The organism is Psychromonas marina (assembly GCF_030161115.1).
Lineage (GTDB): Bacteria > Pseudomonadota > Gammaproteobacteria > Enterobacterales > Psychromonadaceae > Psychromonas > Psychromonas marina.
In genome coordinates this window covers 329,332-387,002 of the sequence record NZ_BSPQ01000002.1, presented here as the reverse complement: position 1 = coordinate 387,002, position 57,671 = coordinate 329,332, and the positions used below count along the sequence as shown (strand labels likewise).

The 57,671-nt window shown below is 40.0% G+C and carries 49 protein-coding genes and 1 other annotated feature (2 of these 50 only partly in view); of the genes, 18 read left to right on the top strand and 31 right to left on the bottom strand.

Translation table 11 applies throughout. The features are described 5' to 3' along the window. Positions 1–35: the 3' end of a methyltransferase gene (locus tag QQK09_RS05875; RefSeq protein ID WP_284203181.1), read on the top strand. 1,114 nt of this gene lie to the left of the window's left edge; only the last 35 of its 1,149 coding nucleotides appear in the window; the start codon falls outside the window, past its left edge; its stop codon occupies positions 33–35. Between the two features lie 553 nt (positions 36–588). Here QQK09_RS05875 and QQK09_RS05870 read toward each other — a convergent pair. The 9 genes from QQK09_RS05870 to QQK09_RS05830 form a co-directional block, all read right to left on the bottom strand. Beyond that, positions 589–1,974 carry a sodium-dependent transporter gene (locus QQK09_RS05870; protein ID WP_284203180.1) on the bottom strand — a complete coding sequence of 462 codons (1,386 nt, stop codon included), beginning with the start codon at positions 1,972–1,974 and terminating at the stop codon, positions 589–591. Between the two features lie 225 nt (positions 1,975–2,199). Further along, on the bottom strand, positions 2,200–2,754 hold the full coding sequence (locus QQK09_RS05865; RefSeq protein WP_284203179.1) for a cell division protein ZapC domain-containing protein: 555 nt from the start codon (positions 2,752–2,754) through the stop codon (positions 2,200–2,202). A 57-nt stretch (positions 2,755–2,811) separates the two neighbouring features. Continuing rightward, a complete protein-coding gene (gene pyrD / locus QQK09_RS05860; protein WP_284203178.1) occupies positions 2,812–3,822 on the bottom strand; it encodes a quinone-dependent dihydroorotate dehydrogenase in 1,011 nt (336 codons plus the stop codon). 227 nt (positions 3,823–4,049) lie between these two features. After that, on the bottom strand, positions 4,050–4,838 hold the full coding sequence (locus QQK09_RS05855) for a hypothetical protein (protein WP_284203177.1): 789 nt from the start codon (positions 4,836–4,838) through the stop codon (positions 4,050–4,052). Positions 4,839–4,908: 70 nt separating this feature from the next. Then, on the bottom strand, positions 4,909–5,451 hold the full coding sequence (locus QQK09_RS05850; RefSeq protein ID WP_284203176.1) for a GNAT family N-acetyltransferase: 543 nt from the start codon (positions 5,449–5,451) through the stop codon (positions 4,909–4,911). Between the two features lie 77 nt (positions 5,452–5,528). Continuing rightward, a complete protein-coding gene (locus QQK09_RS05845) occupies positions 5,529–5,837 on the bottom strand; it encodes a hypothetical protein (protein ID WP_284203175.1) in 309 nt (102 codons plus the stop codon). Between the two features lie 63 nt (positions 5,838–5,900). Beyond that, positions 5,901–6,614, bottom strand: coding sequence for a tRNA (adenosine(37)-N6)-threonylcarbamoyltransferase complex dimerization subunit type 1 TsaB (gene tsaB / locus QQK09_RS05840; RefSeq protein WP_284203174.1), 714 nt, complete (start codon positions 6,612–6,614; stop codon positions 5,901–5,903). 48 nt (positions 6,615–6,662) lie between these two features. Continuing rightward, positions 6,663–8,585, bottom strand: a complete 1,923-nt coding sequence (yoaA, locus tag QQK09_RS05835) for a DNA repair helicase YoaA (RefSeq protein WP_284203173.1) — start codon at positions 8,583–8,585, stop codon at positions 6,663–6,665. Positions 8,586–8,746: 161 nt separating this feature from the next. Then, the gene (locus QQK09_RS05830; RefSeq protein WP_284203172.1) at positions 8,747–10,144 is read right to left on the bottom strand and encodes an MATE family efflux transporter; all 1,398 of its coding nucleotides are present in this window, start codon (positions 10,142–10,144) and stop codon (positions 8,747–8,749) included. Positions 10,145–10,395: 251 nt separating this feature from the next. On the opposite strand from QQK09_RS05830, the gene QQK09_RS05825 reads away from it, so the two are divergent. Continuing rightward, entirely contained in the window at positions 10,396–10,794 is a 399-nt protein-coding gene (locus QQK09_RS05825; protein WP_284203171.1) for a nitrous oxide-stimulated promoter family protein, read from the top strand. A 75-nt stretch (positions 10,795–10,869) separates the two neighbouring features. Here QQK09_RS05825 and add read toward each other — a convergent pair whose 3' ends face one another. Next, positions 10,870–11,871 carry an adenosine deaminase gene (add, locus tag QQK09_RS05820; protein WP_284203170.1) on the bottom strand — a complete coding sequence of 334 codons (1,002 nt, stop codon included), beginning with the start codon at positions 11,869–11,871 and terminating at the stop codon, positions 10,870–10,872. A gap of 205 nt (positions 11,872–12,076) precedes the next feature. On the opposite strand from add, the gene QQK09_RS05815 reads away from it, so the two are divergent. From QQK09_RS05815 to QQK09_RS05755, 13 genes are all read left to right on the top strand, one after another. Next, the gene (locus tag QQK09_RS05815; RefSeq protein WP_284203169.1) at positions 12,077–12,235 is read left to right on the top strand and encodes a DUF2986 domain-containing protein; all 159 of its coding nucleotides are present in this window, start codon (positions 12,077–12,079) and stop codon (positions 12,233–12,235) included. 269 nt (positions 12,236–12,504) lie between these two features. Continuing rightward, positions 12,505–13,296, top strand: a complete 792-nt coding sequence (locus QQK09_RS05810; RefSeq protein ID WP_284203168.1) for a flagellar basal body L-ring protein FlgH — start codon at positions 12,505–12,507, stop codon at positions 13,294–13,296. Between the two features lie 7 nt (positions 13,297–13,303). Then, a complete protein-coding gene (locus tag QQK09_RS05805) occupies positions 13,304–14,521 on the top strand; it encodes a flagellar assembly protein T N-terminal domain-containing protein (RefSeq protein WP_284203167.1) in 1,218 nt (405 codons plus the stop codon). Positions 14,522–14,544: 23 nt separating this feature from the next. Then, positions 14,545–15,090, top strand: coding sequence for a hypothetical protein (locus tag QQK09_RS05800; protein ID WP_284203166.1), 546 nt, complete (start codon positions 14,545–14,547; stop codon positions 15,088–15,090). A gap of 161 nt (positions 15,091–15,251) precedes the next feature. After that, positions 15,252–15,371: a sequence feature (His leader region), on the top strand. A 21-nt stretch (positions 15,372–15,392) separates the two neighbouring features. Beyond that, the gene (hisG, locus tag QQK09_RS05795) at positions 15,393–16,289 is read left to right on the top strand and encodes an ATP phosphoribosyltransferase (protein WP_284203165.1); all 897 of its coding nucleotides are present in this window, start codon (positions 15,393–15,395) and stop codon (positions 16,287–16,289) included. 44 nt (positions 16,290–16,333) lie between these two features. Further along, complete coding sequence (gene hisD, locus QQK09_RS05790; protein ID WP_284203483.1) at positions 16,334–17,626, top strand: histidinol dehydrogenase; 1,293 nt, start codon at positions 16,334–16,336, stop codon at positions 17,624–17,626. A 134-nt stretch (positions 17,627–17,760) separates the two neighbouring features. After that, complete coding sequence (hisC, locus tag QQK09_RS05785; RefSeq protein WP_284203164.1) at positions 17,761–18,861, top strand: histidinol-phosphate transaminase; 1,101 nt, start codon at positions 17,761–17,763, stop codon at positions 18,859–18,861. Between the two features lie 9 nt (positions 18,862–18,870). Beyond that, positions 18,871–19,944, top strand: a complete 1,074-nt coding sequence (hisB, locus tag QQK09_RS05780) for a bifunctional histidinol-phosphatase/imidazoleglycerol-phosphate dehydratase HisB (protein WP_284203163.1) — start codon at positions 18,871–18,873, stop codon at positions 19,942–19,944. After that, positions 19,941–20,540: an imidazole glycerol phosphate synthase subunit HisH gene (gene hisH / locus QQK09_RS05775; protein WP_284203162.1), complete on the top strand. Its 600-nt coding sequence runs from the start codon at positions 19,941–19,943 to the stop codon at positions 20,538–20,540. Before hisB ends, hisH begins: the two co-directional genes overlap by 4 nt. 3 nt (positions 20,541–20,543) lie before the next feature. Next, positions 20,544–21,281: a 1-(5-phosphoribosyl)-5-[(5-phosphoribosylamino)methylideneamino]imidazole-4-carboxamide isomerase gene (gene hisA / locus QQK09_RS05770; RefSeq protein WP_284203161.1), complete on the top strand. Its 738-nt coding sequence runs from the start codon at positions 20,544–20,546 to the stop codon at positions 21,279–21,281. Beyond that, positions 21,263–22,036, top strand: a complete 774-nt coding sequence (gene hisF / locus QQK09_RS05765) for an imidazole glycerol phosphate synthase subunit HisF (protein WP_284203160.1) — start codon at positions 21,263–21,265, stop codon at positions 22,034–22,036. Before hisA ends, hisF begins: the two co-directional genes overlap by 19 nt. After that, positions 22,033–22,671 (top strand): bifunctional phosphoribosyl-AMP cyclohydrolase/phosphoribosyl-ATP diphosphatase HisIE, encoded by a 639-nt coding sequence (gene hisIE, locus QQK09_RS05760; protein ID WP_284203159.1) that lies wholly within the window; start codon positions 22,033–22,035, stop codon positions 22,669–22,671. The genes hisF and hisIE overlap by 4 nt, the downstream gene beginning before the upstream one ends. A gap of 257 nt (positions 22,672–22,928) precedes the next feature. Next, positions 22,929–24,128, top strand: coding sequence for a conjugal transfer protein TraF (locus QQK09_RS05755; RefSeq protein WP_284203158.1), 1,200 nt, complete (start codon positions 22,929–22,931; stop codon positions 24,126–24,128). A gap of 70 nt (positions 24,129–24,198) precedes the next feature. Here the strand turns inward: QQK09_RS05755 and QQK09_RS05750 are convergent, their stop codons facing one another. After that, a complete protein-coding gene (locus QQK09_RS05750) occupies positions 24,199–24,726 on the bottom strand; it encodes a prepilin-type N-terminal cleavage/methylation domain-containing protein (protein ID WP_284203157.1) in 528 nt (175 codons plus the stop codon). A 524-nt stretch (positions 24,727–25,250) separates the two neighbouring features. On the opposite strand from QQK09_RS05750, the gene QQK09_RS05745 reads away from it, so the two are divergent. Together QQK09_RS05745 and QQK09_RS05740 are read left to right on the top strand one after the other, a co-directional pair. Further along, positions 25,251–26,366 (top strand): phosphoserine transaminase, encoded by a 1,116-nt coding sequence (locus QQK09_RS05745; protein ID WP_284203156.1) that lies wholly within the window; start codon positions 25,251–25,253, stop codon positions 26,364–26,366. A gap of 95 nt (positions 26,367–26,461) precedes the next feature. Beyond that, positions 26,462–27,631, top strand: coding sequence for a 3-phosphoglycerate dehydrogenase family protein (locus tag QQK09_RS05740; protein ID WP_284203155.1), 1,170 nt, complete (start codon positions 26,462–26,464; stop codon positions 27,629–27,631). Positions 27,632–27,677: 46 nt separating this feature from the next. On the opposite strand, the gene QQK09_RS05735 is transcribed toward QQK09_RS05740, so the two are convergent. The 12 genes from QQK09_RS05735 to tig all read right to left on the bottom strand — a co-directional run bounded on the left by QQK09_RS05735 (position 27,678) and on the right by tig (position 42,378). After that, positions 27,678–28,097 (bottom strand): methyltransferase family protein, encoded by a 420-nt coding sequence (locus QQK09_RS05735; protein WP_284203154.1) that lies wholly within the window; start codon positions 28,095–28,097, stop codon positions 27,678–27,680. Positions 28,098–28,121: 24 nt separating this feature from the next. Next, positions 28,122–28,802, bottom strand: a complete 681-nt coding sequence (gene sfsA, locus QQK09_RS05730) for a DNA/RNA nuclease SfsA (RefSeq protein WP_284203153.1) — start codon at positions 28,800–28,802, stop codon at positions 28,122–28,124. Positions 28,803–28,834: 32 nt separating this feature from the next. After that, on the bottom strand, positions 28,835–29,188 hold the full coding sequence (locus QQK09_RS05725; RefSeq protein ID WP_284203152.1) for a hypothetical protein: 354 nt from the start codon (positions 29,186–29,188) through the stop codon (positions 28,835–28,837). A 45-nt stretch (positions 29,189–29,233) separates the two neighbouring features. Then, a complete protein-coding gene (locus QQK09_RS05720; RefSeq protein WP_284203150.1) occupies positions 29,234–29,512 on the bottom strand; it encodes a peptidylprolyl isomerase in 279 nt (92 codons plus the stop codon). Positions 29,513–29,760: 248 nt separating this feature from the next. Further along, positions 29,761–31,107: a metal-dependent hydrolase family protein gene (locus QQK09_RS05715; protein ID WP_284203149.1), complete on the bottom strand. Its 1,347-nt coding sequence runs from the start codon at positions 31,105–31,107 to the stop codon at positions 29,761–29,763. Between the two features lie 213 nt (positions 31,108–31,320). Next, the gene (locus QQK09_RS05710) at positions 31,321–33,201 is read right to left on the bottom strand and encodes a methyl-accepting chemotaxis protein (protein ID WP_284203148.1); all 1,881 of its coding nucleotides are present in this window, start codon (positions 33,199–33,201) and stop codon (positions 31,321–31,323) included. 821 nt (positions 33,202–34,022) lie between these two features. Next, positions 34,023–35,915: a SurA N-terminal domain-containing protein gene (locus tag QQK09_RS05705; RefSeq protein ID WP_284203147.1), complete on the bottom strand. Its 1,893-nt coding sequence runs from the start codon at positions 35,913–35,915 to the stop codon at positions 34,023–34,025. Between the two features lie 146 nt (positions 35,916–36,061). Further along, positions 36,062–36,337: an HU family DNA-binding protein gene (locus tag QQK09_RS05700; protein WP_101081394.1), complete on the bottom strand. Its 276-nt coding sequence runs from the start codon at positions 36,335–36,337 to the stop codon at positions 36,062–36,064. Positions 36,338–36,503: 166 nt separating this feature from the next. Beyond that, positions 36,504–38,867, bottom strand: a complete 2,364-nt coding sequence (lon, locus tag QQK09_RS05695) for an endopeptidase La (protein ID WP_284203146.1) — start codon at positions 38,865–38,867, stop codon at positions 36,504–36,506. Between the two features lie 151 nt (positions 38,868–39,018). Next, complete coding sequence (gene clpX, locus QQK09_RS05690; RefSeq protein ID WP_284203145.1) at positions 39,019–40,305, bottom strand: ATP-dependent protease ATP-binding subunit ClpX; 1,287 nt, start codon at positions 40,303–40,305, stop codon at positions 39,019–39,021. Positions 40,306–40,330: 25 nt separating this feature from the next. Beyond that, positions 40,331–40,951 (bottom strand): ATP-dependent Clp endopeptidase proteolytic subunit ClpP, encoded by a 621-nt coding sequence (gene clpP / locus QQK09_RS05685; RefSeq protein WP_284203144.1) that lies wholly within the window; start codon positions 40,949–40,951, stop codon positions 40,331–40,333. 116 nt (positions 40,952–41,067) lie between these two features. Then, on the bottom strand, positions 41,068–42,378 hold the full coding sequence (gene tig / locus QQK09_RS05680; protein ID WP_284203143.1) for a trigger factor: 1,311 nt from the start codon (positions 42,376–42,378) through the stop codon (positions 41,068–41,070). Between the two features lie 484 nt (positions 42,379–42,862). On the opposite strand from tig, the gene QQK09_RS05675 reads away from it, so the two are divergent. After that, complete coding sequence (locus QQK09_RS05675) at positions 42,863–43,228, top strand: VOC family protein (protein WP_284203142.1); 366 nt, start codon at positions 42,863–42,865, stop codon at positions 43,226–43,228. Between the two features lie 1,131 nt (positions 43,229–44,359). Here QQK09_RS05675 and QQK09_RS05670 read toward each other — a convergent pair. The 8 genes from QQK09_RS05670 to QQK09_RS05635 form a co-directional block, all read right to left on the bottom strand. Continuing rightward, the gene (locus tag QQK09_RS05670; protein WP_284203141.1) at positions 44,360–44,977 is read right to left on the bottom strand and encodes a MarC family protein; all 618 of its coding nucleotides are present in this window, start codon (positions 44,975–44,977) and stop codon (positions 44,360–44,362) included. Positions 44,978–45,129: 152 nt separating this feature from the next. Continuing rightward, positions 45,130–45,597 (bottom strand): Cys-tRNA(Pro) deacylase, encoded by a 468-nt coding sequence (ybaK, locus tag QQK09_RS05665; protein ID WP_284203140.1) that lies wholly within the window; start codon positions 45,595–45,597, stop codon positions 45,130–45,132. Between the two features lie 50 nt (positions 45,598–45,647). Continuing rightward, complete coding sequence (locus tag QQK09_RS05660) at positions 45,648–46,259, bottom strand: MSMEG_1061 family FMN-dependent PPOX-type flavoprotein (protein ID WP_284203139.1); 612 nt, start codon at positions 46,257–46,259, stop codon at positions 45,648–45,650. A 1-nt stretch (position 46,260) separates the two neighbouring features. Then, positions 46,261–48,354 (bottom strand): exodeoxyribonuclease V subunit alpha, encoded by a 2,094-nt coding sequence (gene recD, locus QQK09_RS05655; RefSeq protein ID WP_284203138.1) that lies wholly within the window; start codon positions 48,352–48,354, stop codon positions 46,261–46,263. Further along, entirely contained in the window at positions 48,354–51,989 is a 3,636-nt protein-coding gene (gene recB, locus QQK09_RS05650) for an exodeoxyribonuclease V subunit beta (protein WP_284203137.1), read from the bottom strand. The genes recD and recB overlap by 1 nt, the downstream gene beginning before the upstream one ends. Then, positions 51,989–55,468: an exodeoxyribonuclease V subunit gamma gene (gene recC / locus QQK09_RS05645; RefSeq protein ID WP_284203136.1), complete on the bottom strand. Its 3,480-nt coding sequence runs from the start codon at positions 55,466–55,468 to the stop codon at positions 51,989–51,991. Before recC ends, recB begins: the two co-directional genes overlap by 1 nt. 163 nt (positions 55,469–55,631) lie before the next feature. Then, on the bottom strand, positions 55,632–56,594 hold the full coding sequence (locus QQK09_RS05640) for a PstS family phosphate ABC transporter substrate-binding protein (protein ID WP_284203134.1): 963 nt from the start codon (positions 56,592–56,594) through the stop codon (positions 55,632–55,634). Positions 56,595–56,797: 203 nt separating this feature from the next. Next, a protein-coding gene (locus tag QQK09_RS05635; protein ID WP_284203132.1) for a DUF3466 family protein crosses the window boundary here: on the bottom strand, positions 56,798–57,671 show its 3' end. Its footprint extends 947 nt past the window's final position; 874 of the gene's 1,821 nt are visible here — the last part of the coding sequence; its start codon lies beyond the right edge, outside the window — the gene reads right to left on this strand; it ends in the stop codon at positions 56,798–56,800.

The window sequence follows — 57,671 nt, the reverse complement described above, 5'->3', positions numbered from 1 at the left end:
AATTCGTTATTCTACGCGCAGTGAAAATGGATTAATCTAATACTTCACGTATTACCCCCTATCAAGCAACTCATGGAGTTGCTTTTTTTATGCCTGCTCTTTATTGCAAAACACCTTTGAAGACCAAATTCGCCACAAAGCATTCAGCTCCATCTGTAGGTCGGTATTTATGCCGACAATCAATCTCGTAACCCGAAGCTTGAAACACGTCGGGCTACAGCTGCGACCTACAAAGCATTTAGTTCCACCTGTAGGTCGGTATTTATGCAGACAAGCAATCTCGTCACCCGAAGCTTGAAACAAGTCGGGCTAAAGCCGCGCCCTACAAAGCATTCACCTCCAACTGTAGGTCGGTATTTATGCCGACAAGCAATCTCGTAGCCCGAAGCTTGAAAACCGTCGGGCTAAAGCCGCGACCTGCAAAGCATTCACCTCCACCTGTAGATACTATGTTTAAGCGCAAGCTATTTTATGCCGACACGGCTTCGCCGTTATTTTTTGGTTTTCACTATTGCAGCGAATTGTAGACATAAAAAAACCGCTAAGCTTGCACTTAACGGCTTTTGAAAACGAATATCTGTTGGCTAATTAAAATAGGCCAATTGCATTAATAAATACGAAGATAATCGCGATCGGTGCAACAAAACGTAATAACACCATCACTAATTTGTGTTGACCATCTGAAAGGTTAAATTCAGCTTTAACAAGTTCATCTTTCATAAACCAACCTACAAAGACAGAGATTAATAATCCACCTAATGGTAATAAAATATTCGCTGTTAAGTAATCTAAGCCATCAAAAATCGTTTTACCTTCACCCATAAATGGTAATAACGTCCACGACTCACCAGATAGAGAGAAGATAGTAAGTAGGCTTAATAACCAGATACCAACACCCGCTACAATTGATGCCTTAGCACGGCTCATCCCTTGACGCTCTACTAGGTAAGCAGCTGCAGACTCAAGCAATGCAATCGCAGAAGTAAAGGCAGCAAATACCACCATCACGAAGAATAATGTACCTACAACATCACCCATCGGCATTGAACCAAAGGCAATTGGTAACGCTTGGAATAATAAGCCAGGACCCGCACTTGGCTCTAAACCATGCGCAAATACGATTGGGTAGATAGCTAGACCAGCAATCAATGCAACCACAGTATCAGCAATCGCAATCATGATAGACGTTTTAGCGATTGAAACACCTTTTGGTAAGTAAGCGCCATATACCATCATGATGCCTGACGCCAAGCTTAGTGTGAAAAAGGCATGGCCCAATGCAACTAATACGCCTTCAATGGTCAACTTTGAAAAATCAATGTTAAACATAAAACCAAAGGCTGCTGCAAAATCACCTACAATTGCAGAGTAGATCATAATTGCAACAAGCAGTACAAACATCGCAGGCATTAAATAAGTAACGGCTGTTTCAAGGCCATCTTTTACACCTTTCGACAATACATAAACCACAGCAACAACAATTAATGTGGTGTATATAAGCAAATTAGGCACACTACTCACTAAATTACCAAACAGACTTCCGATGGTATCGGCATGCGTTTCTGCATCAGCCGCAGCTGCGCTAAACTCGCCGGTCGCACCATATAATACATATGCAACAGCCCAGCCCGCGATAACGACATAGAAACTTAAAATTAAGTAACCGGCTAATACACCCATCGAGCCAATAATTGACCAATGAGAAGAGTGTCCCGATTCTTTTGACACCATAGCAGCAGCATTTGCTGGTGTTGAACGCCCGCGTTTACCGATAGCAACTTCTGCCATCATCACTGGAATACCAATGAAGAGGATACAAAGCAGGTAAACTAAAACAAAAGCACCACCGCCATTCTCGCCCATGATATATGGGAACTTCCATAGATTACCAAGACCAACAGCTGCTCCCGTTGCAGCTAAAATATAAGCGTATTTGTTGGACCATCGGTTGGAAACATGTGTTTCAGTGTTCATTTAAAACCTTTATGTTAAGAAAATGTTTCTCTTTATAGACATTTTAAGAATTTAATTCAACAGATTGTAAATACAATGTTTACCAAGGAAAAATATTAAAAATATCAGTAAGTGACTAAAGACACAACAAAAAAGAATAAAAACTCACACTCACAGAAAACAGTGAATGTTTATTCACAAATGCGTGAGTTCACATTATTTGTACTCTCTAGATAAAATAAGAAATTAAGCAATTTGAAATGAATTCCAGTTTTTTTCTGTGTCTGCTGTAATGACTCTCAGCTTATCTAAGGTAACTTTAATGATATGGAATTGTGGCAGTGATTTACGCGGGGATAATTGATGAATTTGATCTATTAACATACACAGAGCAAACTCTTTTTCGTCTTCTAATAGCAGATAATGTGCAGACTCATAGTCGCCCTTAGCGGTTAGCGTCACATGGGTCATATTATCAATGACACCAACATTTTGAGTATCGGCGGAAGTAAACAGCCAGCTTTTAGGCATGATAGGTTTATGGAAAAGATCAATGACGAGGATGTGGAGAATAATTTTGCAAGCAAACTCAGCATCATAATCTTTTAAAGCATTGCTCTCAAATAACTGTGTATAGCGAGCAACATCCTCTACGGTAAAAGGGATCGGCTGATCATCGGGTAAAACAAGCATATTAACTTTATAGGCGATATCGATAATATAATCGCCCATCTGTAATGTTAATAACGTTCTTTGTTTATCAAAAACCCATTGCCAATTGGACTTCGGTATAAAATCCATGCTTCACCCAATACGATTAAAAAGACTCTTAAATACTAAACCCTGGTTAGACTTTAATCAAATATTGTTCACAATCTGTTTGACTAATGGTGGACCTTGATAGATGAAGCCACTATATATCTGTACTAAACTTGCACCTGCATCAATCTTTTCTTTAGCGGCAATCACACTATCGATACCGCCCACACCAATAATAGGCACTTCACCTTTAAGGTGTGAAGCAAACTTTTTGATCACTAAGGTACTTTTACTCTGCAGTGGTCGTCCACTTAAGCCACCTGCTTCCGAAGCATGTGACATGCCTTTTATCATACTGCGATCAAGCGTCGTATTAGTGGCAATCAAACCATCGAACTTATATTTAAGCACTGACTGTGCGATCGACTCGATCTCTTCATCAGTTAGGTCAGGGGCTACTTTCAGTGCAATAGGAACATACTTATCGTGTTTTTTATGTAGTTCTGCTTGGCGCGTTTTTAATGTAGAAAGCAGATCATCTAGTGCTTCACCATATTGTAAAGAACGAAGCCCTGGCGTGTTTGGCGAAGAGATATTAACAGCGATATAACCGGCATGTGCATACACTTTATCCATGCACAGTAGGTAATCATTTTTACCCTCTTCTACTGGTGTAGAGAAGTTTTTACCAATATTAATACCGATAACACCTTTAAAATTACTTTGCTTAACGTTATCAATAAGGTTATCAACACCATGGTTATTAAAGCCCATACGGTTAATAATGCCCTCTGATTCTAAGACACGAAACAGGCGCGGTGACTCATTACCCGGTTGAGCAACGGGCGTGATTGTACCGACCTCGATGTGGCCAAATCCCATTGCACCAAATGCATCAATACATTCACCGTCTTTATCGAGACCTGCTGCTAACCCTAACGAGTTAGGAAAAGTGAGTCCCATTACTTGCACTGGGCGTTGTTGTACTTTTTGGCGATAAAAAAGATCCAAGATAGTGCCATGAGTCATTTTTAATTGCTTAATTGAAACATCGTGTGCTTTTTCAGGATTTAATAGGAATAAAAAACTGCGCATAATGCGGTACAACATAATAATGGCCTTTAAAATAAGAGAGTTAAATGTACGCGCTATTGTACCGATAAATTATTAAAATGGATCAGTTATTTTAAATATCACACCGATATAACCATTGGCAATCATTAACGTTAGAAGAAAAAATAACACTGCCACGCGCTGCATAACAACGAATTATAGATACAGATTTTGATTTTAACTGATAGCTGACGACTAAAAACTGACAGCTATGTTTATTCATTTCAATCTATTATTTTTAGGTCTTGATAAGCATGTACTCGCACTCGCCAACCTTTCAGCCAACGTTGTTCATCACGTGGTGCATTTTTAACTCTTCTTGTCAGTACTTCATCGGCAGCAAAACCAAAACTTCGTAGTGGATTATCATAATGAATTGGCATGGTTAACAGCACCTGTTTTAAGCCCCAGCCATCACCTTGGTAGCGCTCTTTAGGGTTGACGCCTTCACCTTTAAAATTAACATAATCAAGTAACGTAAATACGCCTTCAGGCGTAGCTAACTGTTTCAGTTGTTGTTCAATTACTTGCTGCTCTAAGGCAGTACTACTTTCGAGGATTAATGGAATAGCTCGCTCTAAACGTAAAATAATAAAACGTGTTTGTAGTTGTAATTGTTGACTTAATAACAGACGTAATTCAGTTAATTGCGGACCTTCAAATGCCGCATAAAATTGCTCACGAGACTGCCAAGGAGCCACTTTAGCCTCAGTTAACCAAGTGGGTAATACAGCACCATTTTCTGACATAAAGTCTACTAATGCCGGGAACTGCTCTTTAAAGGGCCCTTTTTCGCTAGTGGGGTACCAAATAAAGTGCCCAAGACCTAATGAGGGAAAGTCTTCCTGTTGATTCCAAGTCGTCAGATGTTCTACTTTATTTTGCCCCTCGTTTTTCCAAATGAGTTGGCCCAATTGCTGAGTTTGATCTGCACTAAGATTAATAGGATAAACGTTAGCAAACAGAGAAGAACTAAACAGAGTAATAAATATGAAGGAGATAATACGAGACATTTTTGAGCCTATAAAATTAATAAGAATAGCATTGTGTTAATTAAATGCGCAGGGTTTACATTTTTAGCCGTTAATCGGCAATTTTAGACATTAAGATATGATCTTCCCATTGACCAGCAATGCGCAAGTACCCTTTAGCAAAACCCTCTTTTTCAAAACCTAATTTAACCAACAGATTCTCTGATCGACTATTATCAGGCATATAACTCGCCTTAATTTCCTGTAAATGATACTGCTCAAATAGATAATCGATAGTGCATTGCAGCATTTCAAACATTAACCCTTTGCCTTGTGCTCGAGCACTGAGAGAATAACCGAGATGACAAGTAGGAGAACGACTGTAAGTAATATCTGAAAAAGTACACAGGCCAATAATCTCTGTTTTAGTTTTATTTAAACTAACAAAGGAAAGCTCCTTACCAGATTTAAAGTTTTGCACGCTTTTATCAATCTGTTTTTTAGTCTCTTGGCGCGAAAAGTAATCCTCTGTTCTGACGGGTTCCCACTTTGCTAAATGCTCTCTGTTTACATTCTGGTAATCTATCAGCAGGGGTAAATGTTCAGGTTTTAATAGGGTAATAAATAAGTTAGATGTTATTAATTCAGGGGTCATATTCAGTGTTTATTCTTTAGGTAAGCAGATTTGATGAGAAAAGCATTCGTGAGTGTGTTTAACAGCAGTAAGAAGTATCAAACTACGAAATGAAAACTCATCGACTCTATTATCGAATCTCGTTTTTCCTGTGCTGCAACTTGCAGATACGCATTAACCGCGCCACGTTGCTTTGGATTAGGTTGATCATAACCGAGACTTTCATGCAGACTGTCTTTCTGTTTTTCCGAAAGTACCATTGAAAATTGTTCAGACTTTGCTTTTTTTACAACGGGTGCCACTTCACTAACATTAGCAGAGGCAACATGTTTGATGTTGTCACTCTTATTAATATTAGTGGTATTAAGCGGTTTTGTTACCAACCCGGTATTATTTACAATGGCCATCTACTTTCCAGATAGTGTTTCGTTTTAATTAAGTAGCCTGCATGGGCAGATTCTAATATTACTTTATTCGCGTCCTGGCAGTTTTTTCCAAGTCACTTTGTCACGCAAATAAACTGGCGTTGCAAGCTCTGGCTGTACTGCGAGGCCAGCTTGTACATCACTAACAACTTGTTCAAGCATATAACGTGATGAAGGAAACTCGATATCTAATAGTATCGCGCTATTAAAATACGCCAACAGTTCAGGATATGCTTGCCACCCTGTTCCTACCAACACTGAATTTTCAATGACAACAACGTCATGTGCCAAAAGATCAGCAGGTTTGATCACCACTTCTTCACCTTGAAGTGTCATTAATTGGTCAACTAATTGGTAATGAGCATAATATACTTCACCCATGCGTGCATCAATCGCCGCATAAACATTTGACACACCTTTAGTTTTATAGGCTTGCTGCGCCATCGCTTGCAGTGTCGAGACACCCACCATGGTTTTTTCAATACCAAAGGCTAAACCCTGTGCAATACTGATGCCAATTCTAACGCCCGTAAAACTACCCGGGCCTCGACCGTAAGCAACAACATCAATATCAGCAATCGCTAACTCAGCTTCTGCTAATACGGCTTCAACTGTCGGCAAAATTTTAGTGGTGTGTTCACGCGGAGCAAACATAAAGCTATCTTTAATAACAGCTTCAATATCATTCTGCTTTAACACCGCGACTGAGCAAGCTTCCGTTGACGTATCAACACATAATATATTTAACTTTGTAGACATAATTACCCTATATAACTGTTATTTATCATCCATATTCAATGGCTAATATTAATCAATATTTTTTAAAAATGAGATCGCATTATCTAATGATCGTGTGCGTGGCATGCACGGTAGACTATTCAGGAAAAGATTACCATATTTACGTGTCACTAAGCGATTGTCACAAACAATCAGCACCCCTTTATCCTCTTCCGCGCGAATCAAACGACCAATCCCTTGTTTAAAGGTGATCACCGCTTGTGGTAGCTGTACATCAAAAAACGGATCTTTGCCCTTTAGTTGCGCATCTTCAATACGCGCCTTTAACAGTGGCTCTTCAGGTGAACTGAAGGGAATTTTATCGATGATAACGCAAGATAAAGCCTGCCCACGTACATCAACCCCTTCCCAGAAACTGCCAGTGGCAACCAGCAAAGCATTACCATGATCAACAAACTCATCAAGTAATGCCTGTTTACTCTTTTCACCCTGTAATAGCACCGGCATGGTAAGGGTTTGACGAAACCCTGTTGCCAGTTGATTCATCATCGAATGGCTGGTACATAAAAAGAAGCAACGCCCTTTACTGGCACGAATCACTGGTGCGAGTTGCTCTACCAGTTTAGTGGCGAGACCTGGAGTACCCGGTTCAGGCAACAGCCTTGGCACTACAAATAAGGTTTGCGTCGCATAATCAAAGGGACTATTTAATTGTAAGCATTGGCTATCTTGCAGACCTAGCAGTTCAGTAAAATGGCTAAACTTGCCTTTCACTGATAACGTAGCCGAGGTAAATACCCAACTCGCCTGTTTTTTCTGACATTCTAATTGAAAGCGATCCGCTACACTGAGTGGTGTGATGTTAAGAGAGAAATGCTGACGTGTACAATCGAACCAATAACTAAAACCACTCTCATTGACATCGTTTAATTTTTTAAACAATAAAGTAAACTGGTTTAAGCGTTCAAAGCAGTGATCTAATACTTCACTTTTGCCCAATCGTTCAACCATCACTTCATTAAGAAAGTGCATCACTTGCACCAAACGTTGCGCGTGTAATTGCATCACCCGTTCACGTGACTTTTCTCGCCAACTGCCTGTGCCTTTATCAATGGCAAAAGCAAGACGAAAATCTAAGGTTGCAACACGTAATTGCTCGGCGGCTTTAGATAACTGTTTTGCTTCTCTTAATTCGGTGCGATAAACAAAGTCTATCTCTTTAGCCAGTTCCAGCAGTTGTCGGCTTGAAAGGGATTCACCAAAATAAGTACTAGCAATATCAGGAAGTTGATGTGCTTCATCAAAAATGTAAGTGCTTGCTTCTGGAATAAGTTCACCAAATCCTGTCTCTTTAACCGCTAAATCCGCAAAAAACAGATGATGGTTAATCACCACCAGATCGGCCTCCATCGCTTTTTTTCGCGCTTTAACAATAAAACAATCTTCAAAGCTTGGGCAGTCACGCCCTAAACAATTGTCATTATTACTAGTGATAGCCGGAATAATAACCGCATCTTCAGGCAGATCATCAATCTCAGCAATATCACCGGTTTTAGTAGACAGTGACCAGTTTTTAATTTTTACCAGTTCAGTCTGTAATGACCTGTCTTTATGCTTGCTCTCTAACATGAAACGATTTAATCGTTCATTGCATAGGTAATTACTGCGCCCTTTTAATAGCGTTACCGCACCACTAAAGTTGGTCGCTTTAACCAATAATGGTAAATCTTTAATATAAAGCTGCTCTTGCAATGCTTTACTACCCGTTGAGATAATAATTTTCGAGGCATTCGCTTTATCGAATGAGAGCAATGCAGGTGCTAAGTACGCAAAGGTTTTTCCGGTACCCGTTTCTGCTTCAACTACTAAAGGCTGTTTGTTTTTAATTACAGAGGCAACCGCTTCCGCCATTTCTACCTGTGCTTCACGGGCAATAAAATGCGGTAATATTTGACTTAATGCACCCGATGGGGAAAAAAAAGATGAGATCAAAATAGCGGCTCTTGCTGATTGAATAAGGGGGGGTATTCTACGTCATCCCCATTACCAAGCAAAATGCTTTATTTTGTTTACTGTGATTGTTTTTATTAGATCAAAGAAATCAGTGACACATTAATGTGTCACTGATTGAAAGAGGAAGTAAATATGTACTCTTACGCTAGCGCAAGGTTAGCATCAATTGTTATGGGTTTATTACGTTGCTTAACCACATAAATTAAGCGTAAAAACATAAATAGTGCACTTAGTGTCAGGCCGGTAATAATCGCAATCCAAAAACCACTTTCACCACGTGCCGGTGCAATTATATCGGTCATGCTTAAAATAATACCTAAAGGCAAAGCGACTCCCCAATAAGCGGTACATGCAAGTATCATCGGTATTTTGGTATCTTTATAACCACGTAATGCACCACTAATTGAGGTTTGTAATGCATCACTCACTTGATAAATCGCCGTATACATAAGCAAGGTTGTCGCCGTTGCAGCAATCACCGGATCATTGGTATAAATACTGGTGATAAATTCTGGGAACAAGATAAATGCACTAGCAGCAAATAAAGAGATTAAAACCGCATTGATAACCCCTACCTTGGTTTTTAATATAGCCGCAGCTTCGTCACCACGACCGAGCGCATAACCAACACGAATAGTGATACCGAATGAGATGCTCATCGGAATCATATAGGTCATGCTAGAAATATTTAACGCAATTTGAGCAGCAGCGATGTTAGCGGCCCCTAATCGGCCAATTAAGAGTGCGATAACCGCAAAAATACTGCCACAAACCGCGATATTAACGCCAATCGGCACACCCAGTTTTAACATAGCCCAAATACGATCTAATTGAGGACGTAAATCAGCAACTTGTAGAAGGTGTTTGTATTTTTGGTGCTGTTTGATATACAGAAATAACATCAATGACATTAGCCAAAACACAATACTGGTTGCAAAACCACTGCCGACAGCCCCCAAAGCAGGCATGCCTAATTTTCCGTAAATAAGGATGTAATTGATCGGCAAATTAATTAATAAACCGATAATCGAAATTACCATCGGTGCTTTAGTATTATTCATGCCTTCACAAAAAGCATTAAGCGTATAAAAAAGCGCAATGCCAGGCACACCATAGGTGAGTGCCATTGCATAATCGCTCGCAACCGGTATCACTTCAGGTACGACATTGATGGCGGTTAATATCGTTTCACCAAAATTAAGGTAGATAATAAGGATAATGCTGCTGGCGAGCACGATCCATAACATTTGTACTAATTCGACGCCTATTTGATCATGATTTTTTGCACCATGATGAAATGCAGTGACGGGGGTAAGCGCCATGATCAAACCACGTAATAGAAGTAATACGGGTAACCATAAGCTAGTACCAAGGGCGATAGCGGCTAAATCAATAGGGCTAACTCGTCCCGCCATCGCGGTATCGGCAAAGCCCATCGCTTGTGTGGCAAGCTGTGTGATCATGATTGGTATAGATAGTTTTAAAAGGATGCGAGACTCATGAGAGAAACGCGATACTACAGAGGTATTATTTGACATTTTTTTATAGATAACACAAAGACAAATACTAGAGTGGATGCAGGATAGCGAGGTTAATATTTGCTGGTGTAACACTTGGGGCGATTATAATTAGCTTTGATTACAGCAGCAATGATTTTTAGGTTAAATCACACTGTTTTCGCATTAAGTTCATAGGTAATACCACCTCACTAATCAAACAGTCATAAAGTATGGTAAATTATCAATATTTAGCTATAAATTTAGCCTTTATTTTAACCTTGAGAGAATGAATGTTTCCGCTACCAGATTTGCTTGGCCTTGAATTTAAAACCATTCAAGCGATGGTAAAAATTTATTGCAAAGCGTTTCATAACACAGATAACGTGATAGGAAAGGAATGCACAGAGTGCCGTGATTTTCTTATTTATGCTAATGAAAAACTCGATCGTTGCCCCTATGGTCAAGCAAAGCCAACCTGTAATAACTGCCCTATTCATTGCTATAAACCGCAACAGCGAGAACAAGCAAGAAGAATTATGCGCTATGCAGGGCCGCGCATGCTGCTGAAGCACCCCATTCTGGCGATCAGACATTTACGCGCAGAGAAAAGAGCCGTGCCAAGTAACATCCCCGAGCATGCGAGTAATCGCCATAAAAGAAAACATCGCATCGATATAAAACAGCAATAACGATTCAATGTGTTTTGAAGAATCTTTATCCCCTTTACCGGCGATCGAGTAAAGGGGGAATAACGAGGCTAAAGCTTATCGAAGCAACGCCATTTCACGCAGTGCTTGTTTCTCTTGCGGGGAAAGAAAGGCAACTTCCAAGCCATTAATCTGTGCTTGACGTATTTGCCCTTGTGTCAAGCCAACGTTTGGCGCAGCGACTTCATATTCAAAAGGTAACTCAATCCCTTCAACCGCAGGATCATCGGTATTAATCGTCGCCAAAATACCATGCTCTAAAAAGGCCTTGATCGGATGAGCTTTAATATCTGCAACCGTACTGGTTTGCATATTAGAAGTAATACAAGATTCGATACCTATTTTATTGTGTGCAAGATAATCCATCAGTTTCGGATCTTCAATTGCTTTTACACCATGACCTATACGCACAGCGCCTAACTCATTAATTGCTTGCCACATGCTCGGCGCCCCCGCCGCTTCACCGGCATGGATTGTCACCTGTAACCCTGCATCACGCACCTGTTTAAAGTGATCAACAAATAACTCACCCGGTTTGCCTAATTCATCACCCGCTAAATCGACTGCAACCAAGCTCTCTTTTTGCGAAAGTAATCCTGCTAGTTCTTGGGCACACGCTTCTTGCCCAAAGGTACGACTCAAAATGCCAATCATATTGGCTTTAATATTAAAATCACGACAGCCGGCTTGCACACCATCAACAACAGCTTCAACGACACCAGCAATCGGTAGGTTGTGTTTCATCGCCATATAATAAGGAGAAAAGCGTAGTTCTGCATAATCGATTTGTGCATTTTTAGCATCTTCAACATTTTCATAAGCAACACGACGACAAGCATCAAGATCACCAAGTACATTAACCCCCCAATCTAATTTAGATAGAAAAGCGACTAAGTTAGGCTCGGTTTCAACGACCTGAACAAAAGGACGTAATGCCTCAATACTGGTAGCAGGAAGGTCTAAATTAAACTTCTGTCCCAACGCTAAAATGGTCTCAATACGGATATTGCCATCAAGATGACGGTGAATATCGGTAACGGGCAAGTTTTTAGTGATCATTATTTATTCCTTTATAGTCATGTTTATCGACATAGTATAATTCAGCGTCACGTTAATATTCAGCACTTAAGCGATCTATTTACGTTAATATTTAACGATTAAACATATAGGTTACAAAATGTGTGGTTTAACTAGCTTGTAATCTAGCTTGTAATTAAGCGTTAGATCTTTACAATGCCCTTTTTAAAAAATCGAGGAGATATCCATGAATCGTAAAAAGAAGTTAAACAAGATACTAAAAGCACGCATCAAAAAAATGAATGCTAAAAAAGCACCAAACAATAAAGAAGTTTATATCAGTAAAGCAGAGCGTGAGAAAATGGCTGCAACTGAAGAAAACGAAACTGCAGAAGTGACAAGCTAATCTAATTTAAGCTTAACTTTCTAAGCAGCCATTACTGATACCGTTAAAACACCTCATATATTCCTAAATAGTCCCGCTATTTTGGATAGAGGTTGTTGATGGTAAACCACAACAGATGATTTTTAGCTATTCTACCACTCTCTCTCGTTAACTAATTTAATACTGTTATTCGCAACAAGTTCACCCTTTGTTCACCTTGCTTTATTTATCATAGAGTTAAATGATTAATTTCATGGAAAAATGCCCGAAAACAATATGGACTGTTACTAATGGACAAAAGCTCAATAATTCAATGTCGAACGTTTTGCAGCAAAGCACTCGTCATTCTTCTTCTCTCTTTGACTTACGGCTGCTCAAGCGTTCTTGATACAGTTGAAACTGGCGCTAAGAAAGTGCAAGAAAAGCAAGATAATTCACAACGTCAAATCACCGGCAGCACTAACAATGCATCGCCATTACCCGGTGACCCTTACTACGCCCCCATTGAACCACGCAAGACACCGGTACAATTAGAGGTAACAGGCTCTCTCTTTAACTCACATATTTCCACTGATCTATATAGCTATGCACCAAAATTTGCACTCGGTGATACGATCAATGTGTTATTAGAAGAGGAAACCGTCGCAAGTAAATCTGCAAAATCTAACCTTTCTAATGACAATAACTTTACCCTTGATCCAATCACCGTGCCAGGCGGCAACATGACGGTTAATGGTAAAGTCGTGGAACTAGGTGTAAACCAAGAACAAGCTTTCGATGGACAATCGGGTAGCAGTCAGCGCCATAACTTAATGGGTCGTATTACGGTCTCTGTTGTTGATGTCCTGAATAACGGTAATTTAGTCGTTCGTGGTGAAAAATGGTTAGTGATCAATAACGGTAAAGAATATATTCGCCTGACGGGTATCATCAGACCATTAGATATTTCAGAGGACAACTCTGTTAGATCTTTCCAAGTAGCTGATAGTCGTATTGAATTTAGTGGGACAGGTGATCATGCAGATATCCAAACACGAGGTTGGTTATCTTCATTGTTTAGCGGTAGTTTGTGGCCAATTTAAGGATAAAATGGTGAAAGGTATATGTAAAAGCGCGTTACTAATTAGCGCTTTATTCTCGCTCTCATTTAATGGGCAAGCAGCTTGGTATACAGGCGAAGGTAGCGCTAAAATCACTTCAAGAGATATTAGTACCTCTCGAGATCAAGCGATATCTAATGCATTGTTATCCGTCACTCATCAGGCGGGCACCAGCATTGAAAGCATTCAAGTAGTAGAATCCGGTGTATTAAAAGCGGAAGAGTTAACCATCAAAACCAATGGAGAGGTGCATGATATGCGCCTTATCAGTGAAAAAATATCCAATGGTATGATACATGTTTCCATCGAAGCCGATCTATACCCCTTCTCAGTATGCCCACGAGAAAAATACGCAAAAACACTTTTTGTAGGTCCCTTTCAATTACAGACAAGAAAACAGGCGCAGTTAGGTGGCATTTACCATAGTGATGAGGCCGTTGCGCAACGCTTATTTTATAAGTTAAAAAAACACCCTAAAAAAATAGATCCTCGTTTCGTTTTGACACCTCAAATCGCATTTACCAATGACAACATGCATAATGTTGAGCTACAAATTCTCGACGTTGCACGACAAATTGCAAGTAAATATGATGTCCAGTACCTGCTCTTTGGTACGATTGAAGATATGTCTGATTATTATGAAACCACTAAACGTCTGCTCGTTGACCGCACCGAACATAGACGTAACTTTGAGATGGACATTTACCTTGTTGACGCCATTAACAAAATAACTATTTTCCAGAAAAATTATGCCTCTAGCAGCGAATGGCCCTTTGAAATGACGCATCGATTTGATGTAAATAGTGAAGTATTTTGGCAAACTGATTATGGACAAATTATGACCCAAAGTATTGAACAGGCGGTCAAAGACGTTCAACAAGCGCTATATTGTGAACCTACGATGGCCACTATCATTGCCAAGTATAGTAATAAAGTCGTTATGAATATCGGACATCGAAATGGGGTAAAAAAAGGCGACCAGTTTCAATTGATTCGAAGTCAACATGTCACACACCAAGCGAGTTCGCTGCAAGGACCTATTTTTATCCCCGATGATGTACTGTTAACGGTCACCTCATTACAATCGGATCGTGCCATCTTAGAAACAACAGACCCAATGAATATGAACAACATTCAAATCAGAGATATGTTAACGCCTGCTAGTGGAAACATATTAAAACGATTAACAACAGATAATACATTTTAATTCAATGGATGAAGGAACTAGTAATGTCAACATTAAGCTCGATAAATGCCATTCAGCAAAAAATTACAGATTTAGCAGCAACCAATAACAATGATAAATCCCCTACCGGCGAGAGCTTTGGAAAAGTATTAGATTTAGCGATGAGCGCAAAAAGCAATACTTCATCAAATACTGAAAATTCAGATACCGATCTGGGTGCACTCGGTGCCTTGTCAGCAATATCAGGCAACACTTCCATTGAGGCAGGTTTTGAAGGCCTATTTAATGAGTTGAGTGTTGGTATTGCAGGTTCATTTGCAGCGGCGTTAGCAGGAGAGGACAGTGCAACTGAAGTCGCGCCTACCGCAGAAGAAAAAGCAGCAGCGGCTGCTGCACTTGCAGATGAAACGACTGAGGATACTGCAACTCTCGCAGCAAAAGACAATATAGCGTCAAAAGAAGTCACTGATGAAGCTGTATCACCTTTTTCCGGTAATAAAGCGGTCCAAATGGCGAGTTCTGCATTATCTGCTTTAGAAGACAGCCTTTTTAATAAAGATGAAGATGAAGAAGAACAACAGAAAAGTTAACGATATAAAGGAGTAAGCTCGGTCGGTGGATTCCCCTGCTTGTTAATTATATGTGACTTATTTTGAAAAAACAGTTCACTTTTAAGGCCGACATTGATACTCTTAAAACACTTAAATAAAAAGATTATATACACCATGAAGAAGTTAATTCTGAAAGCACTACATCATCATATTACCTAATCTTTCAGGATTTTTTATTCTTGGAAGAGGTTTTATGTGCTTCCAGTGGTTAACAAATAATATAAACCCTCGGAAGTTCAATCTTCCGAGGGTTTTTTAGTTTTTACAGCAAGGAAATGACAATGTCAGAGCAACGTTTAAGAATCGCAATACAAAAGAAAGGCCGTTTAAGTGACTCTACGGTTAAACTACTTAAAGCATGTGGTATCAAAGTTAATTTAAATACCCAACGCTTAATTGCCCACAGTGAAAATATGCCTATTGATATTTTACGTGTGCGCGATGACGATATCCCAGGCCTAATTATGGACGGCGTAGTTGACCTTGGTTTTATCGGTCAAAACGTATTAGAAGAAGAGAGCATGATGCGCGGCGTTGCTGGTGAAGCAACTGCACATAAAGTAGTTAAAGAACTAAACTTTGGCGGCTGTCGTTTCTCATTAGCAGTAGACAATGACTTTGATTACCAAGGCGTACAATCACTTTCAGGCCTTCGTATTGCAACGACTTATATCCATATTCTTAAACGCTTTATGGAAGAAGCAAACGTCCCTTATACATCTTGTATGCTAACAGGCTCAGTTGAAGTAGCACCACGTGCAGGCTTAGCTGATGCAATTTGTGACCTTGTTTCTACTGGCGCAACACTTGAAGCAAATGGCCTAAAAGAAGTAGAAGTTATCTACCGCTCTACAGCTGTGTTAATGCAACGTGAAAAAGCATTATCAAACGAAAAGCAGTGTTTAGTTGATAAGCTACTGACGCGTATCGATGGTGTACAAACGGCGAAAGAGTCTAAATACATCATGCTTAACGCACCAAAAGCGAACCTACAAGCAATCAGCGATCTACTACCAGGTTCAGACTTACCAACAGTAATGGAATTAGCGGGTAGTGACGATCATGTTGCATTACATGTAGTAAGTAAAGAAAACCTTTTCTGGGAAACAATGGAACAGCTAAAAGTATTAGGCGCAAGCTCAATCTTAGTATTGCCAATTGAAAAGATGATGGAGTAAAAACCATGTCTGGAATGAAACCAAGCGAAATTAAAACAAGTGGAATGAAAACGGTTAATTGGGCTGCTTTATCCGCTGACGAACAAACACAAATGCTGTCTCGTCCTGCAATGTCTGACTCAGCAGCACTCGGCAATACCGTTGCTGATATTATCAAAGCGATTCGCACTAAGGGTGATACTGCCCTAATTGATTACACTAAGCGTTTTGACAAGCTTGAAGGCGATAATTTCACCAAAAACGCAGATGATATAGCACAAGCAACTGCACGTTTAGGTGATGATATTAAAGCGGCAATTAAAGTTGCTTATGAGCAGGTCGTCAAGTTTCATAAAGCACAAATTCAAGATGTGATTCGTGTTGAAACAATGCCTGGTGTTGTGTGTGAAATGCACACACAAGCAATTGAATCTGTTGGTTTATACATTCCAGGAGGCAGTGCCCCACTACCTTCAACGGTTATCATGACGGGTGCCCCAGCACAAATAGCAGGATGTACTCGTTTAGTTTTATGTACCCCTCCGCCGATTGCTGATGAAATTTTATACGCAGCATCGCTTTGTGGCGTAAACGAAATTTATACCGTCGGTGGTGCACAAGCGGTTGCAGCATTGGCTTACGGTACTGAAACCATTGCTGCAGTAGACAAGATATTTGGCCCAGGTAACTCTTTTGTGACCGAAGCAAAACGTCAAGTAAGTAATGATTTTGCAGGCGCGGCAATAGATATGCCAGCCGGCCCTTCTGAAGTATTAGTGATTGCCGATAAAGAGGCAGATCCTGCCTTTATTGCAGCAGATCTTTTATCACAAGCTGAACATGGTCATGATTCACAATCTATTTTAGTGACCCCCTGTGCAAAAATTGCTGAACTTACAGCCATCGAACTTGATAAACAGCTTGCTGTTTTAGAGCGCAAAGAGATTGCTGAAAAAGCGATTGCACATAGTGTTAGCTTTGTTTGTGCTGATATTGATGAAGCGGTTGAAATATCAAACCGTTATGCGCCAGAGCATTTGATCGTGCAAACTGAAAACCCGCGTGGTTTACAGCCAAAACTTAAAAATGCAGGCTCTATCTTTTTAGGTGCTTGGACACCAGAGTCAGTAGGTGATTACGCAAGTGGAACTAATCATGTATTACCCACTTACGGTTATACGCGTACCTACTCAAGCTTAGGGTTAGCTGATTTTGTTAAACGTTATACCGTACAAGAGCTCACTGCGGATGGACTACGCAGCCTAGCACCGACGGTAACGTGTTTAGCAGATGCTGAAGGGTTAACCGCACATAAACGTGCTGTAACCATTCGAATGGAAAAGCTAAACGCAGAATAAAAGTGATGAGCTAGAAGCTGCTAGTAATGAGCTACGAGTCGTGAGCTCGAAAGCTGATAGCTGATAGCTGATAGCTGATACTGGGGCAGGTTTGCCCCTTTAAGTAAAATAGTCAATTAGGGAAGATTAAGTCGATGAGTGATATAAAACACCTCGCCCGCGAAACGGTGCAAGCATTAACCCCTTACCTTTCTGCACGCCGTATTGGTGGCAACGGGGATGTTTGGTTAAACGCAAATGAAGCACCTGATTGCAGCGAATACCAATTAGATTGTAGTAATTTAAATCGTTACCCAGAATTTCAACCACCAGCCTTAATCGCAGCTTATGCTAATTACGCATCTATCAATGGTGCTGTTTTTACCCCAGAGCAACTACTGACAACACGTGGCGCTGATGAAAGCATTGAAGTATTAATACGCACATTTTGTGAGCCCGCTTCTGCAACAACCGCAGGCGATAGCATTTTAATCTGTCCTCCGACTTACGGCATGTATGCAATTAGCGCAGAAACCTGTGGCGTACAAGTTGATAAAGTAGAATTAGACGCACAGTTTAATGTTGATTATTCAGCAGTAGAGCAAGCAGTTAACGCCGCAGATAGCCAAGTTAAAATCGTCTTTTTATGCGCGCCTAATAACCCAACGGGTAATATGCTTGATAAAAGCAAGCTGGTTAAACTACTACAAGCAACTAAAGGCAAAGCATTAATCGTTGCCGATGAAGCTTACATTGAATTCTGCCCACAATTAAGCCAAGCAGATCTTATCAACGCCCATGAAAACCTAGTAATCACCCGTACCTTATCTAAAGCATTTGCTTTAGCCTCAATTCGATGCGGCTTTACCGTTGCACAAGCTAGTGTAATTGAGATGATGAGTAAAGTGATTGCACCGTATCCGGTACCTGATCCGGTAGCACAAATTGCAACGCAAGCGCTATCAGAGCAAGGCTTAGAAATAATGCGTGAACGTGTCGCTATTTTAAATAATAACCGCATGGTCTTAGCGAACGCACTGCAACAATTAGACTGTGTCGAAGAGATATTCCCAGCAACGGGTAACTTCGTATTAGCACGTTTTAAAGATTCAAAAATTGTATGGCAAGCATTTAGCGAAAACGGCATTATTATGCGAGATTTTGCTAGCAAGGAACGTCTAGAAAATTGTATCCGCATCACTGTCGGCAATGTCGAAGAGATGCAGAGAACACTTAAAATATTAAACTCACTGTAGGAAGCAAAAATGAGTCAACAAAAATTTCTTTTCATTGATCGTGACGGTACATTAATTGATGAGCCAATCAGCGACAAGCAAGTCGATAGCTTAGAAAAACTGGTTTTTGAACCTTATGTGATCCCAAGCCTATTAGCATTACAAGATGCAGGTTACATTCTAGTGATTGTTTCTAATCAAGATGGATTAGGCACTGATAGCTACCCACAAAGTGATTTTGATATTCCACAGAACAAGATGATGGAAATCTTCGCTTCTCAAGGTGTTAACTTTGAAGCAACGCTACTTTGTCAACATTTCCCTGAAGACAACTGTAGCTGTCGTAAACCACACTTAGGGATGGTGAAAGAGTATTTACAATCGGGTCGTATTGACCATGCTAACTCTTACGTGATCGGCGATCGCCATACTGATATTGGTTTGGCAGATAACATGGCAATTACGGGTATTCTTTATAATAAAGAAACACTTGGCTGGAAGCAGATTGTTAAACAATTAACAGCTAAAAAAGGCCGTACTGCCGCAGTAACACGTACCACCAAAGAAACTGACATTAACGTATTTGTTGACTTAGATACAACCGGCGAAAACAACATTGATACAGGTATGGGTTTCTTTGACCATATGCTTGATCAAATCGCAACACACGGCGGCTTCCAAATGAACGTTAATGTGAAAGGTGACTTACACATTGATGATCACCACAGCGTTGAAGATACCGCACTGGCATTAGGTGAAGCATTAAACATCGCACTAGGTGACAAACGTGGTATTGGCCGTTTCGGTTTCGTATTACCGATGGATGAAACAAAAGCCAGCTGTACGCTGGATCTATCTGGCCGCCCTTTCCTTAAATTTAAAGCGAACTTCCCGCGTGAATTAGTCGGCACGATGTCTACCGAGATGGTTGAGCATTTCTTCTACTCATTAGCACAAGCGATGCGTGCAACACTGCATTTAGAAGTAGAAAATGGTAACGCGCACCACATGGTTGAAGGTTTGTTCAAAACATTCGGTCGTACACTGCGTCAAAGCGTGACTATCATCGGTACTGATCTGCCATCAAGCAAAGGTGTTTTATGATAGTTATTATTGATACTGGCTGCGCTAACCTGTCATCGGTGCGCTTTGCCATTGAACGTTTAGGTTATGAAGTAGTGGTCAGTAAAGAGCCTGAAATTTTACAACAAGCAGATAAACTATTTTTACCCGGTGTTGGCACGGCCAAAGAAGCGATGGCGAATCTGATTGAACGCGACCTAGTCAACCAAGTTTCTAAACTCACACAACCTGTTTTAGGTATCTGCTTAGGTATGCAAATGCTAGCAGAAGGCTCAGAAGAGGCGTTTAACGGTGAGCAAATTATCAAAACATTAAGCCTTGTTGATGGCCATGTTGAAAAAATGGACGTTGCACCACTGCGTTTACCGCATATGGGCTGGAATCAAGTCACACCGCAATTAGATAACCCGTTATTTAAAGATATTCCAGCGGGCAGTTATTTCTATTTCGTGCACAGCTATGCCCTACCGGTGAACGACAATACCATTGCAAGTTGTGAATACGGTGCACCATTTACAGCGGCAGTGAACAAAGACAATTTTTACGGGGTGCAATTTCACCCAGAGCGTTCAGGGAAAGCAGGCGCTCAGTTAATCAAAAACTTTTTGGAGCTTTAGAATATGATTATCCCAGCATTAGATTTAATCGACGGTAAAGTGGTTCGTTTGTACCAAGGCGATTACGCACAAAAAACCGTCTACAGCGATGATCCACAAAGCTTATACACTATCTACAATGAGCAAGGCGCTGATTGGTTACACCTTGTGGATTTAGATGGTGCGAAAGATATTACTAAGCGCCAATTAAGCGTGATTGAAAGCTTGATTAAAAACACCCCAGCAAAAGTACAAATCGGTGGAGGTGTTCGCACCGAAGAAGATGTTAAAGGTCTTTTAGATGCAGGCGCACACCGCGTTGTTATCGGTTCAACGGCTGTTAAAGAGCCAGAAATGGTTGCAGGTTGGATGGAGAAATACGGTCCTGAGCATATCGTTTTAGCCCTTGATATCAATATCGATGAACAAGGTAATAAAATCGTTGCTGTTTCAGGATGGCAAGAAGACAGTGGTCAAACTATTGAATCGCTGCTTGAAATCTACATGAAAGTGGGTTTAAAACACGTACTTTGTACTGATATTTCAAAAGATGGGACATTAACGGGTTCTAATGTTGACCTTTACAAAGAGATGGTTGTTGCCTTTCCGAGTGTTTCTTGGCAAGCATCGGGTGGCATTGGTTCTTTAGACGATATCGCAGATGTAGCACGCTCAGGTGCACAGGGAATGATCGTAGGTCGCGCACTACTTGAAGGTAAATTCAATGTGAAGGAGGCGATTCAATGCTGGCAAAACGCATAATTCCTTGCCTTGACGTTAAAGACGGTCAGGTTGTAAAAGGTGTTCAATTTAGAAACCACGAAATTGTTGGTGATATTGTTCCGCTAGCAAAGCGCTACGCAGAAGAAGGCGCAGATGAACTGGTTTTTTATGATATTACCGCTAGCTCTGACGCACGTGTTGTTGATAAAAGCTGGGTAAGCCGCGTTGCTGAAGTGATTGATATCCCTTTCTGCGTTGCAGGTGGCATCAAGACAGAAGAAGACGCAAGACGTATTCTTGAATTTGGCGCCGATAAAGTATCGATCAATAGCCCTGCCCTTGCAGATCCAAGCTTGATAAACCGTTTAGCTGAAAAATTTGGTACACAATGTATCGTGATCGGCATCGATTCATATTTTGATGAAGCAACAGGTCAACACCAAGTAAAGCAGTTTACCGGTAATGAACACGCAACGGTGACCACTAAATGGAACACCTTTGATTGGATCAAAGAGGTGCAATCACGTGGTGCGGGTGAAATTGTATTAAACGTAATGAATCAAGATGGCGTGCGTTGTGGTTATGATATCGACCAACTAAGCCAAGCACGTGCTATTTGTAATGTACCATTAATCGCTTCTGGCGGTGCGGGCGAGATGGTGCATTTTGCTGACGTATTTAATACTGCAGACGTTGATGGCGCATTAGCTGCTAGCGTATTCCACAAACAAATCATTAATATTGGTGAGTTAAAATCTTACCTTAAAACACAACAGGTAGAGATTAGATTATGAGTTTAACAACAAAGAGCTTAATGAACGAACAACAATTAGCATCATTAGACTGGGCAAAAGTAGATAACTTAATGCCAGTTATCGTGCAAAACCGCACATCAGGTAAAGTATTAATGCTCGGTTACGTTAACCAAGAATCATTAGCTGCAACACTTGAGTCAGGTAAAATGACCTTCTTTAGCCGCACTAAACAGCGTTTATGGTGTAAAGGTGAAGAGTCAGGTAACTTTTTAAAGGTACTTGAAATCAGCACAGATTGCGATAACGACACACTACTTGCGATTGTTGAACCAGTAGGTCCAACTTGCCACTTAGGTACAGAAAGCTGCTTTAAAGGTGAATTACAACCCGCACTCACTTTCATTGCTGATTTAGAGCAAGTGATTGCGGGCCGTAAGGGCGCTGATCCACAAAGCAGTTACACTGCTTCTCTATATGCACGTGGTACAAAACGTATCTCACAAAAAGTAGGTGAAGAAGGCGTAGAAGTAGCACTAGCTGCAATGGCAAAAGATATGGATGAACTGACTTGTGAAAGTGCAGATCTGCTTTACCACCTAACGGTATTACTGCAAAATGAAGGTTTACAGCTGTCTGATATCGCTGCAAAACTTCAAGAACGCCATAGTAAATAAACTAATATCAACATCCAATAGGAGAGTAAAACCTCTCCTATTTTTTGTCACCAATATCAGCATAAAGCTCTGATTAAAAAAACATCAGGCAGAGCTTCTTCAAGATCAATAATACCTCCATCCATCACATACCCAATGACGTGATCTGTGCCACACTTACTCAGAAAAAATATTATGTAAGCCATTCACACAATAATAACATGGTAATATCATTTTTTAATAAATAACATTTAATAACAATATGTTGAAGGATTAACATGAACAAAAAAACAACAGCGACACTGCGTCTACTGCCTCTCTGTATCGCGTCAATATTAGCAACACAAGCCAACGCAAGTAACCATAGCTACGATGCTCGCTCACAAGCAATGGGAGGAGTAGGTGCAAGTACATCACACTACCTAACAGCATCTTTTCATAATCCCGCATTAGCTGCTCGCTATGATGAAAGCGATGATGTCGCACTGCTTATCCCTTCTATTGGTATCAATGCGAGCGATCCAACAGATACAATTGAAAATATAGAAGATTTCTCAGATATTTATGATAATTTTCTAGATGCTCAAACTATCGATAATGCACAGGGTGTTGTAGATCAACTAGAAGTAATACAGGGTAATTACGCACAAGTGCAAGTTGGGACTCAACTCGCCATTGCAATACCTAACAAAATTGTTTCTGTTAATCTATTTTTTCAAGCCTATGCAGATTTGTTAGTCTTTGCAGATATTGCAAGCGCAGATCTCGATCCTAATAATATCCTTAACCAAGCTTTAAGCTCGCAAGCTTTAACGATGGGCGTTATTGTCTCAGAATTCGGTATCAATTTAGCCAAATCTTATAAACTTGCTTCCTCAGAAATCTATTACGGTATTTCACCTAAATACCAGACAGTCAATACAATCAATTATGTCAGCAGCATTGATAACTTTGAGTTTGATGATTGGGATGATGATCGTTATCAAAATGAACAAGGGAATATGAATGTTGACCTAGGTTTAGCCTATCAACATGATGCGGGTTATGGTTTTGGCTTAGTGGGTAAAAACCTAATCAAAAGTACCTATGACACAGAAATGATTAGTGGCATTCAAGGTCAATATGAGATCAGCCCAACCTATACCGTGAGTGCAAATTATCAGAATGGTTACATCGTTGCAGCCGTTGACCTGCAATTAAATGAGTCACAAGGTTACAGTAAGCTAAACGGTACCGACAATGCATTTGACACTGAAGCGGATAACCGTCAACCCGTCGCAATTGGTGTTGAATTTTTGCCTTTCAACTGGATTAAAGTTCGTGCCGGATACCAAACTGATTTATCTAATAACAGCGATGATAGTATCTCGGCAGGTTTAGGTTTCTCTGCGGTAGATGTATTCAACATTGACATATCTGCTCGCTATACCGATAACAACAGCATGGGTGCCGCTATTCAAACTAGCTTTACCTTCTAAATATTACAGCAGCAGAAATTAAAAAGGCTATCTAAATAGATAGCCTAATCGTTTAATTCTTTTTACCCAGCTAACACCCCTCGTCAACAGTACCTATGATTGGTTTTTCTGAACCAGAGTTAAAGTAATAGACATAACATAAATCGCTTAAACGATAACCCTCTGCCCAAATTAATACTAATCCTCTCACATTACCAGGGTTTAGATCAGTAGGGACACCATCCACTGTTCGCTGATTACCTACACCACAATAATCATTTTTGATACAAGTTGAATTAACGCTAGTAAAAGCAATTTCTTTGCCTAAATCTAATGCGTAACGCCATGCTTTATTCCAATGCCCAGAAATATAACCATTTGTGACAGCAACATCATCACTATTTAATTTAATGGTACCGTCCTCCACGGACTCTATTTTAGCTTTAATTTCCACTAGCAAAGAGGTCGACATGACGGCTGCTTCAACGCCTTCTAACGCTGCAATACGTGCATCACGAGATAAGCTGACAAATTTAGGCACCGCAATAGCAGCAAGAATAGCGACAATAACAATAACAATGACTAGCTCAATTAAAGTAAAGCCGTTCCTTTTAAGCATCTCTCCCTCCTCTTACCCTATAAAAAATAAACATAACCAAATAAACAGAAACTTCAAAAAATAATAACTTAAAATAGTCATAATAACAGAAGGATAGTTAAATACAGTGTAGTAAAAAACAAAGATATAGGTTAAAAATAACGATAACGTTTTTTACTCACTTACGTTAATAACCAGGCATCAACACTAGCGAGTATAAACGACACCAAATTCCCTGTTATGTTGATAGCATAAGACAAATTCACTAAAAAAATTCATTCATTTATCACGCCTTCTTTTTGTAATCTTAAGTTTTACTCTCAATAGTAACCATATTTAAGTACTTGTTTTTATGTTTAATATATAAACAGTTCAATATTGATAATTAGCGCAGTTTTTCACTATTGCTGAAGATAAACATTTAAGGCAGTATCAAATAACGACCAATTAACGATTAAAATTTAACCTACTTTATATTGACATTTCCGCCACTTAGCTAATTTTAAAAGAAAATAAGAGTAATATTACAAAATCAAGGAACATTAATGAAACCAAGTGTCAAACCAGTTAACCCTAATTTTTCTTCAGGTCCTTGCACAAAGCGACCCGGCTATCATATTTCAGCGCTTAATCTAGATTCATTAGGCCGTTCACACCGCAGTGCGTTAGGTAAAGCACGCTTACAAAAAGCGATTGATGAAACCACACGTCTACTCAATTTACCTGAAGGTTATAAAGTTGGCATTGTCCCCGGCTCTGATACCGGTGCGATGGAGATGGCGATGTGGTCACTGCTAGGTCAGCGACCTGTGGATATATTCTCTTGGGAATCTTTTGGCTCAGGGTGGGTAACGGATATTACCAAGCAACTAAAACTTGAGAATACACGCTCCTTTGTCGCTGATTACGGCGATATTCCAGACTTTACTCAAGCAAATCCTGATCACGACATTATTTTCACTTGGAATGGCACAACCTCTGGGGTCAAAGTTCAAGATGCAGATTGGATCAGCGAACAACGCACCGGTTTAACCATTTGTGATGCCACCAGTGCAGTGTTTGCAATGGATATTGAATGGTCAAAGATCGATGTAGCCACCTTTAGTTGGCAAAAAGTATTGGGGGGTGAAGGTGCCCATGGCATGTTGATTTTAAGCCCACGTGCTGTTGAACGTTTACAGTCATATACGCCAGGCTGGCCGTTACCCAAAATTTTTCGATTAACGAGCAAGGGTAAGCTGATTGATGGCATATTCAAAGGTGCAACGATTAACACCCCTTCCATGTTATGTGTAGAGGACTATTTAGACGCGCTCAGTTGGATTGAAAACATTGGTGGACTAGCTGCTGCAATCTCTAAAAGCGAAGAAAATTTAGCGGTATTGGCACAATACGTCAGTGACAATGAGTGGATCGACTTCTTGGCAAGTAATGCTCAGATTCGCTCAAACACCAGTGTTTGTCTACAGCTAAAGGCGACAGATGAGCAGATCAAAACCATGATCAAATTGCTTGCCGATGAACGCGTTGCTTTTGATATAGGTGCCTATAAAGATGCACCATCAGGTCTACGAATTTGGTGTGGTGCAACGGTTGAACAAGCAGATCTTATCGCATTATTGCCATGGTTAAGCTGGGCTTATAAGCAAGCAACACAATAAATTAACAATATAAATGATCAAGTTAAATTACTTTCTGAACCGCCAAGTAACCCGGTTCCCTATTTTGCAATAGCATGGATGAAATAGAGCATAATATGAAAAAAATTAGAACTTACAATAACATCGCCGAAAAAGGCTTAAGCATTTTTGCAACCGACAACTATCAAGTCTCATCAAGCACTGAAGCACCTGATGCTATTTTATTACGCAGTCATAAGTTGCATGATGAACCTCTACCTGAATCCGTATTAGCGGTGGCACGTGCAGGAGCTGGTGTGAACAACATTCCTGTTAAACAATATACACCGCAAGGAATCGTGGTTTTTAATACACCAGGTGCCAATGCAAATGCGGTAAAAGAGCTTGTCATTGCGAGCTTATTATTAGGTTCCCGCGGTATTACGCAAAGTATGAGTTACGTTAACGGATTAGTGAATGAAACCGATAAAGCTGAGCTGCATAAAAAAGTAGAATTAGGTAAAAAACAATATGGAGGTTCTGAACTTAGCGGTAAAACCTTAGGCGTAGTCGGTTTAGGTGCTATCGGCGCCAAGATTGCTAATCTCGCTTTAGACTTAGGCATGAATGTAATTGGTTATGATCCTAAATTAAGTGTTGAAGCAGCATGGCAATTATCATCAAGAGTAAGCCGCGCGGAGAATTTAAACTCATTATTAGCGCGCTCTGATTACATCACACTGCATGTCCCTGCGATTCCTGCAACAACGGGTTTTATTAATGAAGAAGCGTTATCAGCAACCAAAGATGGCGCGAAAATTATTAACTTAGCGCGTGGTGAATTAGTCAACGAAAGCGATATTATTGCCGCCTTAGACACAGGAAAAATAAGTGCTTACATTGCTGACTTCCCAAGTGAAGCATTAATAAAGCACGACAAAGTCATTTTATTTCCACACTTAGGTGCAAGCACGGTTGAAGCAGAAGAGAATTGTTCGGTGATGGGAGCAAAACAGCTGGTTGATTTCCTTGAGAACGGCAACATCGTTAACTCGGTTAACTTTCCAACTATCTCAATGGAGCGTACCTCAGGGTATCGACTAACCTTTGCGAATGACAACGTACCTAAGGTATTAGGCACCGTATTAACCCTCTTGGCTGAATTGAACATTAACGTATTAGATATGGTCAATAAAAGCCGAGATGACATTGCTTACACAATTGTCGATGTTGAACAGCAACCAACACTCGACTTAGTTGAGCAACTATCTGCCGTTGAACATGTTTTTCATGTACGTAGCGTGTAACGAGAACTTCCCTCTTGCTAACAGGCGTGTGAGTAAGAGGTCGATATTACCAAAGCAAAGGAATAAAAGCCTTGGTGGTTTTCTGATAGGTTTTATAATCACTATAGATAAGCACTAATGCTCTCTCCTCAAATCGAGCTTTTAGTGCAAGCGTAACTACCAATAAAATCCAAGCTACGAGTTTCCACAGACTAAACTGACAAAACACCACACCTAAACCAATAAAAAATAGAGAGCAATACATCGGGTGGCGGACATAGTAATAGATGCCCGTTGTGATTAACTCGCCATTGGTTTTAGGTATTGGGCGTACGTTAAAATTACCCGGTCGATTGGCGAGTAACGCCAGCATCGCAACCAACGTACCGCTAACAATAAGTACAATACCTAAAATAGAAAAATGCAGTGTTGCGATGGGCCATGCTAAGCACGCTAATAATAAAAACTGAGCAATAACATAAACCATAATTAATGACCTTATTAAAAAATGCTACGTTTCTGGAGTATTAAGAGGTGCGTGATAGCAGATAACTTCAACACCCGCCTGTTTCGCCTGTTCAAATAATGACGCATACTTTTTATCGATATGGGCAGCAGCTTTCACGCTGCGAATACCCGAATGTAATACAGCAAAAACCAATACAGCCCGAAAGCCAAGCGCTTTCATCTCCATCAACTCTCGCAGATGCTTTTGCCCACGTACTGAAGTTGTATCAGGGAAAAAGCCTTGCCCCGCTGCAAAAGATTCATCCAATAGGGTACAACTTTTTACCTCAACATAACAATCTGGTTGATCCACAGCTGTTAATAAAAAATCGATACGGCTATTTTCACTGCCATACTTCACTTCCGCTTTAACTGTTTCGTAACCTAATAATGCCGGTATCTGTTGCGCTTCAAGTGCCTCTGCAACCATCTTATTAGCGAGTTGAGAATGGATACAGATCCAATGTCCTGTTTTAGTATGAGTTAACTCCCAAGTAAACTGATACTTACGCTTAAGGTTATCGGATTTACTAAAATAGACCTCATCTCCCGGTTCAGCACAGCCAGTCATCGCGCCCGTATTAGGACAATAGATGGTTAGTGTTTCACCATTATCTAAACGTACGTCCGCTAAAAATCGTTTATAGCGCTTTATTAACGTCGCTTTTTGTAGGTTTTTAAACATTAAATCAGTATCTTCATTAAATTATTTCTAGGTTACCATGCATTAAAGCTTTCTTTACCAGGATAAAGCCCAAAGTATTTTTCTAGATCAAGCGCTTGTTTGCAGATTGGTGCATCCCAAAACATGCCTATCTGCTGGTACCCGTTCGCTGCGATATAGGTTTCACCAAAATCATTATAAAAGCGCTCACAACTTGCAAGTTCTTTCCCTTTTTCAACACACCTATCTATTTCTTTTGCTTTAAGCGGGGCTATTTTTTGTACTCGAAAGGTTTCACATTCAGCCATCATCTGCACAGCCTGATCCCGAGTGATAGCTTCTGCCAATGCGTAATGAACATTAAAAAACAGAAATAACGCACTGGTTGTTAAAATAATTTTATTCATCGTTGCCCCCTTAAAATAAGATAGTGGTGTGAGAGAATAAAGTAACTAGGTACGGTACAGTACCTTCAACACATGCCAGCCATGTTTAGTTTTCACTAACATAGGGGTAAGAATCTCACCGGTAAAACAGGCTTTATCAAATGCAGGTACCATCTGTCCTTTTTTGAACTCACCTAAATCACCGCCTTTTTTACCCGATGGGCAACTTGAATATTTCTTAGCAAGTGCTTGGAATTTTGCGCCTTTTTTTAGCTGCGCTAAAATATCATCCGCTTGTTCTTTATGTTTTACTAAAATGTGTAGTGCTGCTGCTGTTCTTGCCATACCTGCCTCAAATTGAAAATTAAACAATTATATCACAAGCTTTAACGGTTATATCCCCGACTTTAAATAGGCAAAATCAACAATGCAGAACAAAGAGAAAAAATAATCATGGAGATGATCTAAGGCGAGGTATTAATGCATTAATTTTTTGTAAAAAGAGGGCTATATCTGTGTGTTACATGTTAGAAAGTTAACGCTAAAAATGACAACTGTTAGCGTTAACTTTGTATGATTCATGTACAAGATACTTATTGCATGTTCTTATAGATTTTTCCGTCTTTCATGATGATAGAAAAATTATTTTCAGCATCTCCAATTAAGTCAAGATCTTGAAGTGGGTTACCATTAACTAAAATAAGATCAGCGTAAGCCCCCTCTTTTATCACTCCAAGTGGCCCTTCCTGATAAGGATTACGTGGACCACTCAGCATCAATAACTCAGCATTAGTAGAGGTCACCATTTTAAGTGCTTCATAAGGGGTAAACCACTTTTTCAGCTTAGTCACCATTTTCCCTTGTTTCCCTGCAGCAATGGGGTCAAATAACATGTCAGTACCAAAGGCAATTTTAACACCCATTTTTTTGGCTAGCGCATAATTTCTACTTGTTCCATCCGTCACATCCAGCCACTTTTGGGTACTAATAGGGTTATTGAACACTAATGCATCTTCATCATTAAGTAGAGGTTGAGCACTTAACCAAACATCATTATCTTTCATCATTTGAAGGGTTTTTTTATCCATAATCAAATTGCCGTGTTCAATTGATTTCACACCCGCTTTGATCGCATTCTGAATAGATTTATCAGTAAAGATATGTGCTGCGACATAAGTATTCCAAGTCTCCGCAACCTCAACGATCGCTTTTATCTCTTCAAAAGTAAACTCCTGAACATCTAATGGATCATAAATGGAGCTTACCCCACCACCACCTGCTATCTTGATTTGTGTCGCGCCCATGCGCAATATTTCTCTACTACGTTTAGTCACTTCAGGCACACCATCAGCAATTGCTAGCAGACCAACACGCTCCCAGTAAGGTAATGAATCTCCAGGACTCGATGGCGCATCACTATAGGCACCAAAATCAAAATGACCACCCGTCTGGCTCAATGGAGGACCTGAAACAAACATACGTGGTCCGGGCACTGTTCCAGCATCAGCAAATTTTTTGACTGCAAATGAATTACCACCAATATCACGTACCGTCGTAAAGCCACGCATCAGTGTTTTCTCTGCACCTAATAAACCAGCAATAGCAACTTCAGACATATCTCCCGTCATCAGCACACTGGGTGTCGTATTCGCATAATAGGTATGCCAATGCACATCAATTAACCCTGGCATTAATACTTTTCCTTTTGCATCAATAACTGTGCTGCCTGTTGGCGCTTCAATAGTTGCTGCTATTTTAGTTATTTTATTACCCTCAACTAAAACACTCATATCTTTAGCAAGTGCCTCATTTACACCATCAAATATATTGGCGTGAGTAAAAAGTATGCTGTTAACCGGTACTTTCTGTTGTGCTATGGAGGGGGTTGCGATAACAAAACTCAAAAGTATAGTGGAAGCAATATTTGTTAAATATGACATTATTATTCCTTTACATAATGATAAATTAGGAAAATGATTCAGAAATATAAAATGTAGTTGAAGGTTGGCAGCTTAGCAACTATGAAAGCACGGAATAATAGCTAACTTACCCCGTGACAATATGAACGTAAGTTAATGTTACAAAGGAGATACAGGAGCTAAATATAGCCCCTGTTAATGGACTGCTAATCGATGGCTAATGTCTTCGATTGATCAAACCTTAAATTGGTTTAGTTGTGTGTCCTGCTCCTTTACTTGCTGCTTCATTAATTTCGCATATTGTGCCTGCTGTTGAGCACCATTAGACACGTCTTGGCTGATATCTCGAATGTTAGTAGTATTTTGATTTATCTCTTCAGAGGTTCTTGATTGCTGCTCGGCAGCAGACGCAATTTGTAGGTTCATATCGTTAATCTGCATAATGGCATCACGAATGGTATCTAATGCATCATTGGCTTTGCTGGCTTCTTCTGCCGTTGTCATTGCGACTTCCCTACTCTCCTTAATGTTATTCTCTGCATAGCGTACACCAGCCTGTAGCTGTTCAATCATCAATTTTATTTCACTTGTCGACTCTTGTGTACGCGATGCTAACGAGCGAACTTCATCGGCAACGACAGCAAAACCACGACCAGACTCTCCTGCTCGTGCGGCTTCAATGGCAGCATTAAGCGCGAGTAGATTCGTTTGCTCAGCAATTGCAGTAATGACCGTTAATATTGATTCGATATTATTACTAAAGTTAGCTAACTCAACAACAGATTCGACGGCTGTCTCCATTTGAACGGCTAAATTATTAATTGAATCCGTCGCATTAGAGACGATGGCAACACCAGTAGCTGTTTCTTGACCAGCAGTCGTTGCTGATTGAGCTGCAACTTGCGCATTATTGGCAACCTCAACAGCACTCGAAGCCATCTCATTCATTGCAGTTGCAAGCTGATCTAATTCAGAAAGTTGTTGAACTAGTTCAGATGATGCCTTTTCAGATTCATTACTGACGTTCTCATTACTTTGATAAACGTCAGAGGCAAGTTTTTTCACATTAGTGATCGTGCCCTGTAAATTAGCAATAAAAACATTAAATTGTCGTGCAACATCCCCAAACTCATCGGTTGATGTAATAGGTAAACGCTTAGTTAAATCACCGTTACCACTATTTATTTCGGTGAGTGATGCTGCTAAGCAACCAATTGGTTGTAAAATTTTCTTCATCATTGCACCTAACAATACAATACTGATTAAAACACTTAATATTCCGCCAATTACATTTTTAAAGCCCATTGCATTAGCGTCTGCCATGACAATACTTTCTTGAACAACAACACCAATATACCAATCCATGCCACGCAAATCTTTGAGCGCTGTAAAACTAACCCACAGCGTTTCACCATCAACCTGGATCTCTTGTACTTGTTTATTCATTGAGGGGCTAACGCCAGCAAACAATTGATTGTAATTTTTATTATTGTTCTCAATCTTGGGGTGGCTAATAATGTTGCCATCTTTTGCTAATAAGAATGCATAACCCGCATCATCAAAAGTAAGTGTATTGAGTGCATCTGACACTACTTTTAAACTAAGATCACCACCAAAAGCACCTTTGAATTGACCACCATCGGTAAGTGGAGCAACCACTGAAATAATAATCTCATCAGTTACAGGGTCAGTATAGGGTTCAGTGATAGTCGCTCGATGAGAGGTCTCGGCAACATGATACCAAGGTCTTGTGCGTGCATCCCAACCCGTGCTATCCCAAGTGGGATCGTTTGATATAGCAATACCATCGGTTTCTAAGCCACCAAATAGCAGGATAAATTGATCTTTTAATACCGGAGCATTAAATGTATTTTGTATATTTGAACGACTTGTATTGTTATCAAGGTTCTGTGAAATTAAATCAATAACCTCAATCTTGCTATTTAACCAATTTGTTACTTGTTGTGCTAGAGCATCACTTGACTCTTCGATTGAATGACTTGAGTGTTGGCGTAAATTGTCTGTCATCTCTCGATATTGAAAAAATGAAAGCATGCTGATAGCCAATACTAATACCAACGATGTTCCCAAAACTACTTTTACTGCAACTTTCATCTACTTTCCTAAAGTGATTACCTATCAAGGTAATTTAAAACTAAATTATACTGTTCGTACTCTTTCCATCGTTAAAGCTAGTTAAAATAACACTACTTATTAAGGTTTCATAAAAACAATTAATGAGAAATTAAAGTGTTATTTATTAATTAGTTGTCATGGATTTGTACAATATTCATAAAGCAGGATAATAACCTTTTTGTAACAAAATGTAAGCGGAAAATGTAGATAATAATAAAAAACCTTTATTTTGCTAAGGATTTAGGAAAATGTCAGTACATAAAAAAGACGACACGATAGTCGTCTTAGCAATATGACTCATTTACGGTGCATAAACACGTTGAATTAAATGTAAGAATTTTACGGGTGATGAGAAATTTGGCTTGATAGAGATAATAACAATTACACTACTTTAACACTTACATCTTCCATTAAGGCGAGGTTTTTAAGTGTTTGTTGTTTATTTCCTGCATGAAAATTCATTTATAAAAAAGGCGTCAATTGCAATTAACTAATTACAAAATTAAGAACGCGTTATAGAGGAATTTATACCGATTACATTAATTATGTGATCTAAATTATGCGCAGGAAAATCGGCTTAATTCAAGGCGTAAGTTGACGCAAATGGTTGTTCCCTTTGCGAAACTTACAACGCAGAAGTAAGTTGTTTTAACTAGTAAAATAGATCAGCTATTTACTGTAATTGGTATTAACCGGCAATAATGAGCAAGTCTTCATGAAAACGATTTAACAAGCCGGCTTTTTAGATAAAAAAAAGCGACCCGAGGGTCGCCTTAAGAGGTTCAGTAATATATTAGCGATTAATCAGCAACAGGATATTTAATGTCTGCATTTGCCATTAATTGTGTCACTAACGATTGATAAGTTTCATCAGAGCTAGAACGCGTTAACATAGTTTCAATTTGTGTTTTCGCTTCATCATTAACTGCATCAGCATCAATCACTTTTGATAGCTCAATCACAGCGATATCACCAGTGCTTGATGTCACCAACTGGCGAGAAACTTGTCCTTCTGCAGGTTTTGCAAGTTTAAATAACTGCTGGATAACTTGGTAATCATAGTCACGAGTGTAACGAGCAAAAGTTAAGTCGCTACTAAACGCTAACCCTTTCTCAGCTAAATCCGCTTCAATCGATTCGTTATTATCAAGTTTTGCAGTGATATCTTCAGCAAAAGTACGTGCCGACTGTTGTGCACTCTGTAGTGCAATATTATTTTTTATCTGTTCTGAAACGTCAACCAACGGTTTCACAGCAGCTTCTTTGTAATCATTAACACGCACAACAATTGCTTTAGTATCTGAAAGTTCAATAATCTCAGAGTTCATGCCTTCATCACGGAAATCTTGATCAAAAACCGTTTGTAAAAGAGAGCTGTTATCTAACACTTGAGGAACATTATCAGCAGAGAAAAAATCACTTTGCTGTACTTGTGCCGAAATAGCACCTGCAGCTTCTTCAAGATTATCAGGTGACTCAAAAGCAACTTCACTTAATTTTTGGTGTAGATCAAAGTAAAGTTCATTGGTCTTTTGCTTTTGTAATGCAATTTCAACACGCCCTTTTACTTCATCAAGCGGTAATGCTTCACTCGCATCGATACCCACTAATTTAATAATATGGTATCCAAACTGAGATTCAACAAGCTCAGAAATTGGTGAAGCTTTCGTTAAGGCAAAAGAAGCTTTATCAAAAGCAGGATCCATTACCCCAGCTTCAAACCAATCAAGTTCACCATTATTAGCGGCAGAGAAAGTATCATCAGAATTCTCAGCAGCAAGTTTAGAGAAATCAGCACCATCATTAATTTCATTCAATAGTGTTTGTGCTTTTTGTTTTGATTCTTCAGAAACACCTTGTACTAAAATATGGGCAACTTTACGGCGCTCAGCACGTTGATAATCAGAATGATGATTCTCATAATAAGCTTCGATTTCATCTTCTGACACTGAAACTTGATCAGTTAAGTCATCAGCATCTAACAACACGTAACTTACACTCACTTGTTCAAGTGCTTTGAAGAGATCACTGTTACTTTCATAATAGCTATTGATCTGTTCTTCTGTCACTGCATCACTATTTTCAAAGTCAGCACTGTTCACCATCAGTACTTTTGCAACACGCTGTTGTGCTTGTAATTGATTTGCGATGTCAACTTCCGTTGGCAGTACAAATTCACTACCCACTAACATTTGTAGCAGTTGACGACGTGCTAAATCACTTTTTAAGCTTTGGCTAAATTGTGCTGGGGTATAACTTGCACGGCGTAATAATGCTAAATATTGATCGTTGTTGAATTTACCGTCAACTTGAAACTCTTGCATATTACGAATTTCATCTTTAACTTGCTCATCACCAACACGTAATCCCATCTCATCGATAGCTTGTGCTATTAATGCATCTGTAATTAGGCCTTGCGTTGCTTGTGCACGCACTTGCTGAGCAAAGTTAGGGTTTGATGCTAACATTTCGAACTGCTCACCATATTGCTGTTGTAAGCTCGCACGTTGATTTTGATAAGCTTGTTCAACACTTGCTTGGCTTATTTCTTGGTCATTCACTAAAACAGCAACCGCGACATTGCTTCCACCTAAATAACTACTCACACCAGCTAAAGCAAACGATAAGATAATCACAACTAATATTATTTTAGCTGCGATTCCTTGTGAGCCTTCGCGCATTTTATCTAACATAATCTTTTCTCTATCTGTTATTACCCAAAACATATCCCTATGCGTTTGAGCAGTGTTAAGCCTCTGAAGAACTGAATAGCACCGGGCTTAAAACAAAAAAAGCGCATCATATGACGCGCTTACTAAACTATCTAGCGAACAACGTATTAAGCGTTGATAGCATCTTTTAGTGATTTACCAGCTTTGAATGCAGGTACTTTTGCTGCTTTAATTTCGATTGGCGCGCCAGTCTGAGGATTACGGCCAGTGCGAGCTGCACGATCTTTAACAGAGAAAGCACCAAAACCGATAAGTGAAACAGTATCACCTTCAACTAGTGCACCTGTTACACTTTCGATAAATGCGTCTAATGCACGGCCAGCTGCCGCTTTAGAGATATCTGCACTTTCCGCGATATTATCGATTAATTGTCCTTTGTTCATTTTTTATTCCCCATTTTTATAATAATTATGGTGTGTTCCCTAACTAGGTGAAAACACACGTTAAAACATAGTGGTGGTTAGGCTACTTTGCTATCGTGGTCGGTGCAAGTAAATTTACTAAAAACTCGACCACAACCCCCATTTTATATGGTTTATCACCTATTTTTTACTTTTTTTGTGTTGTTTTTTCAACAGAAAAGCCTTTTAAGCTTTCACACAGTGCTAACTCTAATACTTCATCAATCCAACGAACTGGTTTAATTTCAAGCTGATCTTTAATATTTGCAGGAATATCTTCTAAATCACGCGTATTTTCAAAGGGAATTAATACTGTTTTTATCCCGCCGCGACGTGCTGCTAGAAGCTTCTCTTTCAAACCACCAATCGGTAAGACTTCACCACGTAACGTAATTTCACCTGTCATCGCCACATCAGCACGCACAGGAATACCTGTTAAGCTTGAAACCAGCACGGTACACATTGCAGCCCCCGCACTTGGACCATCTTTTGGTGTCGCCCCTTCAGGCACATGAACGTGTAAATCACGTTTTTCATGGAAGTCACTATTGATGCGCCATTGCTCAGACTTCGAACGTACGACCGTCATCGCGGCTTGAATCGACTCTTTCATTACGTCGCCCAATGAGCCGGTATAGTTTAATTTACCTTTACCTGGCATTGAGGTCGCTTCGATAGTCAATAACTCACCACCCACTTCGGTGTAAGCAAGACCTGTAACTTGACCTACTTGGTTTGCATCTTCTGCTTTACCAAAGTCATAGCGACGTACACCTAAGTAATCTTTTAGATTATCGATACTAACCGCTACTTTTTTCAGTTTTTTATCTAATAAAATCTCTTTGACGACTTTACGACAAATCTTCGAAATTTCACGTTCTAGCGCACGTACACCCGCTTCACGAGTGTAATAACGCACGATACCGATAATTGCACTGTCATCGATCGTTAGCTCAGTTTCTTTTAAACCATTACGTTTAATTTGCTTGTCAGTTAAATGCTCTTTAGCAATATTCATTTTTTCATCTTCGGTATAACCCGAAAGACGAATCACTTCCATACGATCCAGTAGCGGACCAGGAATGTTCATTGAGTTTGAAGTCGCAACAAACATCACATCACTCAGGTCATAATCCACCTCAAGGTAGTGATCGTTAAAACTTGAGTTTTGCTCTGGATCTAATACTTCTAACAATGCTGAAGCGGGATCACCACGCATATCAGAGGCCATCTTATCGATTTCATCTAATAGGAACAGTGGGTTTTTAACACCCGATTTAGTCATTTTTTGAATAATTTTACCCGGTAGTGAACCGATGTAAGTACGGCGATGACCACGAATTTCCGCTTCATCACGCACGCCACCTAATGCCATACGTACGTATTTACGTCCGGTAGAGCGCGCAATCGATTGCCCTAATGAGGTTTTACCCACACCAGGAGGACCGACTAAACAAAGAATTGGCCCTTTTAGTTTGTTGATACGTGTTTGTACTGCGAGGTATTCAAGAATACGTTCTTTTACTTTCTCTAGACCGTAATGATCCGCATCTAAAATTTCTTGTGCTTTAGCGATGTTCTTTTTGACCGGAGAGCGTTTCTTCCACGGCACATTCACTAAACTTTCAATATAGGTACGAATCACACTCGCTTCTGATGACATAGGTGACATCATTTTTAATTTTTTAAGTTCACCTTCCGCTTTCTCTTTCGCTTCAGTAGACATCCCCGCGTCTTCTATCTTTTTAGCAAGTAGGTCATTCTCGTTGCTACCCTCTTCGCTTTCACCTAACTCTTTTTGGATCGCTTTCATCTGTTCGTTAAGGTAATACTCGCGTTGGCTGCGTTCCATCTGCTTTTTAACACGGCTACGAATACGCTTTTCAACTTTTAAAATGTCTTCTTCACTTTCCATCATCGCCATTAAGAACTCAAAACGTTCTGTAATCGAGGTGATCTCAAGTGCGCTCTGTTTATCATCTAAACTAAGCGGCATATGCGCTGCGATCGTATCCGCTAAGCGTTCTGCTTCATCGATACCATTCACTGAGGCTAATACTTCAGGCGGAATTTTTTTATTGAGTTTGATGTAAGATTCGAATTGCGTTAACACACTACGTAATAGTGCATCTTCCTCTTCTGTATCAACTGCTTCGCTTTCTAACAGTTCAACTTCCGAGAAGAAGTACTCTTTATTATCGATATTATTAACTAGTCGGGCACGTTGTACCCCTTCAACTAATACTTTTACCGTACCATCAGGTAATTTTAGCAATTGCAGAATATTGGCCACTGTCCCAACGTTGTATAGATCGTCCATTTTAGGATCGTCTAACGAGGCTTCAGTTTGCGCAACTAATAATACTTTCTTACCCTGCTCCATGGCAGCTTCTAAACAGTTAATCGATTTTTTACGTCCCACAAATAGTGGAATGACCATATGCGGGTACACCACAACATCACGTAGTGGTAAAACAGGCAGGGTTAATTGCAGCTCTGATTCAGTTTTCATAAATTCCCCAGAAAAATATTTACCCACGATGCAGATAAATTAAAAACACATTGAATCATTAATACTGGGGATTTTAGGATTTTTTTCAAGGTGTGAAACGAAAAAAAGGGAACTTAAAGCTCCCTTTTATAACAATTAATTACGAAATTGTTTATTTATCAGACGATACTAGCTTTTCTTGCTCATCTGCATAGATAAGTAATGGCGAAGAATCACCAGAAATCACGTTTTCATCAACCACTACTTTGGTCACATTCTCCACTGAAGGCAAATCGTACATTGTTTCCAATAATACTGATTCAACAATAGAACGTAATCCACGTGCACCGGTTTTACGGTTCATCGCTTTTTTAGCCATTGCGATTAACGCTTCATGGCGAAACTCAAGTTCAACATTTTCTAAACCAAAAAGCGCTGCATACTGTTTAGTAATTGCATTTTTTGGTGTCGTTAATATTTCAACTAATGCTTCTTCGTCAAGTTCGGTTAATGTTGCAACCACCGGTAAACGACCAATAAATTCTGGAATCAGACCATATTTAGTTAAATCTTGTGGTTCAACTTTTTTGAACGTATCACTTAATGATGCTTTTTCATCAGATGCACGCACAGTTGCACCAAAACCAATACCAGCACCTGTATCGATACGTTGTTCAATAATACTGTCTAAACCTGAGAATGCACCACCGCAGATAAACAAGATTTTAGAGGTATCAACTTGAATAAATTCTTGGTTTGGATGCTTACGTCCGCCTTGAGGAGGAATAGAAGCCACTGTCCCTTCAATCAGTTTCAGTAATGCTTGCTGCACACCTTCACCCGATACATCACGTGTAATCGACGGGTTTTCAGACTTACGCGTGATCTTATCGATTTCATCGATATAGATAATACCGCGCTGTGCTTTCTCCGGATCGTAATCACATTTTTGCAGTAGTTTTTGGATGATGTTTTCAACATCTTCACCCACGTATCCTGCTTCAGTTAAGGTCGTTGCATCAGCCATTGTAAACGGGACATCTAAAAGGCGCGCCATTGTTTCAGCCAATAATGTTTTACCACTACCAGTTGGTCCGATTAACAAAATATTACTTTTGCTTAATTCAACACCGTTTGCAACATCGCCATGTTTTAGACGTTTGTAATGGTTATATACCGCAACCGCTAACACTTTTTTTGCAGTATCTTGACCAATGACATAATCATCTAAATTAGCGCGAATTTCATGTGGTGTTGGTAATTTCTTATCTGAATTATCCGCCTCTGAAGCATTGCTGATTTCAGCTATTTCCTCTTTGATAATATCATCGCAAAGGTCAACGCATTCATTACAAATATAAACTGAAGGACCTGCGATCAGTTTTTTCACTTCATGCTGACTTTTTCCACAAAAAGAGCAATAAAGTAGGCTGTTATTATCGCCTTGTTTATCTGTCATAGTTATTTCCTTTAATTCTTATCTTCTAGCGCTTAGTTAATACTGAGTCAACAATACCATACTCTACTGCTTCAGCTGCACGCAAGAAGTTATCACGATCCGTATCTTGTGTAATGACGTCAATATCTTTACCGGTATGGAAAGCAAGTAGCTCATTCATCAACTGTTTAGTAGCGATGATCTCTTTAGCATGTATTTCGAAATCTGATGCTTGGCCTTGGAAGCCACCTAATGGTTGGTGAATCATTACTTTAGCATTAGGTAGACAATGACGCTTACCAGGTGCGCCACTTGCCAATAAGAATGCGCCCATGCTCGCGGCCATCCCCATACATACCGTGCTGACATCTGGTTTGATGAACTGCATGGTATCGTAGATTGCCATACCGGCACTGATTGAACCGCCTGGCGAGTTAATATAAATGAAAATATCTTTTTCTGGGCTTTCAGATTCTAAAAATAACAGTTGTGCTGCAATAACATTCGCCATGTGATCTTCCACAGGGCCAGTCAAAAAGATAACGCGCTCTTTTAAAAGACGAGAATATATATCATAAGAGCGCTCACCTTTTGCTGTTTGTTCTACAACCATCGGTATGAGCGCATTAGTAATTGGATCTGTATTTCCAGCAAATGGGTTTGACATGTTTTATCCTAAAATTATGTTATGAGTATTTAAATATGTAAGCAACTAAACTGAAAATGGCCCGAGTGAAACCACCCGAGCCATTAAACTTAAACTATTGCTTCAATAAAGAAAAATTATTGTGCAGCAGTTTTGTTCATCACTTCATCAAACGATTTATTCACTTCGCTTACTTTAGCTTTTTCAATGATAAAATCAACTGCTTGCTCTTCTAATGCAACATTTTCCATGTTTTGCATCATCTCTTTATTATTTTTGTAGTACTCGATCACTTCAGTTGGGTTCTCGTATGCAGATGCTGCAGACGCGATTAATGCCGTCACTTTATCTTGATCTACTTTTAGTTCAGTTGTTTTGATCACTTCACCTAGTAAAAGACCAACTTTAACGCGTTTTACAGCTTGCTCAGAGAATAGTTCAGCAGGTAGCTCAGGAAGATTGTTTGGATCCATTTGCTGTGCGTAACGCTCCATAGCTTGCTTGCGAAGTACATCAACTTCACCTTCAACTAATGCTTTTGGCACTTCAAGTTCGTTAGCTTCAACTAATGCTGTTAATACAACATCTTTTGCGCCGTTTTTAAGAACTTGAGTTAGCTCACGTTGCATGTTTGCTTTAACGTCAGTTTTAAGTGCTTCAATATCACCACTTTCTACGCCGAATTTTTTAACAAACTCTTCAGTAATTTCTGGTAAAATTTGCTCTTCAACTTTAGTTAGTTTGATTGCAAATTGTGCAGCTTTACCTTTAAGGTTTTCAGCGTGGTACTCTTCAGGGAAGTTTACATCGATAGTGAACTCAGAACCTGCTTTGTTACCTAGGATACCAGACTCGAAGCCAGGAATCATACGGCCAGAACCAAGTACGATTTGGAAGCCTTCAGCTTTGCCGCCTTCAAATAATTCACCGTCTACAGAACCTTCGAAATCAACAGTCACTTGGTTACCGTCAACTGAATCAGTTTCAACTGCATTCCATTCAGCGTGTTGCTTACGTAATGTGTCGATCATTTTATCAAGATCGGCTTCAGTTACTTCAGCAGTCTCTTTTTCAATCGTTAGCTCAGCAAGGTCATTTAATGTAACTTCTGGGTAAACTTCAAATGTTGCAGTGAAAACAAACTCTTCACCTTTCTTACGTGCTTTAGGCTCAACTTTTGGTGCGCCAGCTGGGTTTAATTTCTCAGCCATGATCGCTTCAAAAAAGTTACGTTGCATTACTTCACCAGCAACTTCGTTTTGTACTGCGCCGCCAAAACGTTTCATGATTACTGAAGCGGGTACTTTACCTGGACGGAAACCATCAACACGTTGTGTTTTTGATAATTGACGGATACGGCTTTCGAATTCTTTTTCGAATACTTCAGCAGCAACAGAGATTGTTAATGTGCGTTCTAGGCCTTGAGATGCTTCTACAGAAACTTGCATGTTTTTTCCTTTATCTATTACGTTAATTTTTTAAAATTCTTAATCTGTTGCTATTAATATGGGCAAACAAAGATTTTACAAGGGCTTAAATGAAAAAACCGCTATTTTCTTACTTTTAAGAACTGAAAATTAATCTGGTTAGTGAAATTTAAGACGCGCCATTATAGACAAGCTTTTTGTGAGAGTCGAGTTTTAGACCTCCCCCGCATCACATTTTCACCGAGGTTTATCAAATCTTTGCACTTTTCTTCTTAATCGTTGATTTATCCAGCAAAGTGAGCATTACTGTTACCTCGGTGAGTGAGTAAGCACTCTATAAAAGACAATTACAAGAATCAAATCAGGATAAATAGCATCGACTGCTAACGATCTCTCATTACAATAGTAATATCACTTAACAACTGGTGTAATATTGTTGTCAGATCAAAGTACGATGGTTTAAATTATAATATCGTCTAACAAATAATAAAAAAGGAGTATTTTAATGAAAATTGATTACCTAGAGATCCCAAGTAAAGACATGCGCGTAACAGAAGAGTTTTTCACCTCTGTATTTGGTTGGAGATTTGAAAGCTATGGGCCTGAATATATGGTTTTTTGGGGTGCAGGTATTAATGGTGGCTTTTACTTCCACCCAGATTTAACCTGTACAACAGCAACAGGCTCTATTTTACCTGTTATGTACAGTGAAAATATTACCCAAACACAAACAGCAATTGTTCAAGCTGGCGGTGAAATTGTTAAACCTCTGTTTGCTTTTCCTGGTGGGATCCGCTTCCACTTCACTGATCCAAATGGCAATGAATATGCAATCTGGTCAGATGCAAAATTACCAACGGGTATCTGTTAACAGGTAGCCAATAAGATTAAGTAGCAATAAATAATTTGCTGCTTAATCTTGATTTCAAGTCTTTCCCACTAACAATCCCACTCCCCTAATAAATAACGATTACAACACATCACATTTCTTTAAAAACGCTCGAAATACAAAACCAGTGATTTCCTGCTTATCTCTGAAAACAAAAAAACAACGTCAGTGAATGCTTTGTAGGTCGCGGCTTTAGCCCGACGATTTTCAAGCTGCGAGTGGCGTGTTGACATAAAATGTATACTGATATTTAGACCAACAGCAAATTGACGGGCTGAAGCCCGACCTACAGGGGGACCTGAATTTTTGTAGGTCGCGGCTTTAGCACGACGGTTTCAAGCTGCGAGTTGCCTGTCGGCATAAAATGTAAACGGATATTTAGACCAACAGAAATTTACGGACTGAAACCCGCCCTACAGGGGGAGCTGATGTTTTGTAGGTCGCGGCTTTAGCCCGACGATTTTCAACCTTCAAGTTACGTGTTGGCATAAAATGTAAACTGATCTTTAGACCAACTGCAAATTGACGGGCTGAAGCCCGACCTACTGGGGGAGCTGAATGTTTTGTAGGTCGCGGCTTTAGCCCGACGGTTTCAAGCTTCGAGCTGTTAGTTGCGTGTCAGCATAAATGTAAATTGAACTTTAGAACAACAGAAATTGACGGACTGAAGCCCGACCTACAGGGGGAGCTGAATGTTTTGTAGGTCGCGGCTTTAGCACGACGGTTTCAAGCTGCGAGTTGCCTGTCGGCATAAAATGTAAACGGATATTTAGACCAACAGCAAATTGACGGGCTGAAGCCCGACCTACAGGGACAGCTGAATGTTTTGTCGATCGCGGCTTTAGCACGATGATTTTCAAGTTGTGAACGGCGTGTCGACATAAAATGTAAACAGACCTTTAGACCAACAGAAATTGACGGGCTGAACCCCGACCTACAGGGAACTGAACGTTTTGTAGGTCGCGGCTTTAGCCCGACGGTTTTCAAACTGCGTGTTGGTATAAAATGTAAACTGATCTGTAGGTCAACAGGAATTGACGGGCTGAAGCCCGACCTACAGGGGGGCTGAATATTTTGTAGGGCGCGGCTTTAGGCTAACGGAGAGTCACTCAATTAGACAAGATTAAAAAATCCTTGAATACCCGAGAACACGATTTGAGCACCGATTGCCGATACAAATAAACCGGTGATTTTAGGCAAAATCTCTAATCCTTGCTTACCCATAAGCTGTTGTAATTTATTTGAAACAAGCAGTACACCCGCCATAGAAACAACCGCAGCAAGCAGAGAAAGTGTCACTAAAAAAGTATTAAAAGGGCCTGTCATTTCAGCCCCCATCACCATCAAAACACCGATCATACCGGGTCCAACAATACATGGGATGGCTAGAGGGACAATAGCAAAGTCTTGACGACTAAAATCGCTACCTTTTGCCTCACTTGTCTCAACATCAGTTCCACCGCGAATCATATCTAACGCGCTCAAGAACAATACGGTACCAGCACCAATTTTAAAGGCATCCAAGGTGATACCAAACAAGGTGAAGATATATTTACCAAACAATAAAAAGACCACACCAGATATCATCACAGCGATACTAACTCTTAAAATAACATCCTTTTTTTCGGGCTTAGTCAGCTTTTTTGACATAGTCAGAAACACTGACAATGCAAAGAAAGGCGTCATCATAAAGAATATTTTTAAGTACAGTGTAAAAAATTGTTCAACCATCGCTTGCTCTCACTTCAGGTAATAGATCAACACCACTCATTTGAGGAAATACCATTATGTTGGTTAAATTCCATTGATATAAATTGGCGTCAATAAAAAAACGCGAGATTAACATAGATTTTTAATAATACGCATCAAAAAAACAGCGTATTTTACTGACAAATATAATTGTTTTTTGCCTGTAATAATTTTTGCAGTTCAAGGGGCGCTAATTCAACCTCTAAACCTCGCTTACCAGCGCTTACAAAAATAGTCTCAGCTTCAAATGCACTATTATTTATCACTGTTTTTAGACGCTTTTTCTGTCCTAATGGGCTAACCCCACCCAATACATAACCTGTGGATCGTAAAACGTCCTCCGTATTGGCCATCTGTGCTTTTTTGGCTGAAAATGTTTTTGCTACCAACTTCATACTCAGCTTTTCTGCTACCGGTAAAATGGCAACCACTAACTCACTATTATCAAGCGCAACAACTAAGGTTTTAAATACCAAATGATGTTCGACGCCCAGCTTTTCAGCAGCTTCTAATCCATAAGATTCACTGTTTTTATCGTGGCTATACTCGTGTACGGTAAAGGCAATTTTCTGTTTTTTTAATAATTTTGTTGCTGGGGTCATAAAACACTCTCTGGATAAACATGTCGAAAACTGTCAGCTTTATTAATACTTTATAACTCTTTCTCATATCGGCTAGCTACCGCATCATCTACCTGTTTGATAAATTGCTCATCAGCGCCACTATTTTCTGCAATCTCTTTGCCAAAGGAAACCTTGATTGGCTCAGGCCAAGTTGCACTTTCCCAAAGTTGACTGCGTAATAACGCTTTTGCACAATGAAAATAGGCATCTTGTACCGTTATTTCCAATGCTAGTAACGCATTATGAGAATTTGAGGCTAGCTTTTTACATAATAGTTCACCTGATAACAGTCGGCATTCTCCATGGACACGCAATGTTTCCATACTACCCGGTACCATAAAATAAAGCGCAACCTGCTGATTTTGTAAAATATTAGTTAGTGAAAAGGCGAGCTTATTACCACGTAATTCGGGAATCAGTAACCGCCCTTTCTGATCTACCTTAACAAAACCCGGTTTATCCCCCTTCGGAGAGATAGTAGGAAAACCATGTTGATCCACCGTTGATAACATTAACAAAGGCGATTTTTCAATAAAGGCGAGCATGCGGGCATTCAAAAAATTATAAATTTTCTTACTCGTCATTGGGTTCGCGACACCTATCACTTTTCGTAATTGCGCCTCTGTTGTTATCTCATTCATGTTACTGCTCCACCTTTAAACGTTCTACTAAACGGCTAAATCGTAAGGTTTTATCCTTCACTGCACGTGCCATCAATGCTAAATCGGTAAACAGTGTCAGCTGTTTTTTAGCGCGGGTAATGCCGGTATAAATAAGCTCACGTGTTACTACTGGTACATGGTTTTGTGGCAAGGCAAGTACGGTATGGTCAAACTCTGACCCCTGACTTTTATGTACGGTCATTGCATACACCGTTTCATGACTTGGTAAACGACTCGGCTGAAAATCATAAATCTCGCCATCTGCCATCTGAAAATAAACACGTAATTGATTGCTTTCATCCAATAAACACAACCCAATGTCACCGTTATACAAACCAAGGTGATAGTTGTTTTGCGTGATCATGACCGGACGTCCTACGTACCAACTGTTGGCTAACTGATCTCGATTAGCGCCAAGCTCAATCAGCCCAGCTTGATTTAACACCGTTTCAGCACGCTGATTTAAGCCCATTACCCCCCAGTCACCTTCACGAATAGCGCACAATATTTTAAACTGACTAAACTGTTTTAAAAGCTGTTTTGCCAGGTCACGGTTATCACTGTTAATCTGCTTAATGCTAGAGAGGTAATCAGAATACCCCTTCACAATCATCTCGCTTAATAAACCGTGACTGCTTTCGTTGTTGGCATAATGGCTGACATCATTGAACTTTTCACACAGCGCTAATACCTGTTTGCTGCTCGCTTTCCCCTGATTAATGGCAGCAGCTAAAAAGCCAATGCCCGAGTATTGATCAAAGCGATAACTCTTCCTTAATAAACAAAGTTTATCGGCCATGCCCGCATGTGTATTAACCTGCTTGAGCAAGCTATCAAAACCCGTTATTTCAACCAGTTGCTTGGCTTTTTGTAAACTGTATCCCGCGTTAATAAACGCACAAATATCTCCCAATACCGCCCCCGCTTCTACGGAAGCAAGTTGGTCTTTATCGCCAAGCAAAATCAAGCGGGCGTGTTCGGGTAGTGCCATTAATAATTTTGCCATCAAGGGTAGATCCACCATCGATGCTTCATCCACCAGCAACAGATCTAAATTAAGACGTTTCGTTTCATTAAAGCGGAAATGGTTACTGTTGACCTTCACGCCTAACAAACGGTGAATAGTACTCGCTTGGGTAGGTATTTTATCTTTAATCTCCTGCGTAACATCCAAATCATGCAGCGCATTGGTAATCGACTCGGTTAATCTGGCTGCAGCTTTACCCGTCGGGGCAACCATTTTGATATTAAGATCTTCTCGCACCTGAATTAACAGTGCTAATAGCTTAGTTACGGTTGTGGTTTTGCCCGTACCAGGACCACCTGATATAACGCACCGGGGACTGGTTAACGCTAACGCTGCACTCACTTTTTGCCAATCACAACGGCTAGATTGTGGAATAATCTGGTCGAGTTGAACGAGATCCTGTGCACTTTGTGCTGCTTGAAAACAACCTTCTATCGCGCCCCAATCGAGTTCATTGGGTGTAATAACATCTAAAAATTTTTCACAAAGTAGCGTTAAAGACTGATTTTTATCGTCCAGCCATGCGTTATAAATGTAATTATAATTTGTCGCAAACAGCTTATCTAACTCGCTTTTCACATCCCCGGTTATCAGTATCTGTGGTTGATGCAGTAACTTATCGGCAATCAGTTGCTCATATAGCGCATAACGACGTAGATATAACGCATCATATTCAAGGCTCAGTGGTGCTCTGATATCGTCATCTTTTATTGCCACACAGTTAGATGCGCTGAGTTGTGCATGGATCTCATGGCTATTTTGTAATAAACAGCTCAGTTCATAACGCTCGCAGAAATCTTGTAGATCGACCTCTGTTTTAATACATTTTTCATTAAGTTGTTTGGTGATCTCTTCAAGGGGTAAACAAATATGCCCGAGCCCTAAATATTCACTACAAAAAGCGGCGCTTAATAGGGTTAAATTATCTGCACCTAATTCACTAATAAACTCACTAAAATGGTAATCAATCGCACGTAGCAGTCCTAACGACGTCCAACTTTTTAACTCATCAAGCAAGCTTTTATTTGGCATTGTATTAGCTAACATCAGATAACCTCCCCATTAAACAATTTATCCAAGCCATCAATGAGGGCAAATGCGGGTTTATTAAAATAGACACCACAATGTTGATCGTCCTGCATACCGCGAATAAAGGTATAAAAGACACCACCAATATGCTGTTCGTAATCATAATTAACTAACCGCGAACGCAATAAACGGTGTAGCGCTAAGGTATACAATTGGTACTGAAAATCATAACGATGCTCGATCATCATATTTTCGATATTAGTTTGATTGTAATCACTGAGCTGATCACCTAAATGGTTAGATTTATAATCTAAGATGTAATATTTACCCTCAAACTCAAAGGTCAAATCGATAAATCCTTTCAGGTAACCTTGCACCGTTTGGAACTGCAATTCACCAGCACGCGCAGAAAGTGAATCATACTGTTTTAGTAGTTTATTGACCTTATAGGCTTGCAACGGTTTGATATCGAGAAAGAATTGCATCTCCACTTTTTTAGCTGCAGGTAACAAGCTACTTAAACTTAATCCATCGCTCAGTGGGAATGCTAATATCTGTTTAAACCAATGCGCTAACACTGGTGTCCAATGCTCAACATCATCATAAAGATGCTTACTGAGTTGCTCTTCAATAATGGCGTTGAGCAGACTTTCATCTTGCTCTTGCTCACCGGTTTGAAAGTCGATTAACTCAAACAGTAGATGTAAAAATGATCCGTGTTTTGCGCCTCGTGGGAAACTAAAAGGCGTTTTTTGTGCCTTTAACAATAATGCTTGTTCCAATTCTGCATCACTTGGCTGTTCTTTCGGAATCGTTGTTTGATGACTGCCAGTATGAAAACGAGATAATGATGAGTAACTGCTTATCCACCAGTTACGCTCAATATTGGCGGTAAAAGGAGTTGGAGGACAAAGCGTCACTTCATTCTGCTGCACAATATAGGGCTGTTCATTATAGTTAGGTAATGTACGCACCGAGATATTTGCAGTGCTTTTACACATGTTATCCAAATGATGATTTAACGCAGCACTATCACCGGCAAGTAAATCCTTTGATCTTTGTAGGCAGATATAACCCAGCGCACTTTTTGCCAAGGGGCTATTTTTAACTCGCCCAGTTTTGTAACTACCGATACCGATATAACAGCGATAAACACTGCGTGTTAGCCCTACGTATAAAAGGCGTAAATCTTCCGCTAGCTGCTCTTTTTCAGTCAGTTCAAAATGGGCTCGACTATTTTGTAGATCATAAAACAGTTTAAATTGCTGTTCTGGATCGTGATATAAACAATCACGCGGCTTTTGATGCAAACCGGTAAAAGGCATAAATACAATATCGTACTCAAGCCCTTTCGATTTATGTAACGTACTTACCTGAATCAGATCTTTTTCACTTTCAAGACGCTGCTTCTGTTCACTGTTATCACCATTGGCTTGATTAACTTGATCCGCAAACCAGCGCAATAACGCAAAGCCACCATCATGCTCGACACTATTTTTTTGTAATAACTCCGCAAGGTGCAGCAGATCTGTTAATAGACGCTCCCCTTTGCTGTCTTTTAGCAGTTTTTGATTGATTCCCTGCTCATTGAACAATTTATGTAGCATCACTAGCACACCACTTTTGTTCCATAGTGCTTGATAATCAAAAAACTGTGCTATTTTTTGCTCCCACAGCTTGGTATCAAAAAGTAGTTGGTGCACCTGCGTTGGGCTAAGGGCAAACAACTTACAACCAATGGCGCTGCGTAATAAACGTTCGTCCTCTGGATTCAAACATGCTTTTAAAATAAACAGTAGATCTTTAGCCAGTGGTGTCGCATAAACGCTCTCTTTTAAAGAGAGGTAAACACTATTGATATTTTCATCTAACAACGCTTTACGAATTAGGCTTGCCTCTTTACCAGTACGCACTAGTATTGCAATATCATTCGCACGGATCGCTTTTTGCTCTCCTTGGGTATTTTCGATATAAGCACTTCCCTGTTGTGCGAGCATTAGAAGGTTTTTAATCTCATTGACACAGGCAATCGTGATCGATTGCTTAAAGCCATCTGCATTTTCGCCCCCGACTGTATGAATAAATTGCATCGCTGTTTGGGTCGGATCATCAAAATTTTTGGTCACCAACTTTTTACGTTTGATATCTGGCGCTTTAACCGGCAAAAAGGGAATATCATCTTCATAAATAAACGGTGCAGGACAACATTCAAAGAAGCTATTCACCGCATTAATCATCTCTGGTGATGAACGGTAGTTAAAATCCAGACTGTAATGTGCACTTACGTTTTTACGCGCTTTCATATAGGTAAAAATATCGGCGCCACGGAAACTGTAGATAGCTTGTTTCGGATCCCCAATCATGAACAGCCCAGAGTCTTTAAGGGGGTCATTAGAGACTTCAGCATCATCCTCTAAAACTGATGAGTGCTGATAGATGGTTTGGAAGATGCGATACTGTATTGGGTCGGTATCTTGGAACTCATCAATCAATGCAATCGGATAACTTCCCTTTATCTGTTCCGCTAAATGATTCTCAGGCGAGACTTGCAGTGCATCATCAAGGCGGATAAGCAGATCATCAAAGCCGAGTAGGCTCTGGCTATTTTTATTTTTTTGTAAATTTTCACGCACCCATTCCGTCGCTTTCACTAAAATCGTATTTTTAATAGAAAGATCTAATTCAAGCACTCTCTCTATTTCACTAAAAATTGCATGGGTCGGCGTTGCACCCTTGGGTGTTTTCTCATCAAGGGTTTTCTGCGAGAACTTCACTAAATTTTTTGGCAGGTCTAAAGAGCTATCCGCTCTAAATGCCCAATCAGAGATCTCTTTAAGCCACTTTGGTAAATTTTTCTTGGTATAGCTGCGCTTCGACACATCGGAGTGGGTGATAATATCAAAATAATCACCTTCCGACTCAATCCAACTATTTTTCAATTTTTCAATAATCGTTAAGCTACTTTCATACTTCGCTTTAAAATCAAAATCATCAATGTTAGGAATGAACTGTAGATCATGACGCGATAACCAACTGCGTAACTCATTTTTAAGTTGCTCTGGATGCTGCCAATAACTGTAGATAAGTTCGGTTAATGGGGTTGAAAGATCATAAAAATGGCTACGCCAAAAATCATTGCTCGCTTGCATTAACAGGTGGCTATCATCTTCAAGCAAGCTTTGTTGAAACAGACAGCCCGACTCAAAAGCATTTTGCATCAGCATACGCTGACAAAAACCATGAATGGTATAGATAGCCGCTTCATCCATCTGCAGTTCTGCAAAACGTAATAGGCGAATATCAATTGCTAAATCATCACTCTGATCGATCAAGGCTTGAATAAAGCCATCACTACTTTTACCTACCATAAAGTCTAAACGTACCGTAATAATACGTTCACGAATACGGCTACGTAATTCAGCGGTAGCCGCCTCGGTAAAGGTTACTACTAATATTTTATCGACCGTTAATGGGCTCTGGTGACTATTTTCTTTACCGTGACCTAATAATAGGCGGATAAATAAACTCGCAATGGTATAGGTTTTCCCGGTACCCGCAGAGGCTTCAATTAAACGCATGCCATACAGCGGAAAGGTTAATGGGTCTAAAGATTGCGGCTTAATATTTATATTACTCGTTGTTGTATCGACCATTATTCCGCCTCACTGTATTCAATCGTGCTGATATTGCTAAAGATGGGTTTAAATACCTTAAAGGCGATTCCTTCAAATGCTAACCAATGATCCTCTAAATTATCGTAAACACGACTAATATAAGGATCACCACCCTCACTAAAACCACGGCTATTATCAAAGATATCCAGCGCAGCTTTTTGTGCTTCTGCACGCGTTTCAAAATCGATATCTTCTAAAATAAAACAGTCCGGCTGTTGTAGGTTAACGATGGTGCACCAAGCAAAACCACTTTGAATAAAGAAAGGTAACGGTTGTTGTAGACCTAACTCATACAATTCAATCAGCTCGCTTAAACGCAAGTAAGCATAATCGGACGGTACCTCTTGGAAATAGATACCGTTGCCCTGCCCAAGCAAGGTTGAGTTAAGATTTTCTGCATGGGTAATACAGTAACAAAGGTGTTCAAGCCACAGTGTTAATATCTCTTTACCCTTGATACCACCGGTTTTAATTCGCACTAAACCATTTTCGCAGTGATCCGTTAACTCACCCAATAGACGTTTTTCACCAAACTGCAGATCAACCGTGACCGTTGCCATTTCCCCTACAAAATAACCGGCAGTAATATCGGCAAGATCTAGCATCGATTGCAAATCACGATTAAAGACTAAGGGTGCAAATTCAGAAAGTGGCAGTTCGCCTGTTGCTTTGATTTCACTAAACAACCTTTCTAAAGATCGTCCTTCAAGCGCGACTTCAAACTGCTGCCCTTTCAAGTGATACTGTTGTAAGTTATCTAATGCGAAGGGTTCATCGTTATCTTGTTCACTATCATCGAGTTCAAAATAGATCTCTAAACGACGATTAAAAAAGGTTTTACAGGGATGTTTTAAAAACTGCTTAAGATGCAATAACTGCACTTCAAGAAGTGGCTCGGCAAGTGGTAATGCTTTTAACTTATCAGCATTCACATCCTCTTCACTGTTTTCTGTTTGTGCTTGTAGCGCTTGCCACCAAACGGGGTTATAAGTACTCACGTCACCTAAATAATAGCTTTCACTAAAACTTTGCATCGGATAAAAATGGCTGATGCTATTTAATAAACACTCACTGGCAAAGCCGCTGCTATCATCAACATTTTTAGCAAGTACAAAGCTTTGCTGACAATAATTAAGCAATTCCGAGACTAATACTGAGGCCATTTTTTCACTGTTATCGTTGATATCGCGACCAATATAACTGATATATAACTTATTTTGCGCAGAGAGCAATGCTTCTAAAAACAGATAACGATCCTCTTCACGACGAGAACGATCGCCACGTTTACGATGCCCTGCCATTAGGTCAAAGCCCATTGGTACGATATTACGCGGGTAAACACCGTCGTTCATGCCTAATAAACACACCACTTTAAAAGGAATTGAGCGCATCGGCATCAGTGTACAGAAATTCACTTGTCCCGCTAAAAAACGTTGGCTACTCGATTGTTCTGACAGGTGGTTTTCAAGAAACTCCAGTAACACGTATAACGAAATAGGTTCATCAAACTGTGCATCTAAGGTGCCGCTAACAAGGTTATCTACTTGCTCACGAATCAAATTGAACAGGGCATTATTATCATCATCCTCATGATAGAAGTCATCAACGAGCTGATAAATAAAGGTTTGCCACTGTGTTGCGTTATAGGTTTCTTTAAGGTTTTTCTCAAGGGTAACCAACGTATCGATAAAATCGATAAAACGCCCGAGTAGATCCCCTTGCAAGCCCTGCACATCATCATAGGGAGAAATACCGGCAAACAGGTCGTCACCCATCGCATAACCGAGCAACATTCTTTTGAGACCAAATAACCAGCTATTTTGAGATAACTTAGGCAGATCCCACTGTTCACTGCTGTGCTCATTTAACCCCCAACGAATACCACTTTCATTGATCCACTTTTGTAATAACACAAAATCATGTTGAGTCAGGTTAAAGCGCTGTAAAATCGCAGGCACTTCCAGTAGCGCTAAGACATCTTCGCGAGTATAGCGACTTTGGTTAAGGTTGAGTAGCTGTAAAAAGCTCACCAATATTGGGTTTTCTTGCTGTGCACTGACATCGGAGATAGTAAAAGGAATATAGCGACTCGAATGCTGACTAATCTCTCCACTGTACAATGCTTGATTAGCAAACACCGCCTGCACATAGGGTGCATATTGGTCGATATTCGGTACCATGATAATGATATCTTTCGGGGTCAATGCGCTATCTTCACTGAGCATCGCTAGCAAATTATCATGCAAGACTTCCACCTCTCGCATAATACTATGACTAAGGTGTAAGCTCAGCGATTGATCATTTTCATCCACCACAATGCGTTCGTTGGCAGTAAGGCTTAACGCTTTACTACTATCTTGCAGGTCTAAAATATCCGCTTGGATATGATGCAGGATGCTATCGCGATTAATATCCACAAACGCATCAATTTCATTCTGCTCTAGGCTATACAGTTGGAAAAGAAAGTCTCGCCCCATTTTTCCCATCGAAGCAAGCAACGGATTACCTACTTCACTAAGTTCATCTTCACTGAGTGCCCACTCTCGATGCGCTTCATCTTTTTGCCAACTTGAGTCTTTAAGCGTGGCGATTTTCCCCTGCTGCACCATCAGTTTTTGACGGTTTTGCGCAAAACGTTTCGCAAGCAGTTTCGGATCCACAATATCTGCCCAATAATACCGGCACGGGTTGCTCAATAAAAAATGTACATCACAATGTTTAGAAAGCCCGAGCAACGCTTGTAGGTAAGATTCTGGCAGTGCAGAGATACCAAACACAAAGATACGTTTGGGTAGATGAGTAAGCCGTTCAGCTTGCTCTAATTGCGTTAAAAAGGCTTTATATAAACCTGCACGATGATACGCTTTCCCTTGTTCACTAAAGTTAAGCTCAATTTTTTCACTTAATTTTTTCCACAGCTTCGCTTGCCAGCGCTGATCATCAATCCACAATGGCATCGACTCAGGGTTATCACTGTTCCAACTGCTCATCGCCTCGGTATTAACTTCATCCCAATTATCGATCCACTCTGGGCGGTATACTAAATATTGGTCAAAGATATCAGCTATTTTTTGACTCAGCTGAAAACGTTTTCGGCATTCATCATCATGCTCAAGGTAATGCTGTAATGCACTAAAGTCAGGATCAGATAAACACTCCGGCAATAACTGCATAATATGCCAAGTCATCGACATTTTATTAAAGGGGCTGCTCTCTGGCACATCCTGCAATATATGGATAAATTGTTGCCAAATAAAACTCGCAGGTAGTGGAAAATTGATATTAGCCGCAATCCCCGTGGAAGATGCAACTTCAAGCTGTAACCATTGTGCCATACCGGGGCTTTGTACCAATACCGTTTCATTATCAAAAGGGTTTTCAAGGGGAGATTGCTGCATCAAGGCAACAAGGAGATCTTTTAAAAGAGAAAGTTGATTGGAATGATAAACTTGAAACACAAGCACCTACCTTAAACAGAAAGTATTTGCTTTAGTATACAGAGGCTTAAATGAGGTGCTATAGATTGGTACTAATTTTTAACAAAAAAAACAGCGCAAAAGCGCTGTTTTTTTAGGAGTGATTGGTTTTAAAGCAATTAAAGATTAGCTTTTATCCGTTATCTTAAAGGCCTAGTTTAGCCAACTCATTCATCGCCACTTTACTTGGTAGTGGAATGTAACCATCTTTCTTAACAATCCCTTGTCCTTGCTCTGACAATACCATTCTTAAGAACTCAGCTTGCAGAGGAGAAAGTGGTTTGTTTGGGTGCTTGTTCACGTAAACGTATAGGAAACGTGATAATGGGTATTTACCCGAAATCGCATTTTCCATTGTCGCTTCAATGAATGGACCACCTTTCTTAGACAGCGCTACCGCTTTAACACCCGCTACTTTATAACCGATACCAGAGTAGCCGATTGAGTTCAGTGAAGAAGCAACCGATTGCACAACTGATGCTGAGCCAGGCTGCTCGTTTACACTATTTTTGTAATCGCCTTTACACAGTGCTTTTTTCTTAAAGTAACCGTAAGTACCCGATACTGAATTACGACCAAACAGTTGAATATCTCGACCAGCCCAGCCACCCGTTAATCCCAAATCAGCCCAACGTGTTGCGTTAATATCGTTACCACATTTTTGTGTTGCAGAGAAAATAGCATCAACTTGTTTGATGCTTAAGCCTTCAATTGGGTTATCTTTATTAACAAAAACAGCAAGTGCATCGATTGCGACGCGTACTGCTGTTGGTTTGTAACCGTAACGTTTTTCAAATGCTTCAATCTCTTTAGACTTCATTTTACGACTCATTGGGCCGAATTGAGACGTACCTTCTGTCAATGAAGGCGGCGCTGTTGATGAACCAGCAGCTTGAATTTGGATATTAATATTTGGGTAGTTTGTTTTAAACTCTTCTGCCCAGAATGTCATCATATTAGCCAGCGTGTCAGAGCCAACAGAAGATAGATTTCCCGAAATACCACTTACTTTCTCATAACTTGGTAGTGCCGCTGCTGAAGCAGAAGTAGCTACTGTAAATAACGATGCGCTAAGTGTCATAGCTGCTGCTAATGTTTTAAGTTTCATCTAAAACTCCCTGTAAAGTTTAAATTGATTGGTGTAATTCTTAGTCATTATTAAGTAAGAATGTGTTTTACTTTTTGGTGATGCGGCTAATATGCCCACCTTGTGTGACACTTTAATGACATCTGAAATTAAATCGAAAAAAAAGCCTGAAAGTTAACACTAACAGGCTTCAATAGCTCACAAGAGATGAAATAATCCTGAGATTATTTTTTAAAGCGGCGTATAAATAACATCGGCAATGCAAATAACCATAACCAGAATGAGGCTGCACCTTGGCGTTCGTAATCTTCATCGCTTGATTGCAACAGATCAGACTCCCAACAGTTTGGGCTATCCCCTGGTGTTGCAACGTCTAAATTACGCGTTAATTTAAAGGCCATTGGCACGGCACCAATTTTATTGTTGTAAGCTTCAGCATTTGCATACTCGAAACCTTCCGCCAATATCACATGATCGCCATTTTCATCACTATCGCTAATAACCGTTGCACTACGAATACGTATAAATGGAGAAGTTACCTCATCGTCTGCTTCCATACTACAGATCAGGTCGTTCAACAACCAAGCTTCATTGCTTTCATTGTTATACAAAAATGCACTTTGGCTACGAGCATTACCCTGATAAACAGGATCGTTTTGATCATAACCATCAACTTCACCAACCATTAAACCATCTTCATTCGCATCATAAATGCGGCTATTGGCACCACTTTTAGTGATGTAATGACTACCATTATCAAGGTACTGTTTGGTTGTCGCTACTTTTTTGTCTAACAGTGGAAATTTAACTGTATTAGTTTCATTATTATAAACAAAAAACTCAATCGGCTGGTTACGCCCTTTAACCGTATCGTATTCACGGTTACCGGTCACAATACCCGCTTCAGAGATGGTTAACGCCCAAGTGTTATAGATAGAATCCTCTTGATCATCGATACCGCTAACAGCAGCCGTTAACTCTGTTGGTTTTGTATAGTTACCCGCTTCGTCTGGCGTCATAATAATTGCACGCTGACGGGCACCTTCAGTGCCACGCCCATACTCAAAAGTCGATGCGCCAACAGCGATACCTGACTTA

Excerpts from the sequence above, each read along its gene's own strand:
- QQK09_RS05870 (WP_284203180.1), bottom strand. The coding sequence starts at position 1,974 with ATGAACACTGAAACACATGTTTCCAACCGATGGTCCAACAAATACGCT.
- QQK09_RS05865 (WP_284203179.1), bottom strand. The coding sequence starts at position 2,754 with ATGGATTTTATACCGAAGTCCAATTGGCAATGGGTTTTTGATAAACAA.
- pyrD (WP_284203178.1), bottom strand. The coding sequence starts at position 3,822 with ATGTTGTACCGCATTATGCGCAGTTTTTTATTCCTATTAAATCCTGAA.
- QQK09_RS05855 (WP_284203177.1), bottom strand. The coding sequence starts at position 4,838 with ATGTCTCGTATTATCTCCTTCATATTTATTACTCTGTTTAGTTCTTCT.
- QQK09_RS05850 (WP_284203176.1), bottom strand. The coding sequence starts at position 5,451 with ATGACCCCTGAATTAATAACATCTAACTTATTTATTACCCTATTAAAA.
- QQK09_RS05845 (WP_284203175.1), bottom strand. The coding sequence starts at position 5,837 with ATGGCCATTGTAAATAATACCGGGTTGGTAACAAAACCGCTTAATACC.
- tsaB (WP_284203174.1), bottom strand. The coding sequence starts at position 6,614 with ATGTCTACAAAGTTAAATATATTATGTGTTGATACGTCAACGGAAGCT.
- QQK09_RS05830 (WP_284203172.1), bottom strand. The coding sequence starts at position 10,144 with ATGTCAAATAATACCTCTGTAGTATCGCGTTTCTCTCATGAGTCTCGC.
- QQK09_RS05825 (WP_284203171.1), top strand. The coding sequence starts at position 10,396 with ATGTTTCCGCTACCAGATTTGCTTGGCCTTGAATTTAAAACCATTCAA.
- add (WP_284203170.1), bottom strand. The coding sequence starts at position 11,871 with ATGATCACTAAAAACTTGCCCGTTACCGATATTCACCGTCATCTTGAT.
- QQK09_RS05815 (WP_284203169.1), top strand. The coding sequence starts at position 12,077 with ATGAATCGTAAAAAGAAGTTAAACAAGATACTAAAAGCACGCATCAAA.
- QQK09_RS05810 (WP_284203168.1), top strand. The coding sequence starts at position 12,505 with ATGGACAAAAGCTCAATAATTCAATGTCGAACGTTTTGCAGCAAAGCA.
- QQK09_RS05805 (WP_284203167.1), top strand. The coding sequence starts at position 13,304 with ATGGTGAAAGGTATATGTAAAAGCGCGTTACTAATTAGCGCTTTATTC.
- QQK09_RS05800 (WP_284203166.1), top strand. The coding sequence starts at position 14,545 with ATGTCAACATTAAGCTCGATAAATGCCATTCAGCAAAAAATTACAGAT.
- hisG (WP_284203165.1), top strand. The coding sequence starts at position 15,393 with ATGTCAGAGCAACGTTTAAGAATCGCAATACAAAAGAAAGGCCGTTTA.
- hisD (WP_284203483.1), top strand. The coding sequence starts at position 16,334 with ATGAAAACGGTTAATTGGGCTGCTTTATCCGCTGACGAACAAACACAA.
- hisC (WP_284203164.1), top strand. The coding sequence starts at position 17,761 with ATGAGTGATATAAAACACCTCGCCCGCGAAACGGTGCAAGCATTAACC.
- hisB (WP_284203163.1), top strand. The coding sequence starts at position 18,871 with ATGAGTCAACAAAAATTTCTTTTCATTGATCGTGACGGTACATTAATT.
- hisH (WP_284203162.1), top strand. The coding sequence starts at position 19,941 with ATGATAGTTATTATTGATACTGGCTGCGCTAACCTGTCATCGGTGCGC.
- hisA (WP_284203161.1), top strand. The coding sequence starts at position 20,544 with ATGATTATCCCAGCATTAGATTTAATCGACGGTAAAGTGGTTCGTTTG.
- hisF (WP_284203160.1), top strand. The coding sequence starts at position 21,263 with ATGCTGGCAAAACGCATAATTCCTTGCCTTGACGTTAAAGACGGTCAG.
- hisIE (WP_284203159.1), top strand. The coding sequence starts at position 22,033 with ATGAGTTTAACAACAAAGAGCTTAATGAACGAACAACAATTAGCATCA.
- QQK09_RS05755 (WP_284203158.1), top strand. The coding sequence starts at position 22,929 with ATGAACAAAAAAACAACAGCGACACTGCGTCTACTGCCTCTCTGTATC.
- QQK09_RS05750 (WP_284203157.1), bottom strand. The coding sequence starts at position 24,726 with ATGCTTAAAAGGAACGGCTTTACTTTAATTGAGCTAGTCATTGTTATT.
- QQK09_RS05745 (WP_284203156.1), top strand. The coding sequence starts at position 25,251 with ATGAAACCAAGTGTCAAACCAGTTAACCCTAATTTTTCTTCAGGTCCT.
- QQK09_RS05740 (WP_284203155.1), top strand. The coding sequence starts at position 26,462 with ATGAAAAAAATTAGAACTTACAATAACATCGCCGAAAAAGGCTTAAGC.
- QQK09_RS05735 (WP_284203154.1), bottom strand. The coding sequence starts at position 28,097 with ATGGTTTATGTTATTGCTCAGTTTTTATTATTAGCGTGCTTAGCATGG.
- sfsA (WP_284203153.1), bottom strand. The coding sequence starts at position 28,802 with ATGTTTAAAAACCTACAAAAAGCGACGTTAATAAAGCGCTATAAACGA.
- QQK09_RS05725 (WP_284203152.1), bottom strand. The coding sequence starts at position 29,188 with ATGAATAAAATTATTTTAACAACCAGTGCGTTATTTCTGTTTTTTAAT.
- QQK09_RS05720 (WP_284203150.1), bottom strand. The coding sequence starts at position 29,512 with ATGGCAAGAACAGCAGCAGCACTACACATTTTAGTAAAACATAAAGAA.
- QQK09_RS05715 (WP_284203149.1), bottom strand. The coding sequence starts at position 31,107 with ATGTCATATTTAACAAATATTGCTTCCACTATACTTTTGAGTTTTGTT.
- QQK09_RS05710 (WP_284203148.1), bottom strand. The coding sequence starts at position 33,201 with ATGAAAGTTGCAGTAAAAGTAGTTTTGGGAACATCGTTGGTATTAGTA.
- QQK09_RS05705 (WP_284203147.1), bottom strand. The coding sequence starts at position 35,915 with ATGTTAGATAAAATGCGCGAAGGCTCACAAGGAATCGCAGCTAAAATA.
- QQK09_RS05700 (WP_101081394.1), bottom strand. The coding sequence starts at position 36,337 with ATGAACAAAGGACAATTAATCGATAATATCGCGGAAAGTGCAGATATC.
- lon (WP_284203146.1), bottom strand. The coding sequence starts at position 38,867 with ATGAAAACTGAATCAGAGCTGCAATTAACCCTGCCTGTTTTACCACTA.
- clpX (WP_284203145.1), bottom strand. The coding sequence starts at position 40,305 with ATGACAGATAAACAAGGCGATAATAACAGCCTACTTTATTGCTCTTTT.
- clpP (WP_284203144.1), bottom strand. The coding sequence starts at position 40,951 with ATGTCAAACCCATTTGCTGGAAATACAGATCCAATTACTAATGCGCTC.
- tig (WP_284203143.1), bottom strand. The coding sequence starts at position 42,378 with ATGCAAGTTTCTGTAGAAGCATCTCAAGGCCTAGAACGCACATTAACA.
- QQK09_RS05675 (WP_284203142.1), top strand. The coding sequence starts at position 42,863 with ATGAAAATTGATTACCTAGAGATCCCAAGTAAAGACATGCGCGTAACA.
- QQK09_RS05670 (WP_284203141.1), bottom strand. The coding sequence starts at position 44,977 with ATGGTTGAACAATTTTTTACACTGTACTTAAAAATATTCTTTATGATG.
- ybaK (WP_284203140.1), bottom strand. The coding sequence starts at position 45,597 with ATGACCCCAGCAACAAAATTATTAAAAAAACAGAAAATTGCCTTTACC.
- QQK09_RS05660 (WP_284203139.1), bottom strand. The coding sequence starts at position 46,259 with ATGAATGAGATAACAACAGAGGCGCAATTACGAAAAGTGATAGGTGTC.
- recD (WP_284203138.1), bottom strand. The coding sequence starts at position 48,354 with ATGTTAGCTAATACAATGCCAAATAAAAGCTTGCTTGATGAGTTAAAA.
- recB (WP_284203137.1), bottom strand. The coding sequence starts at position 51,989 with ATGGTCGATACAACAACGAGTAATATAAATATTAAGCCGCAATCTTTA.
- QQK09_RS05640 (WP_284203134.1), bottom strand. The coding sequence starts at position 56,594 with ATGAAACTTAAAACATTAGCAGCAGCTATGACACTTAGCGCATCGTTA.